34 protein-coding genes are annotated in these 44,530 nt (G+C 42.1%); 17 read left to right on the forward strand and 17 right to left on the reverse strand.

The genetic code is table 11. From position 1 onward, the window contains the following. From AC1DRQ_RS15620 to AC1DRQ_RS15650, 7 genes are all read left to right on the forward strand, one after another. The coding region (locus AC1DRQ_RS15620; RefSeq protein ID WP_477425596.1) for a rhodanese-like domain-containing protein at positions 1-1,302 on the forward strand (1,302 nt) is incomplete at its 5' end. 78 nt (positions 1,303-1,380) lie between these two features. Next, positions 1,381-2,064, forward strand: coding sequence for a tRNA (5-methylaminomethyl-2-thiouridine)(34)-methyltransferase MnmC2 (gene mnmC2 / locus AC1DRQ_RS15625; RefSeq protein ID WP_477425597.1), 684 nt, complete (start codon positions 1,381-1,383; stop codon positions 2,062-2,064). A gap of 92 nt (positions 2,065-2,156) precedes the next feature. Beyond that, positions 2,157-2,960, forward strand: a complete 804-nt coding sequence (mazG, locus tag AC1DRQ_RS15630) for a nucleoside triphosphate pyrophosphohydrolase (RefSeq protein ID WP_477425598.1) — start codon at positions 2,157-2,159, stop codon at positions 2,958-2,960. A gap of 61 nt (positions 2,961-3,021) precedes the next feature. Beyond that, positions 3,022-3,462 (forward strand): hypothetical protein, encoded by a 441-nt coding sequence (locus AC1DRQ_RS15635; RefSeq protein ID WP_477425599.1) that lies wholly within the window; start codon positions 3,022-3,024, stop codon positions 3,460-3,462. Between the two features lie 300 nt (positions 3,463-3,762). Continuing rightward, complete coding sequence (locus AC1DRQ_RS15640; RefSeq protein WP_477425600.1) at positions 3,763-4,317, forward strand: RNA polymerase sigma factor; 555 nt, start codon at positions 3,763-3,765, stop codon at positions 4,315-4,317. Beyond that, a complete protein-coding gene (locus tag AC1DRQ_RS15645; protein ID WP_477425601.1) occupies positions 4,310-5,827 on the forward strand; it encodes a hypothetical protein in 1,518 nt (505 codons plus the stop codon). Before AC1DRQ_RS15640 ends, AC1DRQ_RS15645 begins: the two co-directional genes overlap by 8 nt. Next, on the forward strand, positions 5,824-6,570 hold the full coding sequence (locus tag AC1DRQ_RS15650; RefSeq protein ID WP_477425602.1) for a hypothetical protein: 747 nt from the start codon (positions 5,824-5,826) through the stop codon (positions 6,568-6,570). Before AC1DRQ_RS15645 ends, AC1DRQ_RS15650 begins: the two co-directional genes overlap by 4 nt. Before the next feature lie 5 nt (positions 6,571-6,575). On the opposite strand, the gene AC1DRQ_RS15655 is transcribed toward AC1DRQ_RS15650, so the two are convergent. Beyond that, on the reverse strand, positions 6,576-7,796 hold the full coding sequence (locus AC1DRQ_RS15655; RefSeq protein WP_429394729.1) for an ABC transporter permease: 1,221 nt from the start codon (positions 7,794-7,796) through the stop codon (positions 6,576-6,578). 85 nt (positions 7,797-7,881) lie between these two features. Here AC1DRQ_RS15655 and AC1DRQ_RS15660 point away from each other — a divergent pair, with 85 nt between their 5' ends. The 5 genes from AC1DRQ_RS15660 (at position 7,882) to AC1DRQ_RS15680 (ending at position 11,578) form a co-directional block, all read left to right on the forward strand. Beyond that, complete coding sequence (locus AC1DRQ_RS15660) at positions 7,882-9,132, forward strand: exo-beta-N-acetylmuramidase NamZ family protein (RefSeq protein ID WP_477425603.1); 1,251 nt, start codon at positions 7,882-7,884, stop codon at positions 9,130-9,132. Positions 9,133-9,165: 33 nt separating this feature from the next. After that, positions 9,166-10,083 carry a methionyl-tRNA formyltransferase gene (fmt, locus tag AC1DRQ_RS15665; protein ID WP_477425604.1) on the forward strand — a complete coding sequence of 306 codons (918 nt, stop codon included), beginning with the start codon at positions 9,166-9,168 and terminating at the stop codon, positions 10,081-10,083. Positions 10,084-10,133: 50 nt separating this feature from the next. Next, positions 10,134-10,379: a hypothetical protein gene (locus AC1DRQ_RS15670; RefSeq protein WP_477425605.1), complete on the forward strand. Its 246-nt coding sequence runs from the start codon at positions 10,134-10,136 to the stop codon at positions 10,377-10,379. Further along, the gene (locus tag AC1DRQ_RS15675) at positions 10,364-10,654 is read left to right on the forward strand and encodes a type II toxin-antitoxin system RelE/ParE family toxin (protein ID WP_477425606.1); all 291 of its coding nucleotides are present in this window, start codon (positions 10,364-10,366) and stop codon (positions 10,652-10,654) included. Before AC1DRQ_RS15670 ends, AC1DRQ_RS15675 begins: the two co-directional genes overlap by 16 nt. 126 nt (positions 10,655-10,780) lie before the next feature. Then, positions 10,781-11,578: a DUF3050 domain-containing protein gene (locus AC1DRQ_RS15680; RefSeq protein WP_477425607.1), complete on the forward strand. Its 798-nt coding sequence runs from the start codon at positions 10,781-10,783 to the stop codon at positions 11,576-11,578. Positions 11,579-11,690: 112 nt separating this feature from the next. Here the strand turns inward: AC1DRQ_RS15680 and AC1DRQ_RS15685 are convergent, their stop codons facing one another. Then, complete coding sequence (locus tag AC1DRQ_RS15685) at positions 11,691-12,527, reverse strand: aminotransferase class IV (protein ID WP_477425608.1); 837 nt, start codon at positions 12,525-12,527, stop codon at positions 11,691-11,693. Between the two features lie 146 nt (positions 12,528-12,673). Beyond that, a complete protein-coding gene (locus AC1DRQ_RS15690) occupies positions 12,674-13,732 on the reverse strand; it encodes an RluA family pseudouridine synthase (RefSeq protein WP_477425609.1) in 1,059 nt (352 codons plus the stop codon). 134 nt (positions 13,733-13,866) lie between these two features. Between AC1DRQ_RS15690 and AC1DRQ_RS15695 the strand changes: the two genes are divergently transcribed. Then, entirely contained in the window at positions 13,867-14,757 is an 891-nt protein-coding gene (locus AC1DRQ_RS15695) for a 1-aminocyclopropane-1-carboxylate deaminase/D-cysteine desulfhydrase (protein ID WP_477425610.1), read from the forward strand. 29 nt (positions 14,758-14,786) lie between these two features. Here AC1DRQ_RS15695 and AC1DRQ_RS15700 read toward each other — a convergent pair whose 3' ends face one another. Beyond that, complete coding sequence (locus AC1DRQ_RS15700; protein ID WP_477425611.1) at positions 14,787-15,788, reverse strand: quinone oxidoreductase family protein; 1,002 nt, start codon at positions 15,786-15,788, stop codon at positions 14,787-14,789. Between the two features lie 107 nt (positions 15,789-15,895). Here AC1DRQ_RS15700 and AC1DRQ_RS15705 point away from each other — a divergent pair, with 107 nt between their 5' ends. From AC1DRQ_RS15705 to AC1DRQ_RS15715, 3 genes are all read left to right on the forward strand, one after another. Then, positions 15,896-16,231 carry a winged helix-turn-helix transcriptional regulator gene (locus AC1DRQ_RS15705; protein ID WP_429394708.1) on the forward strand — a complete coding sequence of 112 codons (336 nt, stop codon included), beginning with the start codon at positions 15,896-15,898 and terminating at the stop codon, positions 16,229-16,231. Positions 16,232-16,433: 202 nt separating this feature from the next. Beyond that, complete coding sequence (locus AC1DRQ_RS15710) at positions 16,434-18,209, forward strand: alpha-keto acid decarboxylase family protein (RefSeq protein WP_477425612.1); 1,776 nt, start codon at positions 16,434-16,436, stop codon at positions 18,207-18,209. Between the two features lie 42 nt (positions 18,210-18,251). Further along, positions 18,252-20,258, forward strand: coding sequence for a hypothetical protein (locus tag AC1DRQ_RS15715; RefSeq protein WP_477425613.1), 2,007 nt, complete (start codon positions 18,252-18,254; stop codon positions 20,256-20,258). A 130-nt stretch (positions 20,259-20,388) separates the two neighbouring features. On the opposite strand, the gene AC1DRQ_RS15720 is transcribed toward AC1DRQ_RS15715, so the two are convergent. Genes AC1DRQ_RS15720 through AC1DRQ_RS15745 form a run of 6 tightly spaced genes read right to left on the reverse strand, consistent with a single transcriptional unit; the run spans position 20,389 to position 27,149 of the window. Beyond that, positions 20,389-21,330 carry a glycerophosphodiester phosphodiesterase family protein gene (locus tag AC1DRQ_RS15720; RefSeq protein ID WP_477425614.1) on the reverse strand — a complete coding sequence of 314 codons (942 nt, stop codon included), beginning with the start codon at positions 21,328-21,330 and terminating at the stop codon, positions 20,389-20,391. A 17-nt stretch (positions 21,331-21,347) separates the two neighbouring features. Continuing rightward, positions 21,348-21,941, reverse strand: coding sequence for a histidine phosphatase family protein (locus AC1DRQ_RS15725; RefSeq protein WP_429394699.1), 594 nt, complete (start codon positions 21,939-21,941; stop codon positions 21,348-21,350). Then, a complete protein-coding gene (locus AC1DRQ_RS15730; RefSeq protein WP_477425615.1) occupies positions 21,934-23,385 on the reverse strand; it encodes an FGGY-family carbohydrate kinase in 1,452 nt (483 codons plus the stop codon). Before AC1DRQ_RS15730 ends, AC1DRQ_RS15725 begins: the two co-directional genes overlap by 8 nt. Further along, positions 23,385-24,833 (reverse strand): FGGY-family carbohydrate kinase, encoded by a 1,449-nt coding sequence (locus AC1DRQ_RS15735; protein WP_477425616.1) that lies wholly within the window; start codon positions 24,831-24,833, stop codon positions 23,385-23,387. Before AC1DRQ_RS15735 ends, AC1DRQ_RS15730 begins: the two co-directional genes overlap by 1 nt. 6 nt (positions 24,834-24,839) lie before the next feature. Beyond that, positions 24,840-25,823, reverse strand: coding sequence for an NAD(P)-dependent oxidoreductase (locus AC1DRQ_RS15740; protein ID WP_429394691.1), 984 nt, complete (start codon positions 25,821-25,823; stop codon positions 24,840-24,842). A 42-nt stretch (positions 25,824-25,865) separates the two neighbouring features. Further along, a complete protein-coding gene (locus tag AC1DRQ_RS15745; protein ID WP_477425617.1) occupies positions 25,866-27,149 on the reverse strand; it encodes an MFS transporter in 1,284 nt (427 codons plus the stop codon). Between the two features lie 249 nt (positions 27,150-27,398). Between AC1DRQ_RS15745 and AC1DRQ_RS15750 the strand changes: the two genes are divergently transcribed. Then, positions 27,399-28,163 carry a DeoR/GlpR family DNA-binding transcription regulator gene (locus tag AC1DRQ_RS15750; RefSeq protein WP_477425618.1) on the forward strand — a complete coding sequence of 255 codons (765 nt, stop codon included), beginning with the start codon at positions 27,399-27,401 and terminating at the stop codon, positions 28,161-28,163. 82 nt (positions 28,164-28,245) lie between these two features. Here AC1DRQ_RS15750 and AC1DRQ_RS15755 read toward each other — a convergent pair whose 3' ends face one another. The 7 genes from AC1DRQ_RS15755 to AC1DRQ_RS15785 all read right to left on the reverse strand — a co-directional run bounded on the left by AC1DRQ_RS15755 (position 28,246) and on the right by AC1DRQ_RS15785 (position 44,344). After that, positions 28,246-31,098: a glycosyl hydrolase gene (locus AC1DRQ_RS15755; RefSeq protein ID WP_477425619.1), complete on the reverse strand. Its 2,853-nt coding sequence runs from the start codon at positions 31,096-31,098 to the stop codon at positions 28,246-28,248. 40 nt (positions 31,099-31,138) lie between these two features. Continuing rightward, positions 31,139-34,162: a glycosyl hydrolase gene (locus AC1DRQ_RS15760; protein WP_477425620.1), complete on the reverse strand. Its 3,024-nt coding sequence runs from the start codon at positions 34,160-34,162 to the stop codon at positions 31,139-31,141. 70 nt (positions 34,163-34,232) lie between these two features. Beyond that, the gene (locus AC1DRQ_RS15765) at positions 34,233-36,194 is read right to left on the reverse strand and encodes an FG-GAP-like repeat-containing protein (RefSeq protein WP_477425621.1); all 1,962 of its coding nucleotides are present in this window, start codon (positions 36,192-36,194) and stop codon (positions 34,233-34,235) included. 171 nt (positions 36,195-36,365) lie between these two features. Continuing rightward, a complete protein-coding gene (locus tag AC1DRQ_RS15770; RefSeq protein ID WP_477425622.1) occupies positions 36,366-37,853 on the reverse strand; it encodes a glycoside hydrolase family protein in 1,488 nt (495 codons plus the stop codon). Positions 37,854-37,915: 62 nt separating this feature from the next. Then, positions 37,916-39,472 carry a RagB/SusD family nutrient uptake outer membrane protein gene (locus AC1DRQ_RS15775; RefSeq protein WP_477425623.1) on the reverse strand — a complete coding sequence of 519 codons (1,557 nt, stop codon included), beginning with the start codon at positions 39,470-39,472 and terminating at the stop codon, positions 37,916-37,918. Between the two features lie 24 nt (positions 39,473-39,496). After that, positions 39,497-42,568: a SusC/RagA family TonB-linked outer membrane protein gene (locus AC1DRQ_RS15780; protein WP_477425624.1), complete on the reverse strand. Its 3,072-nt coding sequence runs from the start codon at positions 42,566-42,568 to the stop codon at positions 39,497-39,499. 345 nt (positions 42,569-42,913) lie between these two features. Beyond that, positions 42,914-44,344 carry an arabinose isomerase gene (locus AC1DRQ_RS15785; protein ID WP_477425625.1) on the reverse strand — a complete coding sequence of 477 codons (1,431 nt, stop codon included), beginning with the start codon at positions 44,342-44,344 and terminating at the stop codon, positions 42,914-42,916. Positions 44,345-44,530: the final 186 nt, after the last annotated feature.

A 44,530-nucleotide genomic window follows, 5' to 3' on the forward strand; every position in this document is an offset into this window, starting at 1 on the left:
GCAGTGATCCGTACAGGTAAAATGATTGTTATTGATCCGGCCCGTAATCCGCAGCCTTACTATGATTTTGCGGCCCAGCGTGATGCCGATATTGTGGGCGTTATTGAAACCCACCCACATGCCGATTTTGTGAGCTCGCATCTGGAAATTCACCAGGCTACAGGTGCTGTTATTTATTGCAGCAAGCTAACTGGCGCCGCCTATCCGCATGAAACTTTTGACGATGGCGATTTTATACAACTTAATGATGTTAAACTAAAAGCCATTAACACCCCAGGCCACTCGCCCGATTCTATTTGTATTTTACTGGAAGATGAGCAAGGCAAGGATGTCGCCATTTTTACTGGTGATACTTTGTTTGTAGGTGATGTGGGTCGCCCGGATCTGCGCGAAAATGTGGGCAACATCACCGCCAAAAAAGAAGAACTGGCCAAACAAATGTACCAGAGTACCCGCCATAAATTAATGACCCTGCCAAAAAGCGTTATAGTTTACCCGGCGCACGGCCCCGGTTCATTATGCGGCAAAAACCTAAGCCCCGACCTGGAAAGCACCATAGGCCGCGAACTGCGCGAAAACTATGCCCTGCAACTAATGGACGAACTCTCCTTTGTTAAAATATTAACTACCGACCAGCCCTTTATACCCAAGTATTTTGGTTATGATGTTGATCTGAATAAAACCGGTGCACAGGCTTTTAAGCCAAGTGTTGATGCCGTTACCCGGATAAGTGCCGAAAGTCCCCTGCAAAAAGACGTCCTGATTGTAGATGCCCGCCCTAAACAGCAGTTTAGGAATGGACACATCAAAGGCGCTATTAACCTGCAGGACGGTGATAAATTTGAAACATGGCTGGGATCGGTATTAAAACCAGGCGAGCCTTTTTATCTTATAGCCGAAAATGAGGGCAGCCTGAACATCCTCATAAAAAAAGCAGCCAAAATAGGTTACGAAAAAAACATTAAAGCTGCCCTGTTAGCACCGGTTAATGCGACTGAAAAATCGGCCCATCTTGATCTGGACGACTTTAAGGCTAATCAGGATAACTATAATATTGTTGATGTACGCAACAATGGTGAGGTAAATGAAGGCAAGGTGTTTAAAAACGCCGCCAGCATTCCGCTGCCCGAATTACGCGAACGCATAAATGAAATACCTATCGATAAGCCTATCATTATACACTGCGCGGCGGGCTATCGCTCTGCTGCTGCCGCCAGTATAGTTGCAGCTAAAATACAACAAGTACCTGTATATGACCTGGGCGAGGTAGTGGTTGAGTTTGACGAAGGAGTTCATAATTAAACCCAATCCTCCCCAAAGAAGGGAGCTTTAAAAGTTAGAGTGTCTTTCTGCTTAAAAAGTTAGATTAATTAATGCCGAATGACCGATAAAAACCTCGAAATAGTAACTACAGCCGATGGCTCAAAAACCATTTATAATGCCGAAGTGGGCGAACATTATCACTCGCGTAATGGTGCGTTGCAAGAGAGCCGGCATGTATTTGTAAACTCCGGACTCAACTACTTTTTAGCCAAAAGCGATGCTACCGGGGTAAGCATACTGGAGGTTGGCTTTGGCACCGGTCTAAACTTTTTACTCAGTGCCGATGTATGTATCGAAAATAAAAAACAGCTTCATTATACCGGGATTGAAGCCTACCCGCTGGATACAACCATGATGGCCCAAACGGGGTACGAACAATATACATCGTCACAATTGTGGGAAACTTATATTGCACATTATCCTGATGCATTAAAAAATGAAGTAAACCTTGATACTTATTGCCAGCTGCAAATTGCAAACTGCAAGCTCATGGATTTTACGTCGAAGCAACAATATGATATTATTTACTTCGATGCCTTCGCATCGGCCCGCCAGCCCGAAATGTGGGAGCAGGCAGCCATAAGCCATGTGATCAGCTTTTTAAAGCCTGGTGGCGTATTTGTTACTTATGCCATAACCGGCAACCTGAAAAGAATGCTCAAAGCTTTAGGTTTAAACATAGAAAAAGTACCCGGTGCAGCCGGCAAACGCGAAATGTTGCGGGCAGTATTAGCTTTGTAAAAGCGACCCGTTTCAACACTTATCTCCATTCCTGTATCTTTTCTCTTGATTCTAAATCCCCTATCTTTGCGTCACTACTAAAAATATAACTTATGCCGCTACAAGCACCAGCTACCGCTAATACCCCTGCAACCGGATTTGAGCGTTTGCTCAGCATTATGGATGATCTGAGGGCAAATTGTCCCTGGGATAAAAAACAAACACTGGAAAGCCTGCGGCACCTTACTATCGAAGAAACCTATGAGCTTAGCGACGCCATTTTAAGCGCCGATATGCAGGAAATAAAAAAAGAACTGGGCGATATTATGCTCCACCTGGTTTTTTATGCCAAAATAGCTTCCGAAACCAATGACTTTACGATCACCGATGTGCTGAACAGCGTATGCGAAAAGCTCATAAATCGCCACCCGCATATTTATGGCGACGTTGAAGTACAGAATGAAGAAGATGTAAAACGCAACTGGGAACAGATCAAATTAAAAGAGGGCAACAAATCTGTTTTGGGTGGTGTACCGGCTTCGTTACCGGCCCTGGTAAAAGCATCGCGTATACAGGAAAAAGCCCGGGGCGTGGGTTTTGACTGGGAAGAAAAAACTCAGGTATGGGCCAAGGTTGAAGAGGAAATGCAGGAATTTAAAAATGAGTTTAATGCGGAGGATGAAAGTGCCATTGACCATGAAAAAGCCGAAGGCGAATTTGGCGACCTGTTATTCTCGCTTATCAATTATGCACGCTTTATAAACATCAACCCCGAGAACGCGCTCGAAAAAACAAACAAGAAATTCATTAAACGTTTCCAATACCTGGAGCATAAAGCAAAAGAGAACGGCAAACAACTGCATGATATGAGCCTTGCCGAAATGGATATATTTTGGGATGAAGCAAAAAAGTTATAAAAATTCACGCCTGGTGTAGCGTTTAAAAAAATATTACGTAATGGTTAAAAATACGAATTATATGAAACGCAATTTATTTTACTTATTACCCCTGCTGTTGATATTAGGCGAGGCTTGTTCACCAAAATCGGATAATATTCCAATTCTTACTCCTTCAGGCTCCTTTAAAGGAAAGTTCAGGATGTTAACAAAAAATAATTCTACTGGTGCAGTTGATAGTACCGTAAAGGATACAGCTCTTATTTTAAAATTAACATCTCCATATCATTTTGCCGTAACCGGCGATACAGCTACCATACACGCCGGCAGCAAAGGCAACTTTGGTTACGATGGTAACTTTATGAGCTTTTTGGATAGTACCTATAAAGCAGGCCCGYAAGCTAAGCGCCATTTGGTAGGTGTTTATCAATATTTTTATAATGGTACATTGCTGCAATTACTGCGTACAAATTCTACTCAGGATACCATACTCCGTTATGATTTTAATAAAACTTCAAATTAATTATTTTTTGTTTTAATTACCGGCCGTCGCTTTTTTTAAGCGGCGGTTTTTACCAGCAAATCTTCTACCTGTGTAAAATTAAAGATCAGCAGCGCTTAACTGCCTGCTGATTCTTTAATTTTTTTCATTAGCATATCCAACCAGTAGCTTTTTACCGTTGGGGTAATAACAAAAAATTGGAACAGGTAAATTAAATTGATCATTTAAAAAAATGTTTATTTTTATTGTATCAATAATGTTCTTTACTGCGTAAAGGATTATAAATCAACAACAATATTTAAGCGGAATTAAAAATACTTAATGCATCCACCCCCACGCATTACTGAAGAAGAAGTCATCAGCCAATGCAAAACAGGCAGCTTAAAATACCAGGAAATGCTGTATAAGCTATTCTATGGCTACGCTATGGGTATAAGTTTGCGCTACAGTTTAAACCGGGACGATGCATTAGAGGCTGTAAATGACGCATTTATAAAGGTATTTAATGCCATACATAGTTATAATATTGATAAGCCCTTTAAAGCATGGCTACGTACTATTGTAGTTAATACCGCTATTGACCGCAGACGTAAGGACCTTAAATTCCAGTTAAATGTTGATTTGGATAATGCTGCCCCTATAAGCAGTCATATAAGTACAGTTGATAATTTAAATGTGCAGGATATTTTAAAATTGATGCGCGAGCTGCCTGCAATACAGCTTACCATCTTTAACTTATACGAAATAGACGGATACAATCACGACGAAATTGCAAATATGCTGACTATTCCGGTAAGCTCATCACGGGTTTATCTGAGCAGGGCAAAAGAAAGATTAAGAAAAATGTTAAAGAAAGAAACACAAAGCCATGGATGAGCAGTTGGATAACGACTTAAACAACCGCATCAGGGAGGTGTTCGATAATTTTGACGACACATCATACCCTTCTGCTGATGAAGGTTGGTTACTGCTCAGGAACAAATTTCCTGAAATGGAAAAGAAGCGTCCCGTTGCCTGGCTTTGGTGGGGAAGTGCAGCCGCTGCTGTGCTATTATTTATAGGTATTGGTTTGTGGATGGGCAGTAAAAAGCAACTGCCTGAAACAATGGCTGTAAAACCGGCAAAAAACAAACAGGAACAAACAGTATCTTCCGATACCAATAAATTGCTGGCAACAAAGCAAAACCCTGCTCTTAAAAACAATCCTGCTAATGCGGCTACTGCCCCTGCAATTGATACTGTGAATAAATACGCTTCAAAAACACCGGTAAATAAATTACCTGCTACCCCTTCTGCCCCTAATATAACGGGTAATAAAGCACCTGACTACGCCAATACTAATATAGCAGCAGTACAACAGCCTTTAAGCAATACCCAGGCTGTTAATAATACCAAACTCAAAACCAAACCAGAAGATAGCGTAAAAAGCGTTGTTGCTAAAACAAATGCGCCTCAGTATGCCATTACTGCTCCGGCAGCTCCTGGTGCCAACACTGCACTTTCACCAGTAAAAATTAAACCAGATAGTGCTAAAACAAATACACCGCAATATGCTGTTACTGCCCCGGCTACGGATGCAAATACAGTGCCTGCCAGCTCAAATACTATAATGCGGCAACCTGTTAAAGTAGCCCCTAAACAAGCACCAACTAATTCAATGGACAGGCTTTTTGCGGGCGAAAATACTAAACCCCAAAAAACAGACGAAAAGTATGCCGGTGATAAAAAGGTGCGCTTTGGTGTATATGCGGCTACATTTGTTAATTACGCAAAAGGCAGTAATAATCAGATCAATGCAGGGGCAGGTTTTACCTCTGATATTAAACTCAGTAAAAACCTAAAACTTTCAACGGGGGTGGCATTGGCTCAAAATACGTTGAGCTATAATAGCGCGCCTCCTGTTACTGCTGATGTGGTATCAAAAACCCAGGCTTTATCTTCGTACCGGGCCGACCTGTTCTCTACCGCTGCGGCATTCCCTGTTCTTAAAAATTATAATGCCAGTTTAATTGGTTTAGATATCCCCATGAACATAAAATATGAGTTTAACCCGCAAAAAAGTGATGCTTATATTTCAGCTGGTTTAAGTTCGGGTACATTTATAAACGAGGCTTATACCTCGGTTTACGGCTTTGCGCCATCATCAATTGCAGCCGGGGCGCCACAGCAAACTACAGATGAGGTAACCCGTAAAAACTTCAGCGGATTTTATTTTGCCAAAACGCTTAACGTATCATTTGGGGTTGGCTATCCGGTGGGTAAAGGTAACCGCCTTATTATTGAACCATTTTTAAAATACCCGCTTTCTGGTTTAGGTTCGCAACAGATCCAGTTTGGAGCGGCCGGTTTAAACCTGAAACTCAATTTCACAACACAAAAAAAATGAAAAGGTTATTACTTACCCTAATGGCTTTATTAACAGGCATGCATTTGTATGCCCAAAAAATCGAGGTGTCGGCACAAGCTTATTCAGGTTTATTTCATTTCGGAGGTAAATCGGCTACAGCAAACTCCACCGTTGCTCAAGCATCATTAACAGGCGATCCCAATAATTACACCAATAATCCTTACGGAAACCGGAATGCTTTTAGTTACGGTATTGGCGCCCAGATACAGGCTGTATCAAAAAGCGGCTTTATTTTTGGCTTGCAGGCCGGTTATGAATTTCTTCAAAGCAAGGTGAACATTGGTCAATATGCATCAGCGGTATATTATGATCCTAATATTATTTACATCGCTCCTGCTCATCCTAATTTTTCTGTTACAGGGCATACCAATCTTGAAAACCGCGTTATTAACCTTAACCCTTATATTGGCTACCGCTTACAACTGCAAAAAGTTAATTTAGATATTTTACCTGGTATAGATGTAGGTCTTAATTTAAGCACTTATGATATGGGAACTGTTAAAGATAACGATGACAAAGTTTACACTATCAACAGAAAAATAAACAATACCCCAACTGATGTACGTTTAAGACTTGGCCTTGCTGCTACTTACAATCAATTTGGCATTACAGCAAGTTATGCTCACGGCTTAACCAACTATGAAGGCAATGTTGTAGCCGATACAAAATTTGAAGCCCACAGCGAACTGATCAGGTTTGGCATTAGCTGCCAGTTACTTTAACTTAATTATTTAAACCTGATAGCTTTTACCGGCGATATTTTACTTACCAGCATGGATGGTATGATCAATACCAGCAGGCAAATGATCAGCGTGCCTATATTCAGCATTAAAATATCGGCAAAGTTAAACTCAACTGGCACAAAGGTCATATAATATGACGCTTGGTCGAGCTTAAAGAAATGGGTTTCGTTTTGAAAAAAGCCTAAACCCAAACCCAGTGCGTTTCCCAGCAGCAAACCCAAACCTATAAGATAGGTGGCGTTAAATAAAAACACCTTTTGTATATTCCAGTTGGTTGCGCCCATGGCTTTAAACATGCCTATCATAGAGGTACGCTCCAGGATCATGATGAGCAGGGCCGATATCATGTTAATTACCGCAACTATAACCATAAGTACCAGCATCACCACGGAGTTTACATCTAACAGGTTAAGCCATTCAAATATGGCAGGATAATCTTCCATCACGGTGTATGATTTTAGTTTAACCGGTAATATATCGTCGAGCTTATTGGCTGCATAATTTATCTCGTCAAAATCAGCTACCTGCAGTTCATATCCCCCTATTTCGCCGGGCTTCCAGTTATTAAGGCGGTTAATTAATGAAAGCGAACCAACCACAAAGGTTTTATCCACCTCCTCTACCCCGATACTAAATATGCCTTTTAATTTAAATTGGCGCTTGCGCAACGGCTCCTGAACAAAATACATCAGCAGCTTATCGCCTACTTTTAATTTTAAACGGTTAGCTGTTGTTTGCGATAGCATGATCTCTTTCTGCGCCTCTACCGAGTCGGTAAAGTCAATAACATCGCCTGCCACCATCGCTTTTTTAAAGTAAGTCCAGTCGTAGCTTTTATCAACCCCTTTCAGCACTACCCCTTCAATTTCGTTATTGGCCTTAATAATACCCGGTTTGGTGGCAACGGGCATAACACGGGTTACCAGCGGGCTTTTGAGCGCTCGCTTTACAAAATTACTATCAGTTGTAAAAGGCGAACTCTCATACGAACTGTTCAGATCAAATTTCACTATGCGGATATCGCCAGCAAATCCACGTACCTTTTCGCGGATCTCACGTTTAAAACCTTTAACAATGGCTAATGAAAGTATCATAACTCCCAAACCCAGCATAATACCAATAATGGCAATACGCACTATCAGCTTCGAAAAAGTGCGTTTTGATTTGAATGTTATACGTGCTGATATAAAGGAGGCGAAACTCAATGCAGAATGATTTTTTGTACCTTCGCAAATATGCGGTTTTGCTACTAAACCTGCTACTATTAAAATTGTTTCAACATAATATTTTATGATAAGAACAAGTATTTTTTTACAATGCGTTTTAATAACGGTTTTATTGGCAAATAATGCATGTGGCAGTCCCGCTGTTTGCAACAAATGTGATTCGGCAAAGACTAAAAACGCCAAAAAAATAATTCCCGAAATAATTACCGCGGCCGATCAAATTCCGCTGTACATTAACTATCTTAAGGGAAAAAATATTGGGATGGTTGTAAATCAAACTTCTGTTATTGGTAAAACCCTAACGCCCAGTGTTGACAGTTTACTAAAAGCAGGTATAACAGTAAAAAAAATATTCGGGCCCGAGCACGGTTTCAGGGGAAATGCCAGCAATGGTGCCAGCGTAAATGACGCTATCGATAATAAAACCGGTTTGCCGGTAATTTCTTTATATGGCAATAAACATTATAAACCAACTCCTGCAGATCTGAAAGGCCTTGACCTGGTTATATTTGATATTCAGGATGTTGGGGCAAGGTTTTATACCTATATATCAACCTTGCACTACGTAATGGAAGCCTGTGCCGAAAACAATGTTGAGCTCATGATACTGGACAGGCCCAATCCTAACGGATACTTAATTGATGGCCCTTTGCTTGATACTGCACATGTACCTCGCTCTTTTGTAAACATGCACCCTATACCTATTAGTCATGGAATGACCATTGCCGAATACGCCCAAATGATAAACGGCGAGGGTTGGTTAAAAGATGGCATAAAATGCAAACTGAATATTATTAAGGTGGCTAATTACAAACACTCCTTGGTTTATAAACTACCGGTAAATCCGTCACCAAATTTAAATACCGATCAATCTATTTTGCTGTATCCAAGTGTGTGCCTGTTTGAGGGTACAACACTTAGCTTAGGTCGGGGTACACTTTTTCCTTTTTTAGAGATTGGTCACCCATCGCTGAAGGGCAAATACACTTTTTCATTTACGCCAACAAGTATACCGGGTATGAGCGAAGACCCGCCACAAAAAGACAGGCTTTGTTACGRTATCAATTTAAAAGAGTATAGTATTGATATGATAAGGGATAAAGGCCACATTAATTTATCATGGCTCTTAGAACTTTACAAGGCTTTTCCAGACAAAGCGCATTTTTTTAACGCTTATTTTACCAAGCTTGCAGGCACTACCGAACTAAGAAAACAAATTGAAGCCGGTAAAACCGAAGCTGAGATACGCAGCAGCTGGGAGCCCGGGCTTAATAAGTTTAAAACCACGCGCAGTAAATATTTATTATACGAATAACAGCAGAAGAAGCACTATCAAACATATAATAGCATGAGAATTGTATTTATGGGTACCCCCCAGTTTGCCGTTGCATCATTGGATGCATTAATTCAAGCAGGCTGTGATATTGTAGGTGTAGTTACCGCTCCTGATAAACCCGCGGGCCGCGGGCAAAAGGTAAGCGAATCGGCAGTGAAACAATATGCAGTAGCCAACGGACTGAAGGTACTTCAACCTGAAAAATTAAAAAACGCGGAGTTTTTGGCCCACCTTAAAGCATTGCATGCCGACCTGCAGGTAGTAGTTGCCTTCCGTATGTTACCCGAAGCTGTTTGGAATATGCCGGCACGGGGCACACTTAACTTACACGCTTCGCTATTACCACAATACCGTGGTGCCGCTCCTATTAACTGGGTGATCATAAATGGCGAGAAGGAAAGCGGCGTAACCACATTTTTCCTGAAACACGAAATTGACACCGGGGATGTTTTGTTTACTGAAAAAACAACATTAAGCGGCCATGAAACTGCTGGTGAACTGCATGACTGGCTGATGAATAAAGGCGCAGGCCTGTTGGTAAAAACAGTAAAAGCTATAGAAAGCGGCCGCTACCATGAGCACCCGCAAACGCAACTGCTAACTGGTGAAGAACTGAGACACGCCCCCAAAATTTTCAAGGAAGATTGCCTGATTGACTGGAACCAACCTGCCCAGCAAGTGTACAACAAAATACGCGGTCTTAGCCCGATCCCTACCGCTTATACACACCTGAATGGTAAAGTATTAAAAGTATACAGATCAGAACTGCAACCGGAAGAACCCACCATACAACCCGGTGGTTTCCTGACCGATAACAAAACCTACCTGAAGTTTGCCGCTAAAGATGGGTTCATCAGCCTTACTGATATACAGCTGGAAGGTAAAAAACGCATGGGTATTGAGGATTTTTTGAGGGGGATGAAGTTGTAGGTGAAATAGTGATGTTTTGATTATATATTTAATATCCCTAAATTTATAACATGAAACTCGCAGAATTGAAATCAGAATTTCACAGTTTGATAGATCAGATAGATGATCCGGATCTGTTGTCACAATTCTATGATGTAATCAGTCGATCCGTAAGCCCTCAAAATTCACTTTGGCAGTCTTTATCTCCCAGCCAACAAAGAGAAGTTTTAACCGCCTACGAAGAAAGTGAAGATGAAACAGATTTAGTACCTCTATCTGCATTGAAATCGAAATATAAAGAATGGCCTTTGAAGTAGTTTTTACAAAAAAGTCCGAACATGATTTTGATTCAATTCTCCAATATATACATAATGAATTTGGCAGTATTGCAGCTATCCGTTTCAAAAACTTAACAATTGAATTTGCATCAATTCTTGAAACTTTCCCAGAACTTGGAAGTGTGGCACACACCCAAAAGAATATTCGTGCTTTTGTAATTCATAAAAGATTAAAAGTTTTTTACAGAATAAAGGGACAAAAAATTATAATTTTGAGATTGTTTGATACAAGACAACATCCTGATAAAGCTTAAGTCGTCGTATGTGTTTTATAGCTGTTTCCCAAACCTCCCCCTATCAACCTAAAGTCAAAATAAATAAACACTTCGTTAATAATCACCCTGTTTACTATTTTTGCCCGCACATATTTTTATTACCCCATGGCAAATTACAGCGACAGGATTACACATTTAAAAAACGAGATCCAGCCTTTACGTGAGCAACTAATACAGCACGAGCTTTATAAAAACATCAACTCGCTTGATGACCTTACTGTTTTTATGGATCATCATGTATTTGCCGTATGGGATTTCATGTCGCTGCTAAAATCATTACAACAAAAATTAACCTGTACCAGCACACCATGGATGCCAACAGGCAATTCCAATACCCGCTACCTGATCAACGAAATTGTTACCGGCGAAGAAAGTGATGTGGACGAAGCGGGTAACCGCACCAGCCATTTTGAATTGTACCTGCGTGCCATGCAGCAGGCCGGCAGCCAGGCTGTTGGCATAAACAATCTGTTTAATGAGCTTAATTTTGGTAAACATATTGATGAGGCACTTATTATTGCTGATATTCCGGTAGCCGCCCGCAACTTTGTACAACACACTTTTGAAGTGATAGGCACCGGCAAAAACCATGTACAGGCCGCTGTATTTACCTTCGGTCGTGAGGATCTGATACCTGATATGTTTGTGAGTATAGTAAAAGAGCTGAGTCAGCAATTGCCCGGCAAAGTTGATATTTTACTCTACTACCTGGAACGCCATATTGAAGTTGACGGCGACCACCACTCCCAGTTAGCCTACCAAATGACTGCCGAACTTTGCGGCAATGATGACAGCAAATGGCTGGAAGCAACAGATGCGGTGAAAGAGGCCCTGCAAACCCGCATTGCACTTTGGGATGGTATATTGGCTGCTATAAAAGCTCCGGTATCTGTAGAGGAATAATATTTAAGATTTTGTCATCCTAAGGAACGAAGGATCTATTTGTGAACATGCATATTGTAAAATAGATACTTCACTGCGTTCAGCATGACAAATTAATTGAGACTGTAACCACTTACAACTTATTTAACTCATCCATCAATACTTTGCTGATGCGGTTAAAATAGCGCCTTACGCCAAAGCCCATAACGGTTTGGATTCCACGGGTGGCGTTGGTTAAAAATACCTCGTCGGCTTCGTAAAGTATATCGGGGTTTATCTGGGCTTCGGTAACGTCAATGTTGTTTTCCTGCGCCAGTTTTATTACTACCTGTCGCATTACCCCTTCTACACAGCCTTCACTTAAAGCGGGAGTATATAAATGGTTTTGGTAGTAAATAAATATATTCGAGCTGCTGGCTTCGCATAAAAAACCATTTTGGTTTAGCAAAAACACATCATCAAGTTTATTTTGCATTTTGTAGATACCTGCCATTACATAAATGAGCGAGTTACAGGTCTTGATGTTCGACAGGTAGTTTGATGGTTTTGGCAGTTCAGTAAACACATCCATGATCAAACCCTTTTCATTTAAAAAGTACCGGGGCTCCTCTGATGCGGTAAGCTCCAGGCAATAACCCATTTTATTTTGAGAAGGTGTATATAAGCCTTCGGCATCCCGGTAAACGGTTAAACGCAGGCGGCCATGCTTTACCTTGTTCCTTTTGGCCAGCTCTTCTACAATATCCTTCAAAAACCAGGTGTCCATTTGCGAGTAGCCGTCAATTTTAAGGGCTTTCATACCACGTTGCAGGCGGTCGGCATGGAGCTCGGCAAACTTAAGCTGCCCTTTCATTAAACGCATACTCTCAAACAAACCGTCGCCATACTTAAAAGCTCTGTTAGCTATGGTAAGCAGGTTACTGTTAGCAGGGAGTATATCTCCATTAAAATTGATAAAAACGGGCATCATTTGGATGTGCTGATTTTGGATGTGCAAAAATGCAGATTTTTAACTCGGATTAAACAAGGTAAGTTGTTCATATTGCTATGCCAGTGTAAATTCACTAATGCCATACTGCTATACAAAAACCATGCTTATATAAAGATGTTGCACAATTAAAACTCCTCTGTAACCGCATTAGCCTGATTGCCAGCAGATGTATATTTACGCCATTTTTGCAGCACACTTTCAAAATCGGGTGGTAATGGCGATTCAAAGGCAATTTGCTTTTTTAACGTTGGATGCAAAAAGCCCAGCGTTTGCGCGTGCAGTGCCTGTCGCGGCATCAGCTCAAAACAGTTTTCAACAAACTGCTTGTATTTACTGAATACAGTGCCCTTTAAAATCTTGTCACCACCATAGGTGGCATCACTAAATAAAGGGTGACCAATGTGCCTCATATGTGCCCTGATCTGGTGGGTACGGCCGGTTTCTAACTGGCACTCTATCAGGGTAACATAACCCATACGCTCAAGCACCTTATAATGCGTTACAGACCACTTTCCCTTTTCGGGGTCATCGTATATCGACATTACCCTGCGGTCGTTTATACTGCGCCCAATATAGCCTGTTACGGTACCGTCCTGCTCCAGATCGCCCCAAACCAGGGCAATGTATTTGCGGGTAATGGTATGATCAAAAAACTGCTTGGCCAGCCAGCTCATAGAGCGTTCATTTTTGCTGATAAGCAGCAGGCCCGAAGTGTCCTTATCAATACGGTGAACCAGGCCCGGCCTGCCGTCGTTACCCGGCAAAGTAGGCAACTGCTGAAAATGAAAAACCAACGCGTTTACCAACGTGCCGGTATAATTATTATAACCCGGGTGCACCACCATGCCGGCAGCTTTATCAACCACCAGCACATCATTATCCTCGTAAACAATATTAATGGGCAGGTCTTCGGGATAAACCTCTGTATCGCGCGGCGGGTGCGGCAATACTACCGATATCACATCAAGCGGTTTTACCCTGTAGTTCGATTTGATGGGCTTATCGTTCACCAACACGTTACCCAGTTCAATAGCGTTCTGGATGCGGTTGCGCGAGGCATTCTCCACCCGGTGCATCAAAAACTTATCAATACGCAGCAAGGATTGCCCTTTATCAACCACAATGCGTAAGTGTTCAAATAAATCCTGTTCTTCCTGCTCTATAAGCTCGGTATCGTCTGCCATTTGAGGGCAAAAGTAATCGTTTTTTATGGTACGTTAAGATAGTATCAAGATATTAGTATCAAGTATCAGGATTTTTAAATAGTTTGGCATTTGCAAAGATGTCCTGATACTAATATCGTGATACCTGATACTATATGATGAATATTGATCTTGAAATTTTTAGTCCTGTTCACCATATCAGCAACCCATTGTTTGATGAACACGGCGTAAAAGTTTTTTTAAAACGCGATGACCTTATACACCCCATGATATCGGGCAATAAATGGCGTAAACTAAAATACCTGCTTAAAAATGCACGAGAGCAACATAAAAACCATTTGGTAACTTTCGGTGGCGCTTACTCCAACCACCTGCTGGCCACGGCTGCGGCGGCAGCCCGGTTCGGGTTTAAAGCCACCGGCATTGTGCGTGGCGAAGCCGTAAATAACAACACTTTGTTTTTATGCAAACTGCACGGCATGCAATTGATATTTACCGACCGTGAAAGCTATCGCGATAAACAGGTTTTGTTCAGTAAATATTTTGGAGATAACGATAATGCCTTTTTTATTGATGAAGGTGGTGCATCCGCCGAAGGCGCTAAGGGCTGCAGCGAACTGGTTGATGAACTTGCAGAACCTTATGATCATATTTTTTGCGCCTGCGGAACGGGAACTACCGCCGCCGGTATTATAAACGGTTTAACCAGCCATCAGCTTAATACCCGGTTTAATGCCATCCCCGTATTTAAAAATGGTGGTTTTATTAAACAGGAGATAGATCGTTTCCTGACCGCTCCTGCTGATTATGACTTGCATACTGATTACCATTTTGGCGGTTATGGCAAAGCTACTGACGAGCTGATCAGTTTCGTGAAACAGTTTATAGCCAGTACCGGGATAGTAATTGAACCTGTGTATACCGGCAAAATGATGTATGCGCTTTATGATCTGATCCGTAAAAACCATTTTAAGCCCGGCAGCAATATACTGGCCATCCACAGTGGCGGCATCTGGGGATTGTTAGGGATGAAGGATAAATTTTAATAATAATATTACTATTTATCATCACTCTTTTAAGAAATTGTCATCACGAGTTTTTTCCCATATATCTGGTTTGCTTCCATCAATACGTGGGCTTGCTGTACTGTTTGTATGTTAAATTTTCCAATAACATTTACCGCAGGTGCATCAATATCACCCTGTTCAATTAATGCAGTTATCTTATTCAGCGTATTACCATACCAGCCCAAGTTATCGGCCAAAGCATATGCGTAGCCAGAGATATTAAGGATATTGCATCCCTTATCAAACAGGATCTCCCGGGTTGTCTGAGTACCTAAAAAAGTAACATCCAGGTAAGTACCGTTAACCGCTAACACTTGTGCTGCTGTTTCGGCTATGCCCCCGCCTACAATATCTATAGCAAAATCAAATTTGTTCCCTGCATTAGCGTTCAGGATATTTTGCTCTAACTCATCGTCTTTATAGTTTATAATTTGTGCTGCATTTAATCCAAGATCTCTGAGGGCAGTAATGCTTTGTTCGCTGCCTGCTGTGGCCACAATATTTGATATCCCTTGTGACTTTAGCAGCTTTATTAAAAAACGACCAACACCACCTGCAGCACCATTTATAAAAATGCTGTTGTTTTTTGTTGCCCCCATCCGGGTTAAACATTGCCATGCGGTAACGCCCGATGAGGGAATTGCAGCAGCTTGTTCAAAACTTATATTTTTAGGCTTTTTAGCCAATAGTTTATGATTCAACCCCATCAGTTCGGCATAGCTGCCGTTTGATCCCCGGCTACCCGCCAGCGCCATCACTTCATCGCCAGGTTCAAAATCATTAACCTCACTGCCTGTTTTTAAAACTATACCCGAAAACTCACGACCCAAAACCGGCGACCGCATTAACCGGCTCTCTCTTAACCCAAGGCGCATCTGGTAATCAATAGGGTTAAAAGCCGCTGCTTTAATTTGAATCAGTACTTCGTCATTTTTTATTACAGGCGTTTCCATTTCAGCTAAACTGAAGTTTGATACATCGCCAAAACCATTTAATATTATTGCTTTCATTGGTATATAGCTTTAAATTTGCTTAAGGTTCAAAACTACATTTCCTGTATTTATTAAACCCTTACTCCAATAATTGGGAGTAACTCACAAAAAATGGAGTACCTGTTATGATCAAAGAAAACTCTTCAAATGCTGCTAATAAAGCTTTCCTATATAAATCATGCAGGATAAACAGTGCGCTTGATACCATATCAGGAAGATGGAAAGCATTAATTGTTATCCATATAGCCGAAAACAAGAACAGGTTTAGCTTACTCAAAAGCGTAATGCCTTCAATAACAGACCAGTCGCTGGGGAAACAGCTTAAAGAATTGGAAGCATCAGGCCTAATCATTAAAAACATCATTCCTGAAGTTCCGGTGAGGGTTGATTATCAGCTAACCCCAAAAGGAGAAGCGCTATTACCCATATTATTTGACCTTGCCGAGTGGAGCGATAAGTAAATTAACTTTCACGAGCTAATTCGTAACAGCGAAAATTGAAAGCGGTTAGAGGCAGCCTCTTAACATTTCTCTGTTTTTTAAGAAACAATACACTTAACCATTGATTAATATTAAAATAATAGTTAAATAATTTTTAGGAATGAAAAGAATATTATAGCTTTATACTTATTATTATAAACCTCTAACCTAAAGTCTTATCGTCATGTCAAATCAAAACCTCCGGTTTCATGAAAGCCCTATTACCGCTAATGCCTTAAATGACAAGCAATCTCAACCGTTTACCGTAGCCGATTATCTTTTAACCCGGTTAAAACAACTCAACGTAACCGAAGTATTCCAAATTCCGGGCGATTATGTTAAACATTTTACGCAAGCACTGGAATATTTTGATGGCGTAAATGCCATTGGCGCTGTTAATGAGCTTGATGCCGCTTATGCTGCTGATGCTTACGGACGAACCCGGGGGCTTGGAGCTGTATCACTGCAATATGGGGTTAGCACCTTTAGCGCGCTTAATGCTATTGCCGGGGCTTATGTTGAGCTAGGCCCGGTTGTGGTTATCAGCGCATGCCCGGGAGCAGATGCCCGCCAGATCGGCAAAATGTATGATGTGCTTTACCACCACTCAACCGGTAACCTGCAGGCCGATCAGGAGGTATTCGAGCATGTAACTGTAAGCGCCGAAACACTGAGCACATCTGTTGGCGCTCCGGAGAAAATAGACAATTTATTGATAGCAGCCATCACCCATAAAAAACCGGTTTACATTGCTTGTTACAAAGAGGTTTGGGGCGAACCCTGTCCAAAGCCATCAGATAAACCTTTAAAACCGCTGGTAATAAAGAGCGATCCGCTGGCACTTGAAAATGCAGTATCACAGGCCTGGGCACAAATTACCGCGGCCAAAAACCCATTGATATTTGCCGGGGTCGAGGTGCTTCGGCATGGGCTGTCGGGCTTGTTGCAACAAATCATTGATGCAAGCGGGTTTTTATACACAACTACCAGCCTGGGCAAAACCGTGCTCGATGAAAAGGGTAACAAATTTATAGGCACTTACTCTGATGCGGCGTCTATTAAAAACGTAACTGACCTGGTAACAGCAGCTGATTGCTTCCTGACATTAGGCACCATTATTACAGACGATTACCTTGTTTTTATTGAAAGCAAGTATGCCGATATGGTGCTGGCCACTACCAAACAGATAAGGGCCGGTTACTTTATTTATGAAAACGTTACCATGAAGGATTTTATGGAAGCCTTACTGCATCTGTTTAAAACCACCAAGGGATACCCGCTTGCAACAATAGCCCCCCCGCAGCCGGTTTACCCGGAACCCTGGTTATCAAACTCAGATCCGCATTGGGACGATAAACCGGATACCATTACTTACAATCGCTTTTTTCAGCATTCCATGAAATTTTTGAATGATAATGATATGCTAAAGGATATTGTGATGACCTACGGCGTCAGCTCGTCGTTATATGTAGCTACTAACGCTTACGGGCTGTCGCAAAACAGCTTTATCTCGTCGGCAGCCTGGCAGTGCATTGGCTTTGAAACCGGGGCTGCATCAGGTGCACAGCTTGGAAGCGGGAAACGGGCATGGACCATAGCCGGAGACGGGGGTTTTATGATGGTTTGCCAATCGCTGTCAACCCTTGCCCGCAACAACCTTAACGCGGTGATATTTGTAATGAGCAACGGCGTGTATGCTATTGAGCAGGTTTATGTTGATATGGACTCGTTTAAGCCCGGCCCTCAGCATAAATTTGATGCTTTTGACATACTCCCCAAATGGGACTACCTGGCGCTTGCAAAAGCTTTTGGGACCGAGGGGCACATTGTTAAAACAGTAAAGGAACTTGATGCACTACTGGAAAAATTAAAAACAAAAACCAATAAACCTACGCTGGTACAAGTAGTGATCCCCGAAAAAGATCTTCCCGGCCAAATGCGCAGACTTGGATTAGAATAACCAACCACTAAAAAATTATATACACCTATAACCTAAATCAACATGAAAAATAAAACTTATTCTATTTTCGGTGCCGGTGCCTCGGGGCTTTATACCGCATGGCGGCTATTGAATGGCGAAACCACCGGTGAGCAGCATCAATCAAAACAGCTTAATCACGGCGATACCCTTGAATTGTATGATTGGGGCCAGTACGATTTTACAAATGAGCATAAAGGGACCCGCGCCGCCGGAGCCCGCGTTTGTACCTGGCACTACCAAAACGATAAAACAAAATCATACCTGGAATTGGGCGGTATGCGCTACTCAGAATGGGACGGAAAAAATGAAGCTATGAGCGGTGGCCACCGATTGGTTACAACGGTTATTAAACAGCTTGACCTGGATAAATATTCGATCCCGTTCAATGAGTCAACCAATCCACTTTATTATCTGCGCACCAAAAACATGTATTATAATGATATAAGCGAAACCAACCCGGCTCCATATAATGTAAAGAACAATGGCGCAAGTCAACCGCCCGATAATGGGTTCAACATTGTTGAAAGCCTGGCTGTTACCAAAGATAAAGGCCCTAAAACCCGTACCGAGTGGTGCAAATTTTATCAGGATGGAAAGATCACTGCTGATCTGCCGGAATCGTCTGTTTTTCAGAAAGGCGATCTCCTGAAAAATATAGGATACTGGAACCTGATGTTTGATCAGCTGGGATCAGAAGGGTATAATTACACCAACGATGGTAATGGTTATACCTCTAACGTCATCAACTGGAATTCGGCCGTAGCCTTTCAGGCTAATAATGAATTTACACCAGGCACCGAATACAAAACCCTTACACATGGCTATTCAAGCATGTTCAATGCCTTGTTTAATGCTATTGTGAAATTGGCAAAACAAAAAGGTGTTAATTTTGAGTATAGTCCAAACACCCGTTTGCATTCTATTCTTGAAATTGACAATGTGATCCGTTACAGCATTGCCAAACGTGAGCACCCGGATAAAAAATCGGCCACAAAAACCACGGATGCTGCATGGATGGCTATGCCCCGCGGTTCGTTAGACCTGATTGCAGAGGCAACCCGCTATGAAGATCATAAAGGGTTAGATGTTCTGAATCACCGAAAAGTGCAATTATATTTGGAGTCGGCGGTGCTGCAGCCATCTTATAAAGTGGGGATGTTTTTTAATTCGCCCTGGTGGATGGCCACTGCTGCAAACCCGCCTGCTTACCCGGCACCCATCATCAGCTATGAAGTAACAACCGATGTGCTGAAAGCGCTTGGCGCGGAGGGTTTTCCGCAACAATACCTGGTTGATATACAAAAAAGCAAGAACCCGGTAGTTATTGAAACACCATTTGCTTCTGCTGCTGACCTGATAAGCAATGTTGAAAAATGCATTGGTGTGCCGCTTACGGCTGTGCAGCAGGCCCAATTACTTGCAGCTGCCGAACGCAACACCATAGGGCCAAGCGTAACCGATACCCCTATAAGGCAGGTTGTTTATTTTGGCAATAATGCGCTCGACAAAACCGCTAAGCCCGTTTATGGGATATTGGCCAGCTATGACGACGAGCAATTCACCAGTTTTTGGGAAGAGCTGGAATACTCTACGGACTCCGTAGAGAAAATCCCATTCTCAGAAAACTATCAGCCTTTGATTGGGCCGCGCAAAGCCCCTGAGGTAATGGTAAAAATGCTGCGTCAGCAGTTGGCAGCCATACATTTTGGACCGGCGGCAGACTATAGCATAGTGCCTGAACCTTTAGAAACCCGGTACATGGATTGGTCGTTGCCGCCGTTTAACGCGGGGTACCATGCATATGCGGCGCATTATGATATTTGCGATGTGCAGCAGAAGATCCGCAAGCCATCGCAACTGATAAAGGGAGCCGATGCTAACATTTTCATAGTTGGCGAAGCCTATTCAAATGACCAGGCCTGGGTTGAGGGGGCTTTCTGCACCGCTGAATCAGTGCTGAATGATTTCTTTGGTATAAAACCAATTATTGACAATAAAGAGTATCCCTTTATTTGTCCATGCAGTTGATAATACCCGAAAACCAAAGTAACAATGTATGCTGATATTGCATTTGCAATCAGGCATTTTTTTATAAAAAAAGGGCATTCCGTTATCCCGGGTGCCCTTTTTATGAAGAAGAATAATGTATACCTATCTATTATAATTTTACCCTGCCCCAAAATTTCTTTTGAATTCCGGATGCAGGCATAATTGATTTTATGGCTTCTGCTACCTCAATTGGCAAGTCCGACTCCAAAATATCGGCACCCATGGCAAACGTTTCACGGTAATGATTGGCACGCTCAGCCGGGTCCTTTAATTTATCATACGATGGCGCTGCCGAAATCATACACATAACACCCTTAGCATGAAGCATGTCTAACAGCTCTTTATTTTCCGGTTTGTTAGTCGGACCAATATAGGCTATCATATTTTTCCACGGAACCCCAGCCTTTTCATAAGTGTAAAAAGCCTCTTTCGTGAGCACAAATGCCGACATCATATTTTTAGGGTTATTGTCGTAATAAAACCGGGCTTGCTGGGCGTTATGCACCGTTAACATTACTTCTTCGTTTTTGCACTCTTTTAATATTTTGGCGGTCATTTCAAGCGGTACATCTTTATGGTCAAGGTTTACTACCGTTTTACCTTTACTCCATAAAATGACTTCTTTAAGTGTTGGTATCTTGTAATCGGTAACATTACCCTGGGGATCTTTTAACCTGAATTTTTGTAGCTCAGCAAAAGTATAATCTGATACCTTGCCCTTACCTGTTGTTGTACGGTCGAGCGTTTCATCATGCATTAAAACAACCACGCTATCCCTGGTTAACCGGGGATCGATCTCAAAAAAGGCGGGGGTATGTTTAAGGGTATTTTCGAACGTGGCTACGCAATTTTCGGGGTAACCGGTAGTTGTTCCGCCACGATGACCGCTGATCACGGGCATATCTCTCCCGGTATGTTTAAAATACTGCTGAAACTCCTTTGTGTTTTTAAATTGAAGCACATTTATTTCCGTTTGCGCGCTTGAAATTTTTGCTGTTGCAACTAACAGCAGGCACAATAAAAATATTTTGGTAGGTGATAGCCTGTTCATGGGGTTTTTAATATAGTTTACGCGTTTAGTTTTTTTAAGGTGATCTCGCCGGCATCATCCAGTTCAAAAAACGTAATAGCGGAGTTTTCCTGGAATATTCTCCGGTAGTTTTTTAATTCCATGCCCAATTTATACGCCATATACAGGCGGTTTATGCCATTGTGCCCTACCACTACTATGGTTTCATTTGCGTGCTTTTGCAACATTTCATTAAAAAAAGCATTTACCCTTTCAATAACTTCCCTCCCAGTTTCACCTGTACCTCCGGCTTTGTTATTTGTAGGGTCACGCATCCATGCATCCCATAAAGACGGATCTTCGGCAATAAATTCTTCTTTTGTTTTGCCCTCCCAATTACCAAAATCCACTTCAATAATACGCTCATCTGTTTGCACTTCCTGGCTCCCTGTTGCTATTTGGGCTGTAAGGCATGCCCTGCTCAACGGAGATGAATAAACCGCGTCAAAATTTTCATCTTTTAACTGATTATAAACATTTACAGCCTGTTTCACACCTTTGCTTGTCAAACTGGCATCGGTGCGGCCACAGTAGCGATTACCGTCGGCATTATAGGTGGTTTCACCATGCCTTAATAAATAAACACTAAGCATCAAAACCTCCTTTCATATAGCCTTTATGCTGCATAACGGATAAGAATTTTTGATAATTGACTTCATATTTTTCAGTCAGCTCCTTTTCAGGTGTGATCTCTTTTTCAGTTACAACCAATTGCTTTACGGCTTCAATTACCGAATCAAAATGCGTTTTGGATGCCGCCAAAACAGCTGCACCTACAGCACCCGATACATGTTTCATTTTATAGATAGGCTTGTTCAATACATTGCTTCTGATAGTGAGCCACGTATCACTATTGCTGGCTCCTCCTGCGGTATAAACCGCATTCACTTTTTCGCCAGACAGATGTTCGATCATTTCATAAGCATACCGTTCAAGATAGGCCACGCCTTCCATATTTGCCGTGAACCGCTCCGCCCTGGTTAATTCATCGGGTTCAAAGCCCCTGGCCTGTGGTGCTATAAAAGGGAAGCGCTCTCCTTCCTGCCGCAGCGGGTAGGCTATGTGATGAGTAGGAATAAGCTGACGAGCTTGTTCATTTAAATTAGCCAGGTCATCACCAAATTCATTGGTCACCCAATCTGCCCCGGTATTACTGGCACCGCCCGGCATCCAATAACCGGCTGGGTGCCGATGGCTATATAAGCGGCCTAAAGGATCAAGTATTTCATTTTTAGTTACCCCCTTTATCACCATGGTTGTGCCTATGGTGGTATTCCATTCGCCGGGATTTATAGCCCCTGACGCTATCTGCGACGCGCATCCATCTGTTATGCCTGCTGTAATTTTAACATCCTCAGGCAAACCAAAATTTCGGGCTATATCTTTTGAAATAGTGCCAATCACCGTTCCCGATGGAACAACTTTGGGTAACCATTCTTTTTTCAACGGAAGTTGGGTGTACAGATATTCGGGCCATTCGTACTTACTAACATCATAGCCTGATTTAAATGCGTTGGTATAGTCGGTTATGCCCCATATATTACTTAACATACCGGTTACAAAATCTGCCGCGTGGATCCATCTGGCAATTTTATCGGCTTTAGCAGGATAAGTTTCCTGGAACCAAACCATTTTTGCCAAACCGCTCGAAAAATTAAAAGCCGTATAACCACTGTTATGATATTTCAGCGCTGCATTGGTACACTTTTCAGCCTGCTTAACTGATCGTTTATCGCTGTACATAATGGCGGGATGCAATGGCACATTATTTTGATCCAATGGAATTACCGTACCCGATGTGGAGGTTACCGCAATAGCTTTTATATTACCAACAATTGCCCTTGCCGCTTCCTTTAATAAGCCGGATAACGACCGGTAACAAGCCTCCCACCATGCCGCGGGAGATTGCTCTTCCCGTGATTGATCATTTAGGGGAAAAACCTGTTCTGCGGATGAAATAACCGATCCTTTCGCATCGATCAAAACAACCCTTGCTCCCTGTGTGCCAATATCAATCCCTATAAAATATGGCGCCATTAACTGAATATTTGTTTAAACGATGAACGGGTCTTTTTCCACTCATTATGCAACGATGCGTAATGCCTCATTTCAGCGGGTTCAACAACCTCCAGGGTTATGGCAGGCGGCTGATTTTTCCCAAGTGCTTTATTACATATTAAAACACCCCCAACTACCGATGATTGACGGTAACTGTTACGGATCATTACTTTTTTATTTAGTAAAGCAGCTATGAACTGCCTTAAAGTATGGCTCTGAACGCCGCCACCACAGGCCCATATATAATTCTGTTCATGAGGACTAACCTCATTTAATGTTTTATAATTTTCGCATATACTACAGGCGATATCCCAAAGGGTTGCCCAAACAAAACTTGCACGGGTTAACTGGTGCGAAACCGGCGCGTCAAAAACGAAACCACCTTTGGTAAGGGGCATTTTTTCGTCGGCCAATAACGATCCTAATGATGCAACACATTGAAAACTGCTTATCTCTGATAACTCCCGCTCAATTACATCATAATCTTCATTGGGATAAAAAATTTCCTTTAGCCGCTGATAATTAAGCCCGGTAACGCCGGCATTAGCTTCAAACATAAAACTACTTTCGTCAGCATGCCTTCCGGTCCAGGTCCGCTCTTTTCCATCGGTCACATATCTATCGGTCAATTTAATAATCGGCGTAGTTGTACCCGATACAATTACAACATCGTTGGTTTCTGGCTGGGTACTGATTATGGCCAATTGCGTATCGGCGCCACCTACTATAACCTGTGCATCATGAGCGATGTTAAAACTCGCTGCCTGTTCCTTGGTAATAACCCCTAAAATTGTTCCGGAATCTGTTAATTGCGGTAATACTGACAGATCTATATCAAAAACAGCGCACAGCTCTGCCGACCAATCCTTTTTCTCTACATCATACAATAAAGTTTCTGAAGCCTGCGAGTGTTCATAGTGAGCAATTCCACTTAGTTTATACTCTATCCAATCGCTAATACTCAAAAAGGTGGAAAAATCATTCCAGATCTCTTTTCGTTTTTCGCGGATGCCAACAACTTTCATTGCAGAAAAGAGTGAAGTTGGATAACGCCCTGTTAGCTGGTATACATAGCTTTTATCCCCAATCAGGCTTTCCCACTCCCTGCCCCTGTGATCAATATTGGGCAATCCAATCTGCGATTTTCCATATTTATCCAGCAGCACAATCCCCTCGCGCTGACTGGTAGCGGTTAAAGCAAGAATATGCACATCGCCTGCCTGGGTCAAAGCGCTTTTTGTTAACGCGGTAACCTGCTCCCAAAGCTGTTCCGGATCAAAATATAATGCCTCGGGATAGTTTGTGTCTTTATGGTATATGATGTTTTCACGATCAATACCCAATATTTCTCCGGTAACGGCTGCCACTGCAACACGTACATTACCGGTACCAATATCAATTACAATATATGCTTCTGTAGATGCCATTCCTGATCAGGCTGTTTTTTTTTCTTCCGCGTTATTGATCTCACCTGATGAAGCCCATCTTAAAATTCTTTCATTTAAAATATCAACATGATGATCTTCAACTTCGTGCGTAGCGCCTGCAGTGTGCGGTGTAGCCAATACATGAGGATGATTAATTAAACGATAATCCTGTTGATCAGGTGGTTCAAAATCAAACACATCCAACACGGCCCCTCTGATCCTGTTATTTTCAATCGCGCTAAGCAAATCATCACGTTTTACAACGCTGGCCCGGGCTGTATTTACAAATATGGCGTCGGGTTTCATTTTTGAGATCAATTTTTTATCAATCATACCAATTGTTTGATCGTTAACCGGTAAATGGATTGAAACAATATCGCTGCTTTCAAAAATATCTTCCAGCGATGTTTTATGATAATCAGGGTTGGTGGTTACTATGAAAGGATCGTAAAACTTTATATGACAGGGAAAACTTTTAATCATTTCCGCAATTCTTTGACCTACCGCACCAAAACCCACCATACCAATGGTTTTTCCGGCCAGTTCATTGCCTTTAAATTGCAGGTATGAGGTATGGGCACCTTCGCCCCAGTTTTTCCCGGTTAACCATTGCCAGCTCGGAATAGTATTACGCATCAGGCTGATCACGTTTGATATAAACAGTTCGGCTACAGCCTGGGCATTACGTGCGGGTGTATAAAACACCTGTATGCCTTTCTTTTTGGCCGCCTCAAGGTCAACATTTGACGGCGTGCCCCTGCAAACCCCAATAAATTGTAATTCTGGATGAAGGTTTATCACATTGGCCGTTACATTATCATGCTCTGTAATTAAAGCATCAGCGTGCGTTTCATCAATTAGTTTATTTAGTTCACTTTCGTTAAATGCCCTGCCATTATCTTTCCAGGGTTTATAAATAACTTCTCCAAATTTACCGGAGAGTATATCCTGCCCTTTTTGATTGTATGGAGCTGTTATCAATATCCTCATATATGTTATCTGTATTTTATTAGTAAATTTTTCAAGGGGATTTTACTCTATTTTAAATAGTATTCCGGGCGATTCTTTTGCGGAATGCGCCGTTTTTGCATTATCAGGTAATGAAATAAACCAGGTTAATATAGCGCTGATTAAATACAGGCCCGCTAATATCCAAACTACACCCTCGTTGCCAACAATCCCGATAAAAATCCCAACTATAGCCGGTCCCACAAATACCGCCAAACCGGCACCCAAGTTTAATACGGCCATGGCCGCTCCCTTATCTTTTTTAACCAGTGATGGAACAAGTGCCGACAGCGGCACATAACCCGCCAGCAAAGCTCCCCACAATACACCACTAAGCATTACCAGCCAAAAACTATCCCCAAATAAAACAGGGGAATAATAGAAAAGTAAAGTAGTCACTGCGCACCCAACCCCGCCAAACCACATCACTGTATTTTTCCAGCCCAGGCTATCGCCCACAAAACCGAAAATTAAATTAAAGGCAATATTGGCGGTAAAAATTGTACCCCATATTTGCAGCCACGCGGTAGTTGAAAATCCGTGAGCCGCCATATATGTTGGCAGAAATACCGGGAAAGCAAACTGGGCAGTTGTATTGATGATGCGCACAATGCCTCCGAGCAAAACCTTAGGCTCTTCTTTCATAATGGTGAGTCCTTTTATCAGTTCTTCTGATTTGCTCACCCCACCTGAATTGGCATCGGCTTTAAATTTATCCTTATTTAATACGAGTGCGAAAAATGCACCCAATACAACCCAAAATATAGAACTCCATAATGTATTAAGGTATCCCAGGTGCTGAATTGCCCAGCTTGAATAATAAGCGCCAAAAACATTTAATCCGCCGGTAAAAACAAACCAAAACCACCCAACCGCTGTACCCAGTTTTTGTTGCGGACTCCTGTATGTTATCCAAACTAAAAATGAATAGGCAAAAAGCGGATATCCAAATCCCCTAATAGCATAGGTGATCAGCATAACAGGGAAATGCAGCTCAGGCATACCATACCCCACAAAGCCAACCGTACCTAAAATATATAACAGAATCCCCGTCATCATGGTCTTTTTAGGCCCGTAACTTTCGGCCAAAACACCCGAAAACCAGGATGATATGGCAATGGTTACCCCATAAACTGTAAACAGTGATGCCGATTGTTGTATAGTTAAACCCCTTCCTAAAAGATAWGGACTTAGCCAGCCTTGTTCAACACCATCGCCCATCATAAAAATCAGGATGCCCAGATAACCCCAGGCAAGGTGCCTTGGAATACCTGCTTTATCGAGTACTGAATTGCCTGAATTCGTCATTTATTTTTACTTTAATCATTAATTGGTTAGCGCTTTAAAGAACGGCAATTGGCATTACCATCCTGTTAGGTTTATTTTAATTAAAAAAGCTTAAACCAGCAGATTTAATCTTAAACAAATAAAGCATTTAAAACTAAATAAAACAAAATTTAATTAAAAAAAATGTTTTGAAATATAAAACGAATATAAATTAAAAGCCTTGTTGACAATATTTTTCTTTACTTTTAGATCATATTTTTTAAAATAAAAATGAAAAACATAACTGACAGGCACCAGTTTATACTTGAAAAGGTAAAAAAAGAAGGAAAAGTCAATATTATTGACCTGGTGGAAGAAATGGGTGTGACCGGAGTAACCATTAGAAAGGATTTAAAACTATTAGAAGACAAAAGCCTTTTATTCAGAACACATGGCGGCGCATCCATAAACAATCCCTATGCTGTTGACCGCCCTATTTACGAAAAAGAGTTTATAAACTCTGACGAAAAGAAAAGGATCGCAAAAGCGGCAATTGAGCTCATCGGCCAAACTGACTCCATCATGATAGGTTCGGGCACTACGGTTTTTGAACTGGCACGCATGCTTCATCCAAACAAACATCTTACTGTTATTACCCCCGCGTTAAAAGTGGGATTGGAGCTAAGCAATCGCCCTAATGTAGAAGTATTACAATTGGGCGGCTTGATCAGGCAAAATTCCTCGTCAGTTGCCGGAGCACATGCTATGAGTGTTTTAGATGATATTTCCTGCAGCATACTATTTTTAGGTGTTGATGGCATAGATATAGACTTTGGTATAACCATATCTAATTTATCGGAAGCCACGCTTAATCAAAAAATGATTGAAACCGCGCAAACCATAGTTATTTTAGCCGACAGCACTAAGTTTGACAGACGCGGCCTTGGCCGGATATGCAGCCTGGAACAAGTTCATTATATCATTACTGATAACAAAGTTTCAAAGAACACTGTAAAGGCAATAGAAGAAAAAGATGTTAAGGTTATTATAGTTTAATTAACCTTTTGAGAAAAAGATGGGCTTTACAACCATCTTTTTCTTCACCCTTTTTTCTGAGTTTTATTTGTTAATTACTGATCTACCCCAACTCAACCGGTCCTAAAATACCCATCGAATAAAGCGGCTGTTTTTTGCCCCTGATCCATTTCATAGAGTCCTTATTATCTTTTAATGAATACATATAATTGCCCAGGGTTGTGGTAAGCTTAATAACCAGTGTGTTATTTCCCTGTTTAATAACATCTTTTACCGGGTAAACATGATCGCCATACCAGTGGTTACCCAAATTTTTCCCGTTCAGCGTAACCTCACTAACACCCTCTACTTTTCCTAAATTCAAATAGCTTATCCCGCCCACGTTATTTACCTCGAATGAATTTTCATATACGGCATTGCCTGCAAAAGCAACCAGGTTGATGTCCTCCTTAAAATCAACCAGCCTATCCAGTTTTTGAGTTTGTTTACTGCCGTTAACATGATTAAGTGTTAAACTCCAGGGTGAAGTAACAGTTAGTACAGCTTTTTTTGAAAAGTCAACCGGGCTATATACTTTACCGTGACTGTTATGATCAAAAACTATCAACTTGGTTTCTGCCGGACCAAGTGTAATTTTCAACTGATTTTTCTTCCCTGCTGTGGGGTATAGGTAGCGGTCACCCGTTTCGGCATCCCATAGCCAGGCTGTTTTATTTGGCGCCACATCAAATTCCGCGTTAAATTCAAACCGTTTATTGTTGCTGTAATTGGAGATAAAAAACGCGTCGGCATTATCAAATTTATAATAAACCTGGCTAACGGATGCCTGAGGGTTATCCGTTTTCATATAAGGCTTAATGCCAAATCGTTCCTGTATACTTTTGTACCAGTCAATTATTTTACCGCTGGGTATTGGTGCCGGGTACATAACTACATTTTTACTTTTTATTCCTTTTATAATATCATTCACTTGTTTGTCAAATACTGCATGGTTATTATATCCGGGTGCTTTGTACGGATATTTACCGATGAAAATAATTTGCCCGCCCGCATCCGCAAACCTTTTTATTGCTTGGGCTGTATCCGTATGTATGGTCTCTGCTTCCACAATCAGCAGTACCTTATATTGCCTCGGGCCATAGGCAAGCTTTCCATTCGGGAAGGTGGCTTTTTGTAAAATACTTTCGCTTACGTAATCACAGCCGCTGCCATTTTGATGAATAGCCTCCCATATATTATGTACATACTCCGGCAATGCCCTTTCTGGGAAGGGGTCCCATTGCGCCGCGTATTTGCTCCACAGATCGGGCAGCGGGTGCATAACCGCCACATCAGATACCAGTGTACCGTTCTGGAAAACTGCCGACAATCTTCCTTTATAACCTACCCATTGTTTTAAATAAGGCCACCACGGATTCCGTTCATTAAAGAAAGTACCATATCTGATCCAGCCGGGGAATGGTGCATCAGCCGGACTATAATTAAACCCATGCAATATGGAATGAGTTACACCCGACAAATTGCTTTGATCACCGGTTTGTTTTATCTTTTCAAGTGTGGCATTAAAAACCACCTCGGTATTCGTGATCTCCTCACAGCTGATAATCTTTTTACCGGCCAGTCTTGCTCCCGACGAAACGAATTTATTTACCTCCGAATAAGCCCTGCCTTGTTTGTAATCAAAATCCTTTAACTCCTGTCCTATGTGCGTGCGGAGCCAGGTTTCACATTCAGGAATATCAATTTGCATACTGGAATCAGAAGGATGATATTCCCGGCCATACGCCTGTACCCTTGATTTAACGCCATTTGTTTTACACCAATTTAAAAACGTATCCAAAAACCGCTCTTGAAACAACTCCATCTTGGTTATTTCAAAATCATACCTCACCCGGTCTAAAGTATCCCTTAGTTGATCGCCGGGGACAGCACCATATTTTTCATCAAGCGCCCTTCCTAACCGCCCGGTTTTAAACAGTATAAAAGGTAGATAGGCATTAAGCGGGTATTTTCTACGTTTTTCAAACTGCTCCAGCATATCATCGCACCAGTTGGCCCCTTCCAGTTCCAAACTGTCTGTAAATACCGATCTGAATTTATTACCCATTAGCCCTATTTTGGGCGCAATGGCATCAGACATTTTGTTGAGGTATTTTTGTACCGCATCCTTATTATAATGATTTAAAACCGGTCCGCTGGCACCGGGAGCACCAAACATTACGGCCATAAATCCTGTAATTTTCACCAGGAAATACAACACATGATTACCTTCCGGTACATTAACCGTTATCATTTCCTGACCGATCTGCGTATCGAGGTTAATCACCTTATCTATACTTTCCAAATTAGCTGGCGCTAACCTGAGTACACTTAATTCTTTAAAGTTTTTGGTACTTTTTGACGAGATCGGCGGATCAACTATTTTCAATAATTCTTCACGCGATATTTGAAGCGTTTGCGGTCCGCTAATATCTTTGGTGCTCAGGGCCATGATCTGTGTTTGTTCGTCTTTTGTTAAAAACTCCCCGCCAAATGGCCAACCCGATCCTACAATAATATCACAGATCATTCCACGTTCTTTAGCCGCTTTCAGTGTAAAATCAAGCATATCCAACCAGCCATCGCTTAGCCATTCATATTCTTTGTAATTTAACGGGTCGGCAGTTTCCGGGAACCGGATGGAATTGATCTCCACACCACCAATACCCAAACCTTTCAGCATATCCAGCTCGCGTAAAAGCTCTTCCTTCACAATCCTGTTGCCATTCCACCACCACCGTACAAATGGTTTTGATGTATTTATGGGGTCTTTAAAAGCCGTGTACAGATCATCAGCCGGCAAAGCTTTATCGCCATTAAAATTATACCATGCCGCGTTTTTGGTGATACGCGTTAATGGCAGCCCGGCAATGGTTACCGAACCCAACTGTATAAATTTCCTTCTGTTTAAGCTCATAATTTAGGTTTTGACAACATTTATGATAGCCACGTTCAGGCTAATTTTCAATCTGTACCGTTACCGGCCCCAGCAAACCTGAGGGTAATAGCGGCGCATCCTTTTTAAATTCAATATTGGTATTGGTTAATCGCTTTTCGGCAGGCAATGCCGCATCACCAATCAGCCTGTTTGGCCATAGGTTGATCACCTCTATTTTTAGCACGTTTTCACCTGCTTTTAATGCTGATGAAACATCTATTCGCCATGGGGCAGTCCACACAATTCCGAGGGGTTTACCATTAATACTTACATCAGCAATGTTTTTTACAGTACCCAGGTCAATGTAAACCGGTTTATGATCAGTATATGCTCCCAGGTCAAATGATTTGGTGTAGACCGCCTTTCCCGAATAATATTTAATGCCTTCATCGGGGTGCTGGCTCCAATCCTGCAAACTGGCAAATTCCACCGCCTTTGGGCCTCCCCATTTGGTATCAAACGCCACATTCCAGGCTCCGGTCAGTTCTTTTACCGGCTTTAGTTCCGGAAAATTATTCGCACTTTTTATTATTGACGCCGATGAATTTACGGGGAATACAATAAACCAGGATTGAAACGCATCAAACTTTAACGGAATCTCAGTCCGGCCATTTACCTGCCTAAAGCCAACTTTGTTGTTGATTTTGCCGGTAACAGCATCCCAGATCTCAGGCGTACGATTTTTAACCCTGAATGTGCAGGTTGATTGCAGCGGTTTGCTATGCCTGTTGGTTATAAAATAGATCTCGGCCACGGGTGTTGTACGATGGATAAAATCTACCCAATCACCATCTCCCCCGGTATATTCAAAATCAGGAAGGATATGATCCTGAAATAAAACCTGCCTGATGGTATCACCAAAAACTACCCGGCCACTGCCATAATGGTTTAGTTTGATATTTTGTCCATCAATATTACCCCACAGTTGCTTGGTCAAAGAATTTATATCCTCATCACACTGCGGGTAATTTTTAAGCCCGGAATCCTGCAAAGGTTTTTGCCCGATAACTGTAGCACCAGCTTTTACCAAACTGCCGATCTTATTTAATACAGCCAATGGCATCCTGTTGTTATCTGGTAACGCCAGCACGTTATAGCTCATGCCGTCGGGCAAAATAAGTCTGCCGTTTTTAACAGACAGGCGGGTTAATAAAACCTCTTCATTGCATACGTCATAATCATACCCTTTGCCAAGAGACGGATCTATATGTTTTTGTGCCACCAAATTAGGCGCTGTATCTCCATTATAAAATAAAACATCGGCCACAAACTTACCAGACCTAAGCAGGTACTGGCAGCGGGCTACATAATCAAAAAAAGCACCTGATTTTTCCCACCAGGTTACGTTAGGGTTAAAATGTGTACCGGCGCCATATTCATAGCCAGGCTTACCATCTTGTGGTCGGGTAGCAGTTGAGGTGTGAATAGCTATGCGGTTCACACCTTCGCAATAGGCTCTGTCCAAAGCTTGCTTAAGAGAGCCGGGATAGTCGAGCCAGTGTCGCATAGTGGTAAATGCTTCTGCAGATACCGTTTCACGGCCATAAATATGTGCTGCTGACGCAGCCATTTTAGTAACTTTGTTTTGACCTTTATCCAGCCGCGATACACCATAAGACTTATCGTCGGTCAGGGTGCTTTCATCTTCGTGATTTGGCCCCAGCCAAAACTCCCCCATCGGGAAGTCACTGCGACCCAGGTTCTTTAATCCATCTAAACAAATAGTACCCGAACGGCTGGGCCCTGCCGCCTCATTTTGTACCAATATGCCAGCGTCATGACATAAATCGGCAAAACGTTTATAATGTTCGTCGGCCATGCAATCACCTAATGTTTTACGATAATCATTTAAAAAGCGGTCAGACACTTCTGCACTGCCAATGATATAACCTGATAGAACAGGCAGATAAGGTTTGGCATTATAGCCCCGGTATTTTTCAAATTGCGTAAGTATGTTTGCGGTCCAGTTTGGAAATCCATCCTCAAAGCTGTCGTCGCAAAAATATTTTGGTTTATTGCCAACTTTCGCGGCCTCATCCAGTAATATCCTGCCGATGTTTTCAAACTGTAGCTCCACTCCTTTACGGTTAAACCAATCAATAGACAGGCCATCCGCTTCCGGCTGGGCTATCATTAACCTGGAACCTGTCATCCGGTGGCCGGTACGGATTATTTTCCACTTGCCTTGTGGCACGTCCCAATCAAGATGACCATCTTGATTAACCTTGCCGGTCAAGTCAATAACCTCAACAAACGGAACCGGCTGATCTGCCGGGTTATTATGCCATTCCGTTAAAACCGGGCCCATAACAGCCGTTGCCAGGATGAAATTACTGGCATCTTTATGATTGGTTTTAGCAGCCAGCACTTTAGCACGTTCGTCACTGATGCGATTGCTCCCTGAACCATTATCAGGTATAGCCACAATGGCTGTATCCTCGTAATCCAGTTGTTCAAGCGGCAGATCAATATATTCTTTAAAGCCGGGCGGATTAAACACATTATCATATCCTACCCTGTTACCCGGCAGCGGTAATTTATCTGAGAATTTTAGCGGACCGGTAACTGATAGTTCCGATTGCAGGTACCAGCGCCCTGAATTTTCGGGCTTTATCCATGGGCCGCCCATACACCAGCCCGAAGAGAGATTGACACCGACTGCAATGTTCAGTCGTTTTGCTTCTTTCATGGCATGGCGGTAAAGCGCTTTCCACTCTTCTGATAAAAACTTTACTCCTTGCGGGAACGGCACGCCGCCCAGCCCCCCGGCCGAGTTTACCAGCAAAACCTCGCCCATGCCTTTGGCTCTAAATTCTTCCAGATCGCGGGTTATACCTTCCTGGTCAACAAGACCATTGAACCACCACCAGTAGCACGATGACTTTGTAGCATCAGGCGGATGGAGAAAATTTCTTCGTAACTCATTTATATCAATAGCATGAACACCATTAACAACAGCTGCCATGGTATTGGAATTAAAAAGCGCGGCGCCTGCTGCCGCGATAGAGCTAACTTCTAAAAATTTCCTTCTGTTGATGTTCATAAGCTATATTGATAAAACCGGACAACTAAATTCTGCCCGGTTTTATGGTGTTATTATTTTAAATCTCCCATCACGGGAAAAAGAATTTACGGATACAATATGGCAGATTCAGCAGTTTATCGCCGCTACCCCCATAAATAGTGGTTGTAACCGCTCCGTTATTATACATGTACAATGTTTGGTTTGACGGGCGATAAATAGCAGGATGTGTTTTTCCATCACCAAAATAATCGCCTGGTGCAGGGATATCTCCGGCAACCGGTGTTAATACAGTTACATTGTTAACGCCTGTGTTGGCGCCATCCAGGTGCCAGATGCCTGTTGCAGGATCAAAAATGGCCACATCTGTTTTGCCATCGCCGTTATAATCTCCCGGTACGGGTATATATCCTGCATCGCCATAATGTTTATTGGTGATCTGCCCCCTTACATTCCACATTCCTGTGGATATTTTATAATAAGCAGCATCTACCTTACCATCGCCATCATAATCGCCGGGTACGGGTATAACCCCGGCTTCGCCATAATCATACCCAGTTTGGTCTTTGATATACCAGTGGTAAGGACTTGATGGCCTGAACATGGCAACATCCGCTTTTCCGTCACCATTGTAATCCGCAGGTATAGGTATATCACCAGTTTGCCCGTAGACGGCTGTCATCTCGGTGGACAGTTTAATATACCAGGTAAAATTAGATGGCCGCCATACAGCCAGGTCAGTTTTACCATCACCATCGTAATCCATAGAAAGAGGCAGATCTCCCTGTGTAGCGCTTCCATAAGTTACGTTTGACATCCCCTGAACCTTCCATACACCCAAATTAAAGAAGGATAGCTCTGATAAACCATCCCTGTCAAAATCACAGGTGCGGGTGGCCGTTTGCTCATGGAATAACGGCCTTGTAAACTGGCTGTCACTATCGGTTTCAAACTGTGAAATATAGGGTGAAAAAGTTTTTACACTGATGAGGTCTTTGGCGGTAGAAAACTTCATTAAACGCATATAACCATTACCTCCAAGCGTTCTGAACTGGTAATCTGAAACGAATGTTTTTATGGTTTTTCCACCGTAAGTATCCTGCCTGTAGCCTTCGCCATTTACGTGTCCGCCTAAAAACATAAATACATTACCACAGGCTTTTAGCTTATTATAAATTTCCTGGGTTTGGGCAGAGTATGTTGATGGAGTTGCGGGGCTGCCTGCATAGTGCGTAACAACAATGGCTTTTCTATCAGCGTAGGCTCCTGTTAAAAGACCTTTCGCCCAGTTGTTCATATTGTCTCTTTCGGTTACAGACGCTGCGTCTGTGCGGTCATCATATTCAATATAGATGGCAATAAAATCATAGCCGCCGGCACTGAACAGATCATAATGACTATCATTATTGCTGCCATAATGCCCGCCGTAAAAAGGCATCCCACTAAACCGCGGAGTAGCAAAGCCAAAATATTGATTATAGTACACCGTGGTGCTGAAACAGCTTCCGCGGTCATTAGTGTTAGTTCCGCCGCCAACCGGGTCATGGTTACCCTGATCATGGTTGCCTACCGCCATGCCGTACGGGATACCCGCGGCATCAAGCTTAGCCATCGCCGTGTCGGCCCGCCGCCACTGTACCGGGCTGCGGGTTGGATCTTCGCCATTTTCAGAGATATCGCCCAGGTGAACAACGTAAACAATATTTGAATCGATCCGGTGGTTTACAATCCAGTTGGTTTGGGCATAAAACATGCCGATAACGGAATTATACGTAGTGCTTTGCCCTGTATAGGTTTGCGTATCAGGAATAACCGCGATCATAAAATCGGGGCCTGATACTGCATTGGTGGCTAATTTTGAGGAAGAAGAACTATTGCTTTCATTTGTACTTTGCTGCCCAAGCGATGGTTTTTTACAACCCGAAAAAACAATATATGGGATTAAAATTAGCGCTAAAACTCTTTGTATGGAGGTATGCCCCCCGGCACAAACCCTGTTATTCTTTTTTTTAGTAACAGCTTTGGAATGTTTCAGCTTTAAGATCGTTTTCATGATAATGGTTTAATTGGTTTAGGGGTTTTATTGAACTGCTACATGAATATTTATTTTATTTTATTTTTGCAAAACCCAGCAAACAGGTTATGCCTGCAGGTGTTTGCATTTCCGTCTCCTTATTTAAATAAAGACACCGCCCATAGAAGAAGAGGTGTCTTTATTCTGATATTATTTAATGGTTAAAACCGCCACAGCAAATGGTTTAAGTGTTATGGTGTTATTCTCCAGCTGTGATTCCGCAACGGGATTTTCACCTGTAGTAACATCTACATAATTAACCCGGGCATTTTTAGCGTCAGCCGGCAAATCAAGCTGTACCTCTTTGTCGCGCCTGTTAATAAGCAGCAACTTTTTACCTTTACTGGTTATAAATGCCTGTCCGGTAACATCGGGACTGGGAATGGCGGTGGTTTGCAGTTTATCACCCGGACCAAAGTTGTCTTTCAGTAATTTCAATACCCAGTAGCGGGCATTAGGTTTGCTGTTCTTCCAGTTCATCATACTTACATCCGGAAACTGGGTTGGATAGCCCACCAGTTGTGATTCACCGGCAACATCAATACCTATTTTGGTTAGTTCAAGGTAAATGTAGGCATACATGGCGCCCGATAAATTCCAGTAAGCATCAGGAATATTGCCTTTATAATCGCGGTCATGTAATATGGTACCAATTTCATTGATCTGGGTAAATACATGTGGGGCAAGCCGTTTGCGTATATTTTCGATATACCTTACCCGGTCAAGAAAGCCATTAGCCTGATCAAAAAATGAATACTGGTAGCTATCTATCGTTTGATCATCAGAGGCAGGGCGTCCGTAAAAATGATAGGAAATTCCTTCTAAAGGCACTCCTGGTTTATGGCTTGCAGGGTTTAAGAAATATTCGAACCATTCAGGATTAGTTTCATAAGCTACTGATATGCCCACAAACTTGGTTTTGGGCGATACCTTTTTTAACGCGGGAACAACAGCATCATATATTTTTGTATACAATTGCGGCGACATCCTGTGTTCCAGATCAGGTTCATTAAGCACCTCCCAATAAGGTATATTGTAATAATGACCAGACTTGTGGAACTTACCCAATTCATCAGTAAACCCGCCTTTGGTGTACCAGCTTAAAAGCCTTACAAAATAACCGGTCACCTCCTTCATGGTAGGATCACGAAGTTCCTTCCCCTGATTGTATACCCAGTTTACTTCGTCGGGATTGGCATCAATCGCTACCAGTTTGTCAATTTTAAACATCCATACCGGTATGGTACTAAAATTTATCACTACGGAATGCCCTTTTGTTGCTTCCATCAAATCCTGCATTGCAGGATCGGCATAGGTAAAATCCCAAAATGTTTGATCCTTAGTGGGAGCGCTCAGCTCAACAACAGCAGCTTTGGGGTAAGGAAACCACGGTACATACCGTACATATTCGGCCCCTAAATTTTTTAACGCTTCAAAAGTACCTTTATGGATAGGCGAATTTTCACGCAGCATCGGGTTATACACTACCTGTAAGGTTGGCGTTGTTTTTGAAACCGAAACTGTTTTGTCCCAGTTTATGGCCACCGCTTTTTTTTGCGCGTACAGCTTTGGTGCCGATAAACATATTACAGCGCTCATGATCGTGAGGCCGATGCTAAAATGGGTTCTATTTGCCATATCTGTTATTTTACTTAATTATAAAAACGATTAAAAATTTAGGAGCTGAATAAAATCAATGACTAAAAATAACCAGGGTTTTGCGTTAGCTGTGGGTTTAATTCTCTTTCGGACTGCGGTATAGGGAACAGCAACCTGTTATTATTAATACCAAACGCATTTCCAGGTAAGAATTTATATATTGTTTTTGCTTTAGTGCCATAAGCAGTCATTACCGGGATCACGGTACCTGTGCGTACCAGGTCATGCCAGCGTTGATTTTCAAACGCAAGCTCCACCCTTCTTTCATGCAAAATAACGGCGCGAAGTTGTGCCTGGTCTGTTTCTGTGCTTGCAGGCAATCCGGCACGGGTGCGCACTGTATTTAAATTAGTTAAAGCCGGTCCTGATTTTCCTTGCTCATTCTGAGCTTCGGCTAATAACAAAAGTGCTCCTGAATAACGGTATATAGGCCAGTTATCATTTGTATTGTTAGCTGTTACGTGCGAATGGAGGTATTTTTTAATATATGGCACACCCACTTTACCATCGGCCGGGGTATAATTTACAATACTTTTATTGGCCGTAATCACAAACAGATCGCTCGTATTATAAGTACCCTCAGCTATCCCGATAGAGGCATCCAGGCGCTTGTCACCTGGCTCATAAGCGTCTATCAGATCCTGTGTAGGTGTGTTCCAACCACCTGTACCTGAATTATCCGTAGCAACCACTGTTGTGCCAAATGTGGTAATTATACCGGTATTTTTAGTTCTTGGTAAAAACTGGTAAATAAAGTTACTTGGCTGGGTTCCCTTATCTGTCCCCTGTAAAAACTGTATTTCAAAAATCGATTCTTTACTGTTTTTATTGGTTGTTGAAAAGGCGTCGGCATAATCGGCATTTAATCCGTAATTCATCGCTGGTAATGTGTTGAGCAATGTTTCGGCTTCAGCATATTTCTTTTGGGTCATATACACATCGGCCAACAACATAGTTGCCGCCCCTTTAGTTGCCTGGCCAGGTTGAGGAAATTTTGCCGGCGGAGCCAGTTCTTTTATAGCGTCATTCGCATCTGCGATGATTTGGGCATAAACCTGGTCGACGGTCGAGCGCGGCAGAAAAGCTTCCTCGGCGCTGGTCACTTCTTTTAAATATAAAGGAACAGCGCCAAAAAGCCTTACGAGCTTAAAATAGTTCCAGGCTCTTAAAAACTTTGCCTGTCCGTCAATATCATTTTTTATACTGGCATCCAGGCTTACAGGCGCTAACCGCCCAATAACGATATTGGACCTGGAGATACCATTATAGCAATGGAAGTACACCGCGTTGGTATAAGCGTTAGTTGGATCGTCAACCCAATCAGATATGTTCTCTCTTTGAACATAGGCGGTGCCACGATTACTTGGATAAGGTTGGTAATGGGTATTATCAGACCTCATTTCAGAAGTAAAGTAATCATTAACTGATAAATCCTGCAACGGAGCATAAGCAGCCGCTATAGCCTGCCTGAAATCAGACTCTGTTTTATAAAAAGTACCGGGTGAAACTGAGTCATTGGGAGCCAGGTCAATAAAACTCTTTTTACAGGATACTGCTGTAAATGCAAGTATGGTAATTAAGATATATATCTTTTTCATGTCTTGTTAAATATTGAAATGATCTTATTTAAATGTAGTTTGGATACCAAATGAGAATGTTCTTGGTACAGGATAAGCGTTTTCATCCACACCAATACCCTGAGTGGCATCCAGGCCCGAAAAGCCGATCTCGGGGTTCATGCCAGTATAGCTTGTTATAATAAAAGCTTGCTGAACGGATCCATATACCCGTAAATTTTTCAGCATGCCGCCATTCTTTAATTTGAAATTATATCCCAACGAAATATTTTTTGCTGTAAGATAAGATCCGCTTTCGAGCCATTGTGAATTTACCTGGCGGCCCATAGCGGTTGTACCGGTTTTAGTTCTTGGGTAAATACCAGAACCAGGATCTTCGGGTGATCTCCAGTGATCAAGCGCAGCGGCAAGCAGCATTCTTGAACCATCCATATTGGTTTGATAGGCCCATTTGGCAGCATTTAAAATTTGTCCGCCAACAGCGCCGGCCATTGAAATGTTCAGGTCGAAGTTTTTATAAGCAAAGGTGTTTGTGATACCGAAATTAAAATCGGGAGTTGGATCGCCAATAAATGTACGGTCGTTTACATCATCAATCACTCCGTCATTATTAATATCTTTCACCTTAATTGTACCAACATCAGAAGAAGTGCCGTACTTGGCCGAATTGGCCAGGTCTGTCGCGTCTTTATATAATCCTTCATAAACAAAGCCATAAAACTCTCCTAAATGGTGTCCAACCTGGTTGCGGTAATAATCAGAAGAAACGGTATTGTTCCTGCGGATAAATCCGGGATCAACCAGCGATTTGATAATGTTTCTTTCAAATGAAATATTAAAGCTGCTATTCCATTTTAGTTTACCGGTTAAGTTTACGGTATTTACACCTATTTCATGTCCCCAGAAAGCAAACTGCCCGATGTTAAAATTGATGGTCGAAAAACCAGATGCTCTTGGAATAGGCCTTGACTGGATCAAACCGTCTGACAGTTTATGATAATAATCATAGGTAATACTAATACGGCTTTTCAGGATAGATAGGTCTAAACCAACATCAAACTGCTTGTTACGCTCCCAGGCCAGTTCAGGGTTTCCTAATGAACCAATGGTTTGTCCCGGAACAGAAACTCCGTTTAGCACATAGTTGTATTTCCCTAAAGCCGACATAGCGGTATAATTACCAATAGTGTTGTTACCTGTTATACCATAGCTTGACCGTATTTTAAGGAAATCGATCATTTTTATGTTTTCCATGAATGTTTCATCACTAACTATCCATCCTGCGGATACAGATGGAAAATATCCGTACTTGCGGTCGGTTCCAAACCTTGATGACCCGTCACGGCGTACAGCACCCTGTAACAGGTACTTGCCTTTATAGTTATAATTTAAACGACCAATGGCTGATAACAAAGAGTACTCTGTAGTGTTACTTGCGCCCGCGGTTATAGATGTAGCAGCACTTAAGTAAGGTATATCGTCATTTGGAAATCCTGTACCTGACACTGAATTACTTACCTGGCTAAATTTTTGCGCCGAATAACCTACTATAGCCTCGATATTATGGTCATTAGCAATTGTTTTATTGTATTGAATGTTTGTTTCCGCTGTCCAGGAGTAATTATCAACCGAACTGCTTAAACCTGTAGCTATAGAGTTGGCTGTGATGCTGGCGGGAGTAAATTGATTACGTGTTTCAGCGCCCTTGTCTGCACCTGCGTTTACCTTTAAGCTCAGCCCTGGTAAAAATTCGTAATTCAAATAAGCATTACCCAATATGCGTGTAGTAATGTAATCGTCTTTATTCAACATAAACTGGGCGAGCGGGTTGATGTAGGAAACCATACCCGGAGAGTTCACATTTTTTGTGTAAGTGCCATCAGGATTATATGGGGATATCAATGGGCTTGATTCAAAAACCCTTTCGAACAAACCACCAACGCCATCTGTACTTAACCTGTTATTATGATCTAAACGATAACTCGGCGCAAGGTTAAATCCTATCTTTAATTTATTATTGCTTAAAGTTAAGTCCTGATTTATACGCAGGGAAAAAAGCCTGGTGCCGGTATTTACAATAACACCCTCTTGCGACTGATAGCCGGCCATTACTGTTGATGTAGATTTTTCACGCGCAGTTTGCACAGTCAGATCATAGCTCTGTATTGGAGCTGTACGGGTAAGCAGTTTAAACCAGTCGGTACCTTCACCATATTGGCTCGGATCTGCATAAGCAGGATCAAGTTTAGGATTTGTACCCGGCTCATATTTTACCTGATCCTGGTACCTTTCATTCATAAAGGTGGCAAATTGATTTGCGTTCATCATGTCGGGCACCCTGTTCATGGGGATCTTTTGCACACCATAATTACTGCTGAACTGTATTTTTGAATCACCTGGCTTAGCATGCTTAGTGGTGATCAGGATAACACCGTTTGCCGCACGTGAACCATATAAAGCGGTAGAAGATGCGTCTTTTAGTACGGTAAATGTTTCAATCTCATCGGGGTTAATATTATTGATACTACCAGTAATAGGCAAACCATCAATAACAAACAGGGGCTGATAATCTAAAGTAAGTGACGCCGCCCCACGAATACGGAACGCCATACCACGGCCAGGCTGACCACTGGTTTGCGAAATATCAACACCGGCAACTTTGCCCTGCAATTGCTGCGCAAATTGCCCCACAGGCATATCCTGCAATGGCGCCGCGCTGATTTGCGCGATAGAGCCGGTAACCTCCCTGCTGCGTTGTTTACCGTAACTCACGGTAACTTCATCAAGGCCTTTAGCAGCCATTTTCAATTTGATATTAATTACTTCCCGGTTACCAATTGTGGCTTCCTCTGTTTCAAAGCCAAGTAATCTGAATACCAAAACCGAAGACGGAGCAGCATTAATAACATACTCACCGTTGGCATTGGTTGAAACACCATTTTGTGTACCCTTAACTAATACTGTTACACCGGGAAGCGGCTCGTCCCGGTCGTCAATTACCTTTCCCTTGATTTTACCCGCCTGCTGGCCGAATGCCAGGGTGCTAAAAAGCAAGGCAAACAGGAATAAATAAAAATGCTTTTTTCTGAAAATAGCATAGTAGAGATTTTTTTGCATAATGGTTTAGTTTTTTTTAATAAATGAATTCTTAGCCCACTAAATGGGATGGGAACTGATTAACAGGAAATAAATTATTAATGGTTAATTGGTTAGCTTTTACTAAATTCTATTCAAATAAATAAAAATAAAAGAAATAAAACAAAATAAAATAAATAAAAACCTCAAAAAACTACTTTTTTAATAAATTTAAATACTTTTAATCGAATAGTTAAATCATTTGCAATATTAAAGCTACTATGTTAAGATAAACTTACCACAATGTTATTATAAAAAGAAAGAGTTTGAAACAATTTGCAATAATATTAAACAGACAAAGTTGATTGTTGGCAATAAAATCAACATCTAACACACCTGAATTACATCCATATTGAGTAATTGACCCAGCTTTATGATCCTGGAACTGATATGGCCTACACCTACCGCGCAGTGATGCGCCGGGCCATAGCTATTCCAATTGTTCACAAACTTCCTGGCTCCTATATTGAATTTATACCTGCTGTTTGTATTACCTATCTCCAATATCGGTCCCGGCACCGACTCCCCTTCGGCTACCAGCAGCATGAGTTTACCACCCTGCTGCTCTACTACCGAAAGCAGGGTAACCGGCCCATTTTTTACCGACATCTCAACCGACAAGCCCCGGCCTACCTTGCCATGATATACTTTTAACGGTCGCACCTTGGTCTTGCCCTGGGCTATCTGGATGTGTCCGGGACCGTCATGCCCCATCAATACCACATCATCCTTAAAATCCATGGCATAGTATTCGGTAAAGGAACCACCAGCTCCAAAACTGTCCATAATCTTCATGGCCTGCGCGTTCTTAATCTCGTACTCCCCGGCTACCGGGATATTCCTGGCTGTAAGTAAAGAGTTACCCAGAATGATCGAACTGATCGTATCTTCATTGTCAACATTACCAGTACCTTTATAATAATAAGCCATTGAGCCCAGCTGATATTTATCTACCATTATATCCAGCGCTACCGAGGTTTTGGCCGCCCGTTCCAGTTCTTCAATTGAGCAGTCTTCCTGTATATCAAATTGTTCATAAAATAACTGCACCCTTTCTTGTATTTGCTCATCTGTAACTACCTTCCTCAGCCCGGCCAGTTCATCCACTTCTAATAATTCTATATGACCGCCAAAGCTGGCGTATTGCTGGGTAAGATCACTATAGATGTCCAGCATGCCGCTGTAATAATGCCCCATACAACCCAACCGGTTATAAGCCATGATATTTGCAACCCTGGCTGCCTCTACCCATTCAGCCACCTCATCCCAGCATTCCGGGTCATCATGCAGCATACCTGTGATCTGGTGAAATTTAATACCCGTTCGTTTAAACACATTGGCTATTTCTGGTACCGGACAGGCAGAACAGTAGGCCAACCATTCACCGGTCATTTTGGTACAATCTTCCATCTGGTTAAAGGCCGCATAATCTATTGCCGCCTCCGGTGCCAGGTTCAGGATAATCACCGGCACTTTAGCTCTTTGAACCACCGGCAAAACCGTCGACGACAGCGCATAGGTGGTCACATACAAAAAGATCAGATCCACGTCTTCCCTCCTGAACTGACTGCCCACCTCAAAGGCTTTCTCCGCTGTATCTATCAGGCCTAGATTCACTATCCCCGGGTGAACCGCCTTTAGCTTTTCTTCTACTATTTTAAGATACCCCTTTAGTCTTTCTTCCAGTCCCGAAAACTGCCCCCAATAGGCATCCAGCCCTATACCGAATAAGCCGACCCTTAACGTGTTTGATCGCATAATTATTAAGATTGTATTAAAAAAATTAAGGCCAAAGCCCTGTAAAAATCTATAATTGGTTATTTTAAAGCTACCTGTGGCGCACTATCACAAATCATTTGATCCTTGTGGAATATAGAAAACGATCTGTAATATTTTAATACAATATTAATTATTTAAAACACATAATTAAATAAAATAAAACAT

The sequence above is a fragment of the Mucilaginibacter sp. P4_E8 genome, from assembly GCF_056401495.1.

Coding starts and splice junctions, on each gene's coding strand:
- mnmC2 (WP_477425597.1), top strand. CDS start 1,381: ATGACCGATAAAAACCTCGAAATAGTAACTACAGCCGATGGCTCAAAA.
- mazG (WP_477425598.1), top strand. CDS start 2,157: ATGCCGCTACAAGCACCAGCTACCGCTAATACCCCTGCAACCGGATTT.
- AC1DRQ_RS15640 (WP_477425600.1), top strand. CDS start 3,763: ATGCATCCACCCCCACGCATTACTGAAGAAGAAGTCATCAGCCAATGC.
- AC1DRQ_RS15645 (WP_477425601.1), top strand. CDS start 4,310: ATGGATGAGCAGTTGGATAACGACTTAAACAACCGCATCAGGGAGGTG.
- AC1DRQ_RS15650 (WP_477425602.1), top strand. CDS start 5,824: ATGAAAAGGTTATTACTTACCCTAATGGCTTTATTAACAGGCATGCAT.
- fmt (WP_477425604.1), top strand. CDS start 9,166: ATGAGAATTGTATTTATGGGTACCCCCCAGTTTGCCGTTGCATCATTG.
- AC1DRQ_RS15670 (WP_477425605.1), top strand. CDS start 10,134: ATGAAACTCGCAGAATTGAAATCAGAATTTCACAGTTTGATAGATCAG.
- AC1DRQ_RS15675 (WP_477425606.1), top strand. CDS start 10,364: ATGGCCTTTGAAGTAGTTTTTACAAAAAAGTCCGAACATGATTTTGAT.
- AC1DRQ_RS15680 (WP_477425607.1), top strand. CDS start 10,781: ATGGCAAATTACAGCGACAGGATTACACATTTAAAAAACGAGATCCAG.
- AC1DRQ_RS15685 (WP_477425608.1), bottom strand. CDS start 12,527: ATGATGCCCGTTTTTATCAATTTTAATGGAGATATACTCCCTGCTAAC.
- AC1DRQ_RS15690 (WP_477425609.1), bottom strand. CDS start 13,732: ATGGCAGACGATACCGAGCTTATAGAGCAGGAAGAACAGGATTTATTT.
- AC1DRQ_RS15695 (WP_477425610.1), top strand. CDS start 13,867: ATGATGAATATTGATCTTGAAATTTTTAGTCCTGTTCACCATATCAGC.
- AC1DRQ_RS15700 (WP_477425611.1), bottom strand. CDS start 15,788: ATGAAAGCAATAATATTAAATGGTTTTGGCGATGTATCAAACTTCAGT.
- AC1DRQ_RS15705 (WP_429394708.1), top strand. CDS start 15,896: ATGATCAAAGAAAACTCTTCAAATGCTGCTAATAAAGCTTTCCTATAT.
- AC1DRQ_RS15710 (WP_477425612.1), top strand. CDS start 16,434: ATGTCAAATCAAAACCTCCGGTTTCATGAAAGCCCTATTACCGCTAAT.
- AC1DRQ_RS15715 (WP_477425613.1), top strand. CDS start 18,252: ATGAAAAATAAAACTTATTCTATTTTCGGTGCCGGTGCCTCGGGGCTT.
- AC1DRQ_RS15720 (WP_477425614.1), bottom strand. CDS start 21,330: ATGAACAGGCTATCACCTACCAAAATATTTTTATTGTGCCTGCTGTTA.
- AC1DRQ_RS15725 (WP_429394699.1), bottom strand. CDS start 21,941: ATGCTTAGTGTTTATTTATTAAGGCATGGTGAAACCACCTATAATGCC.
- AC1DRQ_RS15730 (WP_477425615.1), bottom strand. CDS start 23,385: ATGGCGCCATATTTTATAGGGATTGATATTGGCACACAGGGAGCAAGG.
- AC1DRQ_RS15735 (WP_477425616.1), bottom strand. CDS start 24,833: ATGGCATCTACAGAAGCATATATTGTAATTGATATTGGTACCGGTAAT.
- AC1DRQ_RS15740 (WP_429394691.1), bottom strand. CDS start 25,823: ATGAGGATATTGATAACAGCTCCATACAATCAAAAAGGGCAGGATATA.
- AC1DRQ_RS15750 (WP_477425618.1), top strand. CDS start 27,399: ATGAAAAACATAACTGACAGGCACCAGTTTATACTTGAAAAGGTAAAA.
- AC1DRQ_RS15755 (WP_477425619.1), bottom strand. CDS start 31,098: ATGAGCTTAAACAGAAGGAAATTTATACAGTTGGGTTCGGTAACCATT.
- AC1DRQ_RS15760 (WP_477425620.1), bottom strand. CDS start 34,162: ATGAACATCAACAGAAGGAAATTTTTAGAAGTTAGCTCTATCGCGGCA.
- AC1DRQ_RS15765 (WP_477425621.1), bottom strand. CDS start 36,194: ATGAAAACGATCTTAAAGCTGAAACATTCCAAAGCTGTTACTAAAAAA.
- AC1DRQ_RS15770 (WP_477425622.1), bottom strand. CDS start 37,853: ATGGCAAATAGAACCCATTTTAGCATCGGCCTCACGATCATGAGCGCT.
- AC1DRQ_RS15775 (WP_477425623.1), bottom strand. CDS start 39,472: ATGAAAAAGATATATATCTTAATTACCATACTTGCATTTACAGCAGTA.
- AC1DRQ_RS15780 (WP_477425624.1), bottom strand. CDS start 42,568: ATGCAAAAAAATCTCTACTATGCTATTTTCAGAAAAAAGCATTTTTAT.
- AC1DRQ_RS15785 (WP_477425625.1), bottom strand. CDS start 44,344: ATGCGATCAAACACGTTAAGGGTCGGCTTATTCGGTATAGGGCTGGAT.